This window comes from Nostoc sp. (genome assembly GCF_036917235.1).
Taxonomy (GTDB): Bacteria; Cyanobacteriota; Cyanobacteriia; order Cyanobacteriales; family Nostocaceae; genus Nostoc.
The window spans coordinates 115343-173013 of record NZ_JBALDU010000078.1; the positions used below are offsets into that span (position 1 = coordinate 115343).

A 57671-nucleotide genomic window follows, 5' to 3' on the forward strand; every position below is an offset into this window, starting at 1 on the left:
GTCCCATTATTCCATGTTAAATTTGGACATAAAGAATATTCTTGACGTTGACAAAAAAAGCAATTCATGCATGGAGCAGAATTATTCGCAACGATGCGATCGCCTACTTGCCAATTTGTCACCCCTGTACCCACAGCAACAATTCGCCCAGCACCTTCGTGACCAAATAGCGTCGGCGGTATCAGCATTCTGGCATGACCACCACGCCGCCAGACTTTCAAATCTGTACCACAAGTAGTTGCTGCTCCCACTTGGATTACAACTTCGCCAGCTGCCGGAGTGGGGTCAGAAACTTCCTCTAGGCGTAAATCTTCTTGACCATGAAGTAAGGCTGCTAGCAAAACTTTAAACCTATCAATTAGCTTCATCTGATTTTACCAGTTGAAGTTGGTTGATAGGTTTAAACAAATTAGTCTTGATTTATAGTAAGCTTTTATGAATCGAAAATAGCGAAAAACTAGTACAGCGCGGCGTAAATCAAGGTACCATTTGAAAACTTGCAAAAGCCTTGATATACAAAACTTTTGAATGCGTGACTTACGCCTTCCGGTACTAGGTATTCACCGCTGGCTGGGCGACTACTCCGGTGTTCCGGGTTTCCACATTAGGCAGGCGAGTAGTATTTAATAGCGGTACAGTTAACAGCGGTACTTCTTGTCGGCACGACAGGCAAAACCAATATAGTTCACCATGACGAGCATGACGCAGGAGGGAACCACCGCAGCATGGGCAGGTGTTAGCTCTCGTACTCATACCAATGTCCTCCTTAAAAAAATTGTTGTTTTAAACTAAGTCAAAAAAGCAGTTGATTAAAACTGAATGTTAGCTGCATGAATGCGGCCATTCGATTCTATGCGGTCTTTAATAATTTGTCTGTAAACAGCTTCATATCCGTTAACCATCTGGCTAACACTAAAGTTGTTTTCTACGTATTTTCGACAGGTTTGACGATTGAGTTCCAAAGCTGGTGGAATCATTGCCGCCATTTCTGCATAGCTATTGCAGATAAAACCTGTTTTACCGTGGGCAATAACTTCAGGTACGGAGCCGAAATTCATGGCAATTACTGGCGTACCAGTTGCCATTGATTCAGTCATTACTAAACCAAAAGGTTCTTGCCAGCTAATGGGGAAAAGAGTTATGGCAGCATTACCCAGAAGTTCAGTTTTTTGGGCGTGGTTAATTTCACCGAGATATTCAATTTGCTGACTATCTATGTGGGGAGCAATCTCTTGTTCAAAAAACTCAGAGTGTACTGCATCAACCTTCCCTGCCATCTTCAAGCGCCAACCATTTTGTTTAGCAATAGCGATCGCATGGTGCGGGCCTTTATCTGGCGAAAAACGACCTAAAAACGCTAAATATGGAGGTTGTAAGGGTTGGGCTACAAATGGGTAATCTGCTAGCTCAATTCCGTTATAAACCGTGCCAACATAATTGAGATCGATTTGACGCTGCGAATTACTAATGCTGATGTATGGTTGCTTTTGGTAGTAGCTAAATGCGTGGCGGTTATCAGTTGTAAAATTATTGTGCAGGGTGTGGACTGTAGCAGTTACTGTTATCAAACTCGCTAAAGGTAATGCCGAAATCCCTACATGAGAATGGATGATATCGAATTGATCCGCACGCTGGTAAACTTGACTTAGTTCTAGCATTTCGTACACTGCATACTCTTTCACATTTGGATCTAAGCGTAATGCACGTGGATAAACTGCTTCTAAATGAGCCAAAGTTTGAGAATCACCAGAGGCAAATAAAGTTACCTCATGACCGCGACGAACAAGTTCATCAGTCAAGCGACTCACTACCAGTTCTATTCCTCCATAATTAGGAGGTGGAACCCTTTCCCATAAGGGGGCAACTTGAGCAATTTTCATAAGTTTTTCTGGTTCAGTCTATGAAATTGTCCTCAATAATGAGCCAGTTCATTATTTTATGAGTAAAGAGCATTTGTACTTACTCTTTTGACATTTAAATTAACCTAACAGGCTATCAAAAGCGCAATAACGGTTAACCGTACCGCAAATTTTCTACCAACAAATCTAACGGACTATTGGCAAAAGTCAACTCTGACCTACATTTCTAACCGTATAGCTAATCTATTATTTGTTGCATCTGTCTTGGGGATCATAAAGAGGTAGAATGTTTTGTAGCAGAACTTACAAAATTGAATATTTTGTAGCTGACAATACTAAAATATTCAATGGGATCAAGTCATTAAAGCTTCATTTAAAGGTAATTGGGAAAGAGGAAAGAAATTATAAATATTAACTAATTGTACAATAATTACATAATTTGTAATTAGTAATTTACAAAAATTCTGATAATTAACTAATGAAAATCGCTACTTGGAACGTCAACTCAATTCGCACTCGCCTTGAACAGGTTATCGATTGGTTAACCCTAAATCCCGTTGATGTTCTCTGCTTGCAAGAAACCAAAGTTGTGGATGCGGAATTTCCGCGATCGCCTTTTGAGGAGTTAGGCTATAAGCTTTATATGTCAGGACAGAAATCTTATAACGGCGTAGCCTTGATTAGCCGCCAGCCACTTCTAAATGTCAGTAGCGGGTTTAGGGCGATTTTGCCAGATTTACACCACGAATGGGACGAGCAAAAGCGCGTGATTACTGGTGTAATTGATGGTGTGCGGATTGTAAACTTATATGTTCCTAATGGCGCAGCGGTAGGAACGGAGAAATACGAATACAAACTGCGCTGGTTGACAGCGCTACACGAGTATTTGCGATTGCTGGTGTTGTCAGAATCCGCAATTTGTGTGTGCGGCGACTTCAACATTGCCCTAGAAGATAAGGATATTCACGAGCAAGTGAGTACAGAAAATCACATTATGGCAACAGAAACAGAGCGCCAAGCCTTACGGGATATTCTGAAACTGGGATTTGCCGATGTTTTCCGCAAATTCACCACAGAAGGCGGAAATTATAGTTGGTGGGATTATCGCTCTGCTGCTTTCCGTCGCAACTTAGGTTGGCGAATTGACCACCACTATCTCACGCCCATTCTATATGAACGCGCTACAAGTTGTATTATTGATGTCGCACCCAGAAAGTTAACTCAACCTAGCGACCATGTGCCGGTAATTGTGGAATTTTGAATTGGGTATGGATGGGGCATAAGAGGCAGAGGTGCGGAGGGGAAAAACTTACTCCAACTTCTCCCCTGCTCCCCTGCTCCTCTGCCTCTTTCCCCACTCCCCATCAATTTAACGGCTTATATATATCCTCAGAACTGGGATTGAGATAAGGACGCTGTAAATCTATTAGGTGTCGCGCAAAGTGTTGGTCAATAACCCTCATCCTTTCCTCCATAGCATTTTTACCTTTTTGCCAAGCTTCCAATAAAGCATTAGCAACGATTTGGCAACGGTTCATCCCAAAACTTTCTTGTGCCGCAAATTTTTGGGTTGGTTCTTCGGCTAAACCTAACCCTGGAGCTAAAAATTTGGTAAACAAAGGAATTTCGGGCTGGAAATGGGATTGATTTTCGATATAAACAGTCTGAAGGATTGTGCGGATTGCTGGATAGTCGGGGAGTTCAAAGTAAAGTAGCCCCGAATCATAGCGTCCGTATGCAGAGGGGTTGTGGAGAACTTGAAAGCTAAAGGGAATCGAGGCTGCATTTAGTTGCAGTGTCAAGCTTTCCATAAGAGCGATCGCACCAGATGCCGTAAAGTTAAAGTAGATTCGCCCTGCTCCTAAATCGGCGTCTGGGCTGCTTTGCCGTTCCTGTCCAACATTGCTAACTGCTAAGTAACAGCCATTTTGCAGTCGATTTTTGGGCATCCAGATTGCTACCATGTCATCAACTTTGGTAGATTTCTTACTGGATTCTAGATGGCAATCTGGCTCAACATAAAGTGTTAAACCGCCTTTAGTCACAGCCATAGTCCCATCAGGTTCTTTCCGCAACACCTGCCATCGAGGGTCAAAGTAACCTATGCCGTGATTACTGGCGTGCAGTTGTTCGTAAAAGTCCCAGTCAATCTCCAAAATGGAATTATCTGCTAAATTATGCTTTGGCGGTCGATTAGCATTATCAGTATTGACTGCCAAAGTACTTTGTAAGGAGCCATTGTAATAGATTCCATAGAGAAAATTTCGCAGCAGGAGAGTGAGATATTTTTGTTGTAAATCTACGGAATTTTGCTGAAATCTATCGGCTATTTTAGTCGGCAGAGCGAAGGGTTGATAATTGGGATGGTAAATACAAAAATTAGACTCAATCTGGATATTTTGAGCAATATCAAATAGAGAATTTAGCGATTGATTAATAGAGGAATTTAGCATTAATCCATTCAGAAATCAAACTTTAACAAAATAGAATTTAGGAGTCAGAATACAGAATTCAGAATTGTGTGTTCTGATTCAAATTGTTCTGCTACCTATTACTAACAACCACGCAGCCGAGTTTTTTCGTAATAAATCCGAAGTAACTGCTGCTCTTTCACAGGCTGAGGAAATTTATGAATCTTTGCTACAGGATTCAGGATTTCTGACTCTGACATACCAAAAATGGTCAGTACAGCTTGCTCTGGCATTACAAGTAAACTTTTAGCTACTTGCAGCATACACAGTTCAACATTATTAAAGTGTTTCCGGCAGGTAATCATCTCCTGAATTTGATGAATTAGTGCCAGCCCCGCAAACTGGATAACGCGCGAAATAAAGTCGCTACGGTATTCCAAAATCATCGGGAAAGCATTTATATAACCCCTAATTAAGGCAATAATTGAAGGTTGTAAAATCTCTAACGGTGTTAACGCCAAATGTAGAGATTCTTCTAACTCAATGGTGGGGTCTACTACCAGACTATTAAGCCAAATTCCTAAATAGCTTGCCAGTAAAGTTCCTAAATCAAAGGCTGGGTCTCCCCAAGAGCAAGCTTCCCAGTCAATTAGTCGTATAAGACAATTGTCTAATTGCTCCCATTTGGAATGAACCAAAATGTTGTTTAATTTCAGGTCATTGTGAGTTAAGCAGCAAGGATTCCAGCTATATGCCAAATCTGCGATCGCAGATTCCAAACTCTCGTATTGTTGATAAAGAACATAGAATTTTAGTGCATCCGTGGGAACAGTCCCAAAAATCTCTGGGCCAATTGACCCTACCCCTTGAGCTGGATTGTAAAACCCGTAGCGAAACTCTCCTTGGGGAGCAGTTGCCATAAAATCCCGATATTCTCGGCGGTTGTAAGTGGCGCGATGCAGTCCCGCTAAAGTCGTACCGATGGCAGAGGCAATTTCTTGTGGAAAAATCTCATTGTTGTGGTATAGTGTCGCAAGCTCTAGATATTCATTCAAGTAGCTACGGACAAGAATCGAATTTTCTTCGTCAAAATGCACTACCAATGGCGCAATCGCTGAAGTATTACCTAAAACTGGAAACTGTTGTAGCAATTGGTGAAACAGCCACTCCTGAAACAATTCATGAGGCGCGCCGTCATTGTTGTTAACGTTACGTTCTTGTTTAATGAGCAGTTGGCGATTATCTGCTAAAGTCACTAGTAAATTGAAATTGTTCTGACTACTTCCTGGCAACTCAGATTTGTCTGATGGGCCATCTTCTGAGCTACACAGACCCGCGTCTTGCAGATACTGGATAACGTTATGAGAAGACAGTGATAATACCATGTATTATTTCCTACTTCATTAAATTACTTAAACTTATCGTGTCAAATTTCTTGGTCTTAAGAGTTTTTAGTAGATAGGAACTAATGCAAGAAGAGAGATGTGAATAACAATAAAGATTTCTACAATCTACTAATATCTCATATTTGGGAGAAAAGCCTGCCAAAATGGCACCAAGTCCTTTGCAATTCCTTTAAAATTGGCTCCCAGATACCCTGACATCTTTACACTTTATCAGCATAGTTACTTAGATACATCTAGAGTAAGTTTTGTGGTCAAGCCTTTTTTTTGTGGACAAGAAGCATCCCCAGCAAAAAAAAACTGATTGGTAGCAGATGTGTTTGATGTTCAGTAGTCATCCTCAAAGCAGCGAAGAATTTGAGTAATCCTTCGCGATACAAAGCATGACATTCAACACTATTACTTTTATTTATCATCACGAAGCCAAAAAAACCGGAGTTTTTTAGCAATTAGTAATTATTTTTTGATTTAATTTTCAGAATTGATGTCTGGAAAGCTTATTATCACGTTATTTTTGTCACCTATATATTGTAGATGACTACGGGCGATCGCAAACAAAGCCTACATGAGCGCACCTTATGGGGCGTGATGCGTAAAACCCCCGTCATTTATGCGGGGGATATAAGCGAATGTGCCAAATTTATTTTGCTGTCTTACCCCTGTTCTGTCACTTTCCGGCAGGGCAATCGCTAGAAGTCTTATGAGGCAATCAATACAAGCTATACTATTAGAAAAAAATTGGTCTTGTATTTATTATTAGAAAAGAATCGCGCAATCGCTTGCTATACAAAAGCTCTAGAATTAAGAAATGGCAAATGTTTTCGGAGAGTGACAGAACAGGGTTATAGCACTTCCGGCAGCTATGAGGTACATTCTAAAAGCTGAAAGCAATGATAGGAGAGGGGCAAGGAGAAAACTATATTGCATAATAGCCGGAAGCGCTGTATGTAAATAATGTTAACATAAGACGATGGTTAATTGGTCGATGCCATGATTGTTTACGAGTTCAAAGTTAAGGGGAAAGAGAAACAGTATCGTGCTATTGATGAGGCTATTCGCACTAGTCAATTCATTCAAAATAAGTGCTTGCGCTATTGGATAGATAACAAAAATATTGGCAGATATGACCTCAATAAATATTGCGCGGTATTAGCTGCTGAATTTCCCTTTGCTGATGAACTAAACTCAATGGCTAGACAATCTGCGGCTGAACGTTCTTGGGGTGCAATTTCGCGATTTTACGATAACTGCAAGAAGAAAGTTAAGGGCAAGAAAGGCTTTCCCAGGTTTAAGAAAAATTGCCGTTCGGTTGAATATAAATCAACTGGTTGGAAGCTTTCTGTTACTCGTAAAGCCATAACTTTCTCAGACAAGAAAGGTATTGGAACCGTGAGACTAAAGGGAACCTATGACCTTAATTACTATGACATTAAACAGATTAAGCGTGTTCGTTTAGTATGTCGTTCCGATGGATACTATGCTCAATTTGCGATTGAAGTGGATGTCAAGGTAGAAAGTCAGCCTGCCTTACAAGTAGTTGGTATTGACTTGGGGTTAAAGTATTTCATTGCCGACAATAGAGGTAATGTGGAACCTTCACCCCAGTTCTATCGCCAATCCGAAAAACAGTTAAACCGTGCTAATCGTAAAAAGTCTAAGAAGTTCACCAAACAAAGAAAGTTAGACTTGCAGAAACAATCAAATAATTACCACAAAGCTAGAAATAGATATGCCCGGAAGCATTTAAGAGTAAGTAGGCAGCGAAAAGAGTACTGCAAGAGATTAGCATACTCCGTCATCCAATCTAATGATTTGGTAGCCTATGAAGATTTGAATGTGAAAGGGCTTGTGAGAAATCGACATCTAGCTAAATCTATTAGTGATGCTGGTTGGTACACTTTCCGTCAGTGGTTAGAATATTTTGGTCACAAATACGGTAAGGTGACTGTTGCAGTCCCTCCTCATAATACAAGTCAAAACTGTTCTAGCTGTGGCGAGAAAGTGAAAAAATCTCTGTCTACAAGAACTCATGTTTGCCCACATTGCAACTATGTAGCGGATAGGGACATAAACGCTAGCATTAATATTTTGAAATTAGGACTGAGTACCGTAGGGCATACGGGAATTTACGCTACAGGAGATTTGCCCTCTTGGGCGGTTGGCGCAAGCCTGTCGTCTAACGGCGAGTCTGTGAATGTAGAATCCCCGAATTAAAAATTCGGGGAGTGTCAAGTAAGTGTACTTTTGTCAAGCTTGAAACAGGGCATTTTTCAAAGGCAAGAGTAAAAAGTCACAGTAATATAAATGTACTAATATAATTCAAAGTAGGGAAAGTCATGCCATACCAAAAACACAGGAGGGTGGTTATTGCTTAGAGACTAATGCTACCTTAAAGCCACAAATTGATTCACCATCACCGCCAATGCCAGCATACCCAAAATTGTCATTAATCCCGCAGGCATAAACTTGCGTGTTTTTGCTAGTCGAAATGCAAAGAAAACTACTAAAACAGCAGTAACCAACACTGCTAAAATCGCACCCCAGGTTTGTCCTTGGAGTTGAAAGTAAGCGGCAAGTATTAGTAATAAACCGCTAATGCTACCACTTAAGAGTGAGACTCTACTTGTAGCTTGAATGTAACCAATAACGCCACCAACAATCGCTAATATGCCGTAGGCAAAAGCAGCAACTATACCTAAATTCATTGTTAAAACCTATGTAGACTTTGACTTTACTGCCAGGGTCAGCAGACAATTTACCATAGCTATTTAGCTATACCACACAGTTGATTGATAAATAATCTAGCGATACCAATGGCAAGTACTTCCTTATATACAAAGGTTCAATATCTCCAGCGCCAAGCAGCCTCACTTTTACTGTACCAGTCTGTTCTCCAAGGTGAAGTCGGGATGGCGTTTCTGGAACTGTTGGAAGCTATACGTTACACTAACACCGATGCACGAGGTTGTCTCCAAGCCTACGGCAGTTACTTCCACGCTTTAGCTGCTAGAAATCAAAACTGGGAAGACTATTTAATTACTCAACTTCTCTTCTGTGAGAATCCCTTTACAAGGCTGGCGGGAGTGCGAGAATTTGAAGATTTGCCCTCAGCTTTAGTCACAGCAGTTCAGCATGATTTACAAATATTGCAAAGTCTCTATGAATGTAGCAGCGCTTCTTTGAGCGAGTGGGTACAAGACGTTGCTTATATGCCGATTTCACCAGTAGTGTGGTATAAAGAGCAAGAATTAGTAGGAGTAGACACAAAGTTCGCGACATATCTACAAGAGTTAGATAATTGGGGTGATGCTGTAGAAAAGTTAGCAGCTTATTATCGGCAATGTGGCTCTGGTTTATTTGCAGAATATCGCGCTTTACGCTGGCAATCTGGGCAGTTTATCGGTATCCGATATTCTGACCAAATTAAGCTGAGTGCTCTTGTCGGTTACGAGTCTCAAAAAGATGCTTTGCTGAAAAATACAGAGTTTTTATTATCAGGAGAAATGGCACTGCATGTCTTACTTTACGGTAGTCGCGGTTCTGGCAAATCTTCTTTAGTGAAATCTTTGTTGAATGAATATAGCAATCGCAGTCTCCGCTTATTAGAAGTAGCAAAATCTGATTTAAAAGACTTACCAGAAATCGTGGAACATTTACGAGGTGTGTCACAAAAATTTATTATCTTTGTCGATGACCTTTCATTTGAAGAAGATGATGATGCCTTTAAAGCCCTCAAGGTAGTTTTAGAAGGTAATTTAACGGCGCGGCCTCAAAATGTAGTTGTCTATGCTACTTCCAATCGCCGCCACTTGATTCGGGAGTTTTTTGTAGATAGACCGACTCCCAAGGATAACGAGGAAATCCATGCCTGGGATACGATGCAGGAGAAGCTTTCGTTTAGCGATCGCTTTGGTTTAACCTTAACTTTTGAACCAGCCAATCAGAAAACTTATTTAAAAATTGTACAACATCTAGTGGCACAAGCTGAAATTAATATTACCCAAGAAGATTTAGAATTTCAGGCATTACAATGGGCAACTCGTCATAATGGTCGTTCTGGACGTACAGCACGGCAGTTTGTTGATTTTTTAAAAGCAGATTTAACACTTTTTCATGCAAATAAAAACACATCCAACACTTAACAAAATTGTTTCATTAATGATTGCGCTTTTTTGTAACTTACAGAGCAATATTATGCAAGATTAACTAAAATTAGAGATTTCATAACAATTCTGATACCCAAATAGAGAAAAATATCTTGATTTCCCAGATAAACCACTTGGATTAAGTATGTTATGTGTATGTGTTTTTTAAGTACGAATTACGTTAGCGCAGCGTTAGCGAATCTTCTCCCTTGGCGCTAGCCTCTCCCTTTGGGAGAAGGGGAGATGCCAAGGGCGAACGACCGTCATTACGAATTATAAATTACTATGAGAGCTACTTATTCAGATAATTTAACTACGCTAAAAACCAGCAATATGCAATCAGTAACGATCAGCAATCGATTTATACTAGTGATAGTTGCCTTTAGTGTGAGTTTTGGTCTTAGCCTTGTCCCAAGCTGGGATTTCAATAAAGCCTTTCTCACAGGTGTAATTACTGCCGTTACTATCCATACAACAGCATTATTCATAGACAAGCGACGTAGAAATTATGAAATTTTTGTTTTAGGTTCTCTCCGCAAGCGAATTAAAGAGATGGAGGGATTAAAAGCTCGTGTTGTTAGAGAAATAAATCAAATTGAAGAACATCATAATTTACTATATGCTGAATCACAAAAACTCCAAAATCAAGTTATAGAAAGCCGTAGCCAAAGAGATAGTCTACATCGAGAATTAAGAACATTTGCCGGACAAAAGAAGCAATTAGAAACAGAAGTTAGTAACCTGCAAACTGAAATTAATAATTTGCAGAACAATCAAAGTGAATTGAATAATGCTTTTTCTATTCTCACAGCAGAAAAGCGCCGTTTAGAGTCAAATTGTAATGTATCTCGTGCTGAAATCACCCAATTGCAAAGTCAAATTTTTGAGCTACAACACGAGAAACAAGAAAATGAAAGTAATTTAACTCTTTTAGGCAGACTCAAACCCCAATTAGAAGAAAAATTATACGAACTACGAATTGCAATTCAAGAGCTAGAAGTTGAGACAACCCAAAATAATCAATTGCTAGTGGCAACGAAAACCGAAAGAGAAAATATCCAAGCTATTCTTAATTCTTCGCAAACCCAACTAGCAGAATCCAAAGCCGAATTACAGCAACTACAAGGACAAGTTTCATTATTGCAAGAAGAACGAGACTCATTACAAAATCAAGTATGGGAATTACTACAACAAGTAGAAACCTTGAATCCAGAGCCTTTGTCGGAGAATTCCCAAGAAGATGATATTGAATTGTTTCCATTTTCGGAAATAATTGAATCTTCAGATGTAATTGAAAATTCAAAAGTTGAGACATCGGAAAATATCCCTGAAGAATGGACTAATTTCCTCGGAAATCTTCCAGGACATGAGTTACAAGTATTAAAAGCTATAGTTGAACAAGATAATCCCAATAGTGCTATTAAAAAAATTGCCGAAGCAAATATTACTATGCCAAATTTATTAATCGATTCTATAAATGAACAGGCAAATGATACTATTGGTGAATTAATAATTAATTCTGATTCCGAAAGTCCAAAAGTTTATCAGGAGCATATAACAGATGTCAAAAAAATGATTGCGATGTATGAAGGCCTCATGGCTAGACATACTTCGTCAAATTAAATAGTTATTGCCGTCGTAAGATTTAGTAGTAAGATGATATCCCTTACCTACTTCTGCGTGCTTCTGCGTTTAGAATAAAGTGAAGTGTAATACATGGCAAAGCTCAAAATCTCGAAGAAAATATCCACTGCTTTAATCAATTCCCTTGGTGCGGGGGTAGTACCAAGAGTGGGAGTTGAATATATCGCTGTAGGTCGAGAAAAAGAACTCAAAAGCCTATTACAAAATCTCGATGATATTGCAGAAGGTGTCGCAGCATTTCGCTTCATAATTGGTAACTACGGTTCAGGGAAAAGTTTTTTATTACAACTAATTCGTAACCGTGCTATGGAGCAAGGTTTTGTAGTATCTGATGCTGATTTATCGCCAGAACGCCGATTAGCTGGAAGCAACCACGAAGGTGTCGCTACCTATCGAGAATTAATGAGCCACCTAGCTACAAAAACTCGTCCTGATGGTGGTGCTTTAGTCTCAATTTTAGAAGGATGGATTAATAAAATTCAACAAGAAGTGGTTAAAGAAACTGAAATGCGTCCGAATGACGATGGTTTTGATGACCAAGTTGAATCAAAAATTAGAGAAGTAGTTCAGTATATTGAAGATTTAGTTCACGGTTTTGATTTTGGTAGCGTCATTATCGCTTATTGGCGTGGCTACCGAATGGATGATGATAATTTAAAAAATGCAGCAATGCGCTGGTTGCGGGGAGAATTTACTACTAAAGTGGAGGCGAAAGCAGCTTTAGGAGTGCGCGTTATTATTGATGATGATAGTTGGTATGACTATATAAAACTGTTTGCGAAATTTGTAGCTGAAATTGGTTATAAAGGACTGTTAATTATACTTGATGAAGCTGTACATTTATATCAAATATCTACTACAGTCACGCGGGAAAAGAATTATAATCGACTCCTGGCAATGTTTAACGATACGATGCAGTGCAAAGCAGAACATCTTGGCATTGTCGTTGGTGGAACAACCAAGTTTTTAGAAGACCCCAAACGCGGACTTTTTGCAGACCAAGCTTGGCAAAGACGCACAAAAGAAAGTCGTTTTGTTGCACAGGCTAATGTTCAGGAACATTTAGGGCCAGTGATTCGGTTAAATCCGTTGAGTGAAGCAGAAATTTTGACACTTCTGCAACGTTTAGCTGAGATTCATGCACTCAATTTTGGGTATGAACAGACTTTGACAAATCGGGAATTGAAGGAGTTTGTGCAAGAAATTATTAATCGCTTAGGTGCAGAGGCATTACTTACACCAGGGGAAATTGTGCGAGATTTTATGAGTGTGCTGAATATTCTTCACCAAAATCCAGGAATTGCATTTGCTGAATTAATTCATGGTTCTAAATTTAAACCTACTGCTATGGGTAAGGATGCAGATGTGGATGAGGATGGCGCAGCAGAATTTAGTTTGTAGTTTACTCTCTAGTAATTGGTAAGCCTAACCAATCGCTAAGTTCATGAGCTAGCCAATCAAGTTCTGGAGGAGTAGCAGGAAAAAAAGAAAATTCACCACTTAAAATATCATACTTTTTTATTCCTGCCCAGATTGTCAAGCAAGGTTGATTATATGTATCCTTACCGCGTTCTAGACGTAGAATATCTTGTCTTGAACTTGGAGATGGATGAAACCGTTTAATTCCGAACAATTCATAAATCAAGGCAATTTTCTGATGATTAATACAAAGTTTCTTTTTCCCAAATACACCTATTAAAATAAAAATAAATAATAAAATTATCAGGGATAAAAATAATATCAAAGATGCCAAAGATGCCAAGTTAACAATGTTACCATCAATAAAAATTGGCAATACAGGGATAAATAAAATAATTGGTATAAATATAACTAAATTCATAATAGTTATTTGGCTAAGGAAACCTCTAGGTGGGATGAGAATTTCTAGAATGGCTTTTGCTAGTTCCTTAACTTCTTCTTCACTAAAACTACGCCCAGCTTTGAGTTGTACTTCTAGAGATTGGGCTGGGATATAACTTTGTACGAGTGCAAATCCTCTGCTGTTGGGTGAATCTAGCTCAAAGTAGTTAAGGTAGCGGGGAATGGCTGGGTGGGAGAGTGCTTTGAGAGTTTCAGCTTCCCGCTCAAATAATTTGAGGTCGTTCCATTCAAACTCATTACCAAAAGACAGTATTTTGACTATTACTAATTCTAGAGTTTGTAAGTCACGAGCTAGCAGCGATCGCCGTCCGGCTTTTTTGCCTAGTTCCTGCTGGACTTGATACCGTTCCAACAGGATTTCTTGGTGAGAATCTGGCGATTCTTGACTTGTCATTTGCTCGTGACTCCAAAGCTTTGTTGCTTTTATAGCTTTCCTATTTATTACTGCCCCACTGTAAGATTACTTAAGTCAGCAACAAGTATTTAGGTTGGGTGAAGGCTTTGCGTAACCTAACATCTTGATATATGTTGGGTTGCGCTCCGCTCCACCCAACCTACGTCTAATGAACTATTTTAAGCTTTCGAGACGCGATAAATCGCCATATCTACAAGTGTTTTAATCAATCGATGGTATTCTGCGATCGCAAATCGTTTAAGTGTCACAGCATTCATAAGACATCTTTCCAATACTATTTGTACACTAGCAGAGATTAAACTGACTGCGTTGTTTACTGCCGCAGGCGTTGCAATGACTCAAATTGCTGCCAACAAAGGTACAATGCACGCGGTACGTGAAAACATCCTTTCCATTTGCCGCCTTTAAGGTTCAACAATACTTCCCCACGGCGATTGAGATACCCAAACCACTCACCGTATTCTGAATCAGCAAAGTGTGACCAGGCGTAATCGTGCATCTTTTCATACCATTCCCAACACACCTCACGCCCTGTCAGGCGATAGCCCATCGCTAATGCAACCAATGATTCTAGGTGAACCCACCACAGCTTTTGATCCCATTCCAATTGTTGTGGGGGATGACCGGCTGCATCCATAAAGTAATACAATCCGCCGTACTCGCTATCCCAAGCAAAATTCAGAATATTTAACACCACATCAACGGCTTGGTTAATAGTTTTGGTGTCGTTTTGGCGACGCGCGATATCCATGATGAACCACATCGCTTCGATACCGTGACCTGGATTAATCAGCCGTCCCTCAAAAGAATCTATGTGGGAACCGTCAGGGGCAACGTTTTCGTACATTAGTCCCCGTTCTTGGTCGAGAAAATCAGTCATTACTTCGCGGACTGTCTCAGCTAGGACATTCTCTAGTGTTTCCTTTGGTAACAGCCACTCCATTTCTAGAGTCAGGTTGGCTAAAATCATCGGTACAGCCAATGATTTCATCGGGCGTGTGCCGGGATAGGTTTTATTATATTTGCCCTTGGGGTTATCTTTGCGGCGTAATACGTTGTTATAAGCTTGTATAGCTACATCCTTTGCCCATTCTTCGCCGCCAGCGAGTGCATATTGACTAAATGCCATCGCCGCAAAGCAATCAGAAAAGATGTTGTAAGGGTGAACCAATGGTTTCCCTTCACGGGTGAGGGCAAAGTACCAGTTACCATCGCTATCTCTACCATGTTGGGCGAGAAAATTAGCGCCGTTGCTGGCAATTTTTAGCCAATTTTCGCGCTTTTCTAGCTGGTTGTAAAGCATCGAAAAAGTCCATACTTGGCGGTTTTGTAGCCAGATGAATTTGTCTGTATCATAAATTTTGCCTTCGCGATCGAGGCAGGTGAAATAGCCGCCTTGCTGCCAATCGAGAGAATATTTTTCCCAAAAGGGGAGTACGTCGTTGAGGAGGGCGTTTTTGTAAAGTTCAGCGTAGGCGTAGCCCGTCGGAGGCATCCCTTGAAAGTCCTTCTCCATAAATTTGCTCCCCTTTTATACCAAAACCAACAGCTTAACAGTTATCATATTTTGACTCGAACATGGAGCGTTCGCGTCTGTCTTTTACAAGATTTAGTCAGCAGCAGGTATACTTCTATCTTGTATCTTGCACCATTCTCAATAACTGTAGGGTAGTTTTTTAGATATGAGGTTGTTATGAGTCAGATTGAACGAGTTGCGATCGTTGGAGGAAACCACGGTAATGAGTTAACAGGAGTACATTTAGTCAAAAAGTTTCAGCAATATCCTAATTTAATCAACAGAGCCAGTTTTGAAACTCTGGCATTACTTGGTAATCTCAAAGCTATTGAAGAAGGCAAACGATATATTGAAAAAGATTTAAATCGTTGTTTCACTAATCAAGGCTTACAAAATCCCCAACTCTCAAGTTATGAAGATACGCGGGCAAAAGCAATTCAACAGATATTGCAACCGCAAAATCAGCCCTTTGTAGATGTAATTGTTGATTTGCATAGCACAACTGCCAATATGGGGTTAAGTCTAATTTTTTGTGATATGCATCCTTTATTACTTCGATTAGGTGCTTATTTAAGTTCTATCAATCCTTTGGTGAAAGTCTGTATTAATCAGGAATCCAAAGAAAATGGTTTTCTCCGTTCTTTGTGTGAATTGGGTTTTGTTATAGAAGTTGGGGCTGTGGCTCAAAATGTTTTAAACGCCGAATTATTTCAGGAAACAGAACAGCTTATTTATGCAGTTTTAGATTATTTTGAAGGGTGCAATCAAGGGAATATTCCGCAGACAAGCAACCACCTTACACTTTATAAATACATTGGAACTGTCGATTATCCTAGAAGCGATGCCTACGGTGGGCTGCGCCAACGCGGGGAAATTCAAGCTATGATTCACCCCCAGCTTCAGTTTAGAGATTATGAACCTTTGCATCCAGGCGATCCAATGTTTCTGACTTTTGAAGGAAAAGATATTTTCTATGAAGGAGAGTCTACTGTTTATCCTATTTTTATTAATGAAGCGGCTTACTACGAGAAAGGAATTGCGATGTATTTAAGTCAAAAGCAGGAAGAAATAGTTTAATTTGTTCATTACCTTCGCCTCACTTTTATCTCTATAGTCGATTTATTTAGCTACAAAAATTAAGCAGATAAATATTTTTGGCAATTAATATCAATTTTCTGTCTGCAATAACCAAAAGCCGCTATAAGTCATACCAGAATCATCGGGTTGAACTAACAAAAAATGCAATCCTCGGCAATGCTTTTTGCGTTGTTCAAATGCTTGGGCTGCTGTGGTAACTTCTGGATCTTCAAATGTGGCAACAATCCATCTATCCACCAAGCTAGCTTCTAATATTAAGCCATCCGGTGCGCCAGAAATGTAGTTCAAGCTGACGGCACGGGCTTGCTGCAACCACCGTGCTAGGCGCATTGATTGCCGTCCCCCATAAATTACTACACCAGGAACAGGAACTGTTGATGCTAAACCCAAATTGATTGGTTTGAGATGTTCTGGAATGTGCAAAATGGGAATGGGGCGATCGCTAAATCTCGTTTCTACATCACTAGCAGCTAGAGTCGCAAAACGCCATTGTTCTCCCCAGAGGTTTTCTGGTAATGGTGCTGGGGGCGGTTTATCTAGGGTTGAGGGATATTGCTTTTCTTGTAACCACTGCTTCAATGCCAAGGTGCAGCGAGTAGGTTCGACATTAATACCTAAATTGCGTCCAGCCGCCTCAATTAAACTGAGAGACTGAGGACGAAACACTTGAATCACATCTGGCAATTTTTCACCAGATGCTAACTCAAGTTGAGTCGCAACCCAATTAGAATTTGCTGCTGACTGGAGACAGGTAGCTTCATACTTAAAGCTGCGAGTTGCGTCACAAATCAACAACTCCCATAAAACTTGTCCAGACGCATCTTGTGAGGGACGACGATAAAAATCAACCTGCCAAATTTTCATTTATTTGAAACCAAAAGCGTCAATCGCCTTTTCTATTCAGATTACTCCCTTTGGGCCATGAGATTACTTATAGCAGTTTTCAATTGCCTGGATTACACACAATTCGTAGGGGCGCAAGGCGTTCCTTGATGTAAACTTAAGGCGAAAACTATATCAGACAGGCGTTTTGCAAATCCCTCACGCCCTCATCCCCTAACTCCTTCTCCCAAAGGAGAAGGGGAATTGAATGTCTAGCTCCCCTCTCACGGATGGGAGAGGGGCTGGGGGTGAGGGCAAAACTTGTCACCAAGAGGGTTTCACGTTAAGCTGACACCTATGTAAGGACTTGCGTCCTTACGTTCGCTTAAAAAGCCTGAATCCATTCTTTGACTGAATATTCAGTCCAGATGCCATTTTTCCAGTAGGGGTCATTTTCAATCAACTCGCGCACAGTGGCTTCGTCTTCGGCTTCGTAAATCCCAAAAACTTTTGTGACATCCTTGGTGGGGCCGAGAGTAATCAGCACACCGGATTCTTTCTGTTTTGCTAACCCGTCTAAATGAGCTTGACGGTGGGGGGCACGTTTTTCGAGAACGTCTTCGCAGTAAGTTCCCCAGAGTACATATTTAGGCATAGCTAAGACTATTTTGGATTTTGGATTTTGGATTTTGGATTTTGGATTTTGGATTTTAGATTTTGCAGCCAGTGCATCGGGGAGTAAGAAATGATTAATTTCTCACTCCTAGCAAATGACAAATGACAAATGACTAACTTCTCAAGTTCACGCCGAATTTTTCCACCAAAGCTTCGCGGACTTTATTGTGTACTGGTTCAACTTCAGCCTCAGTCAAAGTGCGATCGCTAGCCCGATAAATTAACCGGAATGCTAAACTTCTTTGTCCTTCGGGGACATTTTCGCCACGATATTGATCAAATAATTCCACTGATTCGAGCAAATCTTTACCCGCTTTGGTAATTACTTTTTCAATTTCGGAAACTGAGATTTTCACGGGTGCGAAAAAGGCGATATCGCGATCGCTAGCCGGATAGGTAGAATAAGGCCGGAATGTGGGGACGAGGACTTCATCTTGTTCTAGGGAATCTAAAAGCACATCTAGATCCAACTGGAAAACGTAGACGGAATCTGGTAAACCTTTTTCGCGTCGCAATTGGGGATGGAGTTGCCCAAAAATCCCCAGTCTGTTACCCCGAATCCACAGAGAAGCGGTGCGTCCTGGATGTAAGCGATCGTCGCGGCGATCGGGTTGAAATTCGATTTGCAAGCTAAGTTGCCGAAATACACTTTCTAAAATGCCTTTGGCTTCAAACCAGGTGATGGGTTCTTCGCGTCCACTTTTTGACCATTTGCCAAGGGTGCGATCGCCTCCCATAATTCCTGCTAGGGTTTCTGTTTCTTGCAAACCGTCTTCTTCTTGCCAGAAAATTTGCCCGATTTCAAAGCCGTTAAGGGCACCATTACCCTGCTCTAAATTGTATTGAAAGGCATCAATTAACCCAGATATCAAATCGGTTCGCAGCGCTGAATATTCGACAAATAATGGGTTGGACAGTACTATGTTTCTGTCTTCTCCTGGTTTGACTAAAGAATAGTGGATTAATTCTGTCAATCCTTCAGCCCGCAGAAAAGCTCGTAATTTGCGAATTAGTTCTTGATCTAAAGGCAGATAACCAGCTTCCGCTTTTTCTGGCAAGGTATCGCAGAATTTGTTGTAGCCATAGAGACGGGCGATTTCTTCAATTAAATCAATTTCTCGCTCTAAGTCGCGGTAACGATAAGGTGGGACGGAAACTGACCACGTAGGTTGATGGCTGCTATCTTCTCCTGAAGGAGTTAATTTACATCCCAATGCAGTCAGGATGCGCTCAACATCTTGTTCTTGGAGTTCGCCTGTATCCTCTTCTAAATCGATAGGCCCCAATATCTGATTAACTCGGTCTAAACGCAGGGCAATGGAACGACTCCAGGTAGACGGATCGGGGCGGGTGTCGGCAATTTCTTGCTGGACAATAATTCCACTCGCTAATTCGCTAATTAAGGATAAGGCGCGGCGATTAGCTATTTCCAACTCAGCCCGATTAACTCCCCGTTCGTATCTGCCAGAAGCCTCACTTCTTAACCCTACACTCCGCGAAGAACGGCGAATTGCCACGGAATCAAATAAAGCTGCTTCTAAAACTAGGCTTTGAGTTCCTTCATGAACTTCCGTTTCTTCCCCACCCATGACTCCCGCTAGTGCAACGGGTTTGTCGTTAGCGGTGATTAACAAATTTTGGGATGCTAGGGTGCGAGTTTGTCCATCCAGGGTTTTGAGGGATTCTCCATTATTGACGAAGCGAACGCCGATGCTTAAATTTTCACCACCTGCAACAGATTTTAGGCGATCGCCATCAAAGGCGTGCAGTGGTTGTCCCCATTCCAACAAAACGTAGTTAGTAATATCCACGACATTACTGATGGGACGGACCCCACCCGCCCGCAAACGCTGTTGCAACCATTCGGGAGATGGAGCAATTTTCACCTGTTCAATTACCGTACCGATGTATGCAGGACAAGCTTGGGTATCGGCAATTTTTAAAGCTAAATTCCCAGAATTTTTGGGAATAGAGACTTCACTAGGCTCAGGAATACTTAACTTTCCACCAGTTAAAGCTGCTACTTCTCTTGCTACGCCTACCATACTTAGAGCATCAGCGCGATTGGCAGTTGCAGTCAGGTCTAAAATTACATCATCTAAACCCAACAACGGCCTGACATCACTACCTAATGGTAAATTTTCCTGGGTAAAAATATGAATTCCGTCTACATCGGTGGGCAAACCGAGTTCCCTTAAAGAACAAATCATGCCCTGAGATGGGACACCACGTAGTTTTGCAGGTTTAATTTTTAAATCAATTTTGGGTAAGTAAGTACCCGTAGTTGCCACTGGGACATAGATATCTGCCTTCACATTGGCAGCGCCACAGACAATATTTAAAGTTTCACCTGTACCGATATCCACTTGGCAAACACTCAATTTATCGGCGTTGGGATGGGGTTGACGCTCAAGCACTTTGCCGATAACCACGCCATTTGCCCAAGTGCGGCGGTCTTCAATCTCTTCAACTTCAAACCCTGCCATTGTCAGGGTTTCGGCTAATTCTTCTGGACTAAGTTTTATCTCTACTAGTTCGCGCAGCCAATTTAGAGAAATACGCATGGAGTGTGCTTGTTTTAGGAATCGTCTTTTGCTCTTATTTTAGAGTGCCTGCTAGCGATCGATGGCTACTCGCCCTGCAAGGCGTACCCTTTCACTTGAACAATCCTACTACGTTAGACTGGCAATGTAAAAATTAAGTAAATACTGAGAATGTATCTACGCAGGGAAGTAAGACATTATTTTATTTGGTTGATTTTGACCTTAAACTACATACGCCCAGATTTTTCACAAGTGAGAAATCCGGGTATTTTGTTTTAGACAAAAGCGTGTCAAAGGTTAGTCATCTACGGTTTACTAACAACAATTTTAGCAATGTAGTCTTTGAGCGCGATCGCCTTTTTGCTATTTGGGTACGGGGAAACCCCTATCAATGTCACCGAATATTTATCTAAAAATTGAATTGGTAAAGCATCACGACCTGGGACAAGGGTTAGCGTTAACGTTGAAACTTGCTTACCATTTTTTATGATGTCTAATCCAATAATAACTTGCCCTTGCCAAATACAAGTTACATCAGAAGGGCACCGAGAATCCTGGATAACTTTTGAAAATTTTATTTCAATATTTTCAGTGGGGAGGTAAGCTGTCCTTCCATATCTAAGATAAGATGTAGTATTTAAAGTAGTTCCAACTCTAGCCATCAATTGTTGATGATTACCTTGAGCAATTGATTGAACTTCTATGTTTGAAGGCTTGATATTTGATAAGAGTCCATAGCTAGGAAGACAACTTGCTCCACCAAGAAATGTTAAGATAACTGCTGCGCTTACTACACTTTTCATTTTTTATACTCCATAGTCAAGAATTTTATTATTAGTTGAGATAGAAAGCAGACTTATAAATAGTTTTCTTTTCTGCTAGAGTGAAGCTTTAAAACACAAAATGCAATTAGCTAACTTTTGTGCGTAGGTGCAGCCCGTCGTAGACATCGCTTCTTGCATAACCATTACGATTGAGAGCTGTTTAGTTTCTCACGCTTGAACTAAAATACCATAAAACCAGCAATCTAAATACACAAGCTTTTTTCTGATTTCAAGAACTTCAACACAACAGCGCTTTTCAAAGAACTCGTTGCTTAATTTATCTTGAGGATTAACTCTAGTTTTACTTTCTAGCATTACTACTCTATAGTTGAGCAATTATTACATTATGTAAAGGGACATTATTTTTTCTCTGTTCTCAACAAGCCCAGTTTTTTGCGATGAGCAATGACCACGATTTTTTTCGTTGGTTCTTAACATTGGTTGCGATCAAGAGTAATTTAGATGCGTTTGCTCTGGCGATCGCAGAACTTGAATCTTTAAAACTCGATAAAACCTCACAAATAATATTTTATCACTCAATAGACTACAAAAATTACACTTCCTTCTTTTTTGTAGTGTAATTATATTGCATTGTGTTGTTGAACTCCAAAGAGATAAATTTGCCCTGTTTGATCTGAAAAAGTCACTGTAAAAACTGCCTCTAAAGCATTCACTATAAGGATTATCGGACAATCTGCTGAAATCTGCCTCAACAATATCGAAAGAATAGACAATCCAATCTAAAGAATAGGCAATCCAATCGAAATTTTGTTCATTTTAAATGTAAATCTGATTTTATATACTTTTACTAAATGTGGTGATTGCTGTTTTTATTAGTAATTTTTATTGAAAATAAAAGTAAAAAAATGCTTTCATTCATGTCGTTGATCTTCCTCTTGATAGAGGCATTTCAGTTTGAGTAATAGGAATTTAATTCTAATGGCAACTTCTGGCAATAGCAATCAAACAACTGGGTCACAAAGTACTAGTAACAATTTAACTGGTAATGGCAATTTTTCTTTCAGTGATGGCAAATGGCAGTCTACCGATGGCAGCAGTTTAGATGGTAGCGATGGCTTCGGCGGTAGTGCCTCCGGTAGCGATGGCTTTAGTGGTGCTGCTAGTGGTAGTAATATTTTCGCTTCCTTCATCGGTGGTGGCAACTCATCCACAACCAGTGAAGATGGAAAGTACAAATATAATTACGAGCGACCACTTGACGAGCGGGGTTTAACTGATACTAATAATCCGTTCAATCAACTCATCGGAGTCCTTGGCGGTGATATTAGTGCATTAGGTGGTGGTAGCGACAACCCCTTTGCTGGTGGCGCATCTGCTGGTGGCGCATCTGATGGTAATGCATCTGGTGGCAGCGGCAACCCCTTTGCTGGTGGTGCATCTAGTGGTAACGCATCTGGTGGTAGCGGCAACCTTCCTGGTAACTTACCATTTGGCAACACTCCCCCCTCCAAGGAAAGTGGTAGCAACCTACCTGAAACTGGCAACGGTCAACCTGTACCTTATAAGAGCGACAACTGGATATCTGATATTCAAAAATTAGATGGTGCAAATGCTATCGGTAACAGTGGCCAAGGTAACGGTAACTGGCTATATGGTAGTAACAACACAACCGACGGTAATGGTAACTGGGGCTTTGGTAACGAGAACACAACCAACGGTAACGGTAACTGGAACTACGGTGATGGCAGCAAAACCGAAGGTAATGGCAACTGGGGCTTTGGTAACGAGAACACAACCAACGGTAACGGTAACTGGAACTTAGGCAATAACAACGACATCCTTGGTAATGCCAATACATTATTTAGTAATAAAAACGACATTCTTGGTAGTGGCAACACTGCCAATGTAACTAACAGCAATCTCCTGGGAAACCGGATTGAAGCCAGTGGTGATGACAAAACACTCATTGGTAATGAAGGTTGGAATTTCTCTATTAGTGGCGAACTGATATCACTAGGTAGTACTAAGCCTAGCCAAAATATAGGAACTGATGTCAGCAGTTTACTCAGCAGTTCTGACCTTGTAACATCCGCCATGTCAAATCCAGGCTACAACAACCCAAATTATGATTTCTCTACCATAGCCTAAAAGTTTGTAGCAAATAGGAGCCAGTTTTTGCATCGGTAAGCCTGTCTATTGTGCTAATAGCCCTTTTTACCAACTTGAGTTGATTATATTTTGAATACAATACTTCTGGGTTAAGCTTTGCAGTTGACATTGCTCTCATTGATCTGTGCAATAATCAACCTTCTAGTACTTGAAGAATTTCAATCTATTAGAACTTACACAAACTCTACGATTCTTGGCGGTTCGATAAATTAAGCTTTTTAGCACTTTTCGGGTAAGTTCTATCTGTAATTAACCCAGAAGTATTACTCTTTAAAATGTAGTGGGTAAGGTGGTTAATTTAAGTCAAATGCATAAAGACTATTTTCAATAATTCGGCACGAGTAAACGGTTTTGTAAGATATCCAGATGCCCCGACTAATTTTGCTTTTACTTTGTCTACAATCCCTTTATTGCCAGTAACAAAGATAATAGGAGTATTTTGAAATAGGGAATTATTTCGTATAATCCGGCACAACTCATAGCCATCAATTCCTAGCATATTTAAATCCAACAAAATTAAATCCGGTTTGTGCCTTATAATTGACAAAACGGCTTTCACTGGATCGTTAATAGTCACTACAGAAAAATTTTCATTTTCTAAGAAATAACTGATTTCTTTAAGAATTGTAGGGCTATCATCTACAGAAACGATTTTGTGGACTTTTTTTACTGTTACAGTAGCAGCCGTTACTCTTTGGGAAGCAGAATTTATGTTAATTGATATTGTTGGTTCCTGAAAGTTTTCTTTTGAAGGAGTAGAAATCTGTGGTAATCGCTGAACAGGAACTATTTTCTCTTCAGGAATATTTGGGTAAGAATTGACAATGCTACTTAGTTCTTGTTTGGTGTCAACTAACCCTGAAATCAATTTTGAGAAAAGCGATTGCTCCTCAAAAATCTTTGGTAATTTATCAAATGGTGGATCGGGTTCATGAAGGATAATCGCACCCTTAAGGATGTAAGGGTATAAATTGCGAGCTAGTTGAATTTCATCTTGATTCAAAATTACAGCCAGATGACACAGGCTAAAACCCTTCATCCAGTTGATTAAATCTGGCTGTAGATTTGGTAAATCTTGCTCGTCAAACTTACTGTTAATCAACAGATATGGCCGTTGATATTGAGAAGAAATTTTTGGTATAAAAGCCTGCCAATTCTGTAATCTTACTTGGCAATACTCTAGAATTTTTTCTACACCTAGCCTACAAATTTTTGGCATTCTCTCAATTGGTTCTGTTAATTCATAAGTACCTTCTTTGATGAGCAAAAATGATTCAATGACCTCTTTAACTAATTCTTGAACCAGCACTGCTGCTTGTGTAGAATGTAGATGTTGTTGACTAACAAGCCAGGATATAGCCTGATACTCAGGAGGGTGGCTTCTCGAATTACTGTCATCTTTGATTAACTGACTATGTGAGTCAGGTTCAAACATCAGGCGTACTTGAACGCGAACCTCATTAGTAAGGAGTGGAATTTGCTGGCTGAGGCGTCGCAAATGGCGTTCTAGTCGATCGAAAGGTTCCACGGAATGGGTAGCGTAAGTTATTTTGCCCTGTTCTAAGTAAATCGACCAAGAAACTGAGTTACTCAATACTTGTAAACAAGTACTGTCGGAACAATTAGATAATTGTCTTAACAAACTTAGAGGACGTAGTTTGGTGAATGTACCTGAGTTATTCATATTTTTCAAGTTTTTTGCGGAATCAACAACCGAACATTTGTAGATTGAAAATATGAGCTATAAAGTATTATCTTCTTTGTAATATTTTTCTAACCACAAATTATTTATTTGAAAATATGTACATATATTAAAAAATGTAAGGCTTCTAAGTCCTTTGTTACATTTGGCACATTTTACTTAATCTATCTCAAAAAACAAGTAGGTGTGAATAAAGGTAAGTATCTATCATAGCTAGATTATCAGTAGATGTTGGTTATTTCTGGATTTTACTAACTACTGACAACTCTTGAGTGAAGACCTTAATAATGATGTTTATTTATGCCCACTCACTTCAAGAGGCAAATTTGATTCCAAGTTCGCGTAGTTACACTGGTATACTTCTAGAATGAACGAGCTTAATTATGCTTAATTATTTTTCCTTAAAGAAACGATTCTTCTACATAAAATCTTTAAAAAGTTATATAGGAAAGTTTACGTATTTATTGTACTGTAGGTTTAGTGGATATAACTTTTTGGTAGATACATTACAACAGATAATGCTGGGTTTTGATAAACTACTTTTTGCTAAACTAAGCTGTACTCAAGTTCATCTTAAATATATAGAGAACTTCATGAAAATAATTTGTTTAATAAAGATTAGAGCATCTACCAATAGATACTATATTCTGTAGTCGCCTCGGCGATTGAAACTATATACTCTGAGCAAAGGAAAATAAAGCTTTGGACTTTAACATAACACAAAAAGTTATGCATGATACATTAAGACTTGATGAAGTAGTAGAATTTGCTGAGAACCCAGAACCACGTTGTCCTTGTGTACTTTTATTAGACACATCTGGGTCGATGCAAGGAGAGGCGATTGAGGCTTTAAATCAAGGTTTACTAAGCTTAAAGGATGAACTAGTCAAAAATTCTTTAGCCGCCAGACGGGTGGAAGTGGCGATCGTCACTTTTGATAGTAATATCAATGTATTACAAGACTTTGTGACTGCCGATCAATTCAATCCGCCGATTTTGACAGCACAGGGACTGACAACAATGGGTGCGGGAATTCATAAAGCTTTGGACATAATTCAAGAGCGTAAATCTCAGTATCGTGCCAACGGGATTGCTTACTATCGTCCTTGGGTATTTATGATTACCGATGGAGAACCCCAAGGCGAGTTAGAGCAAGTGGTAGAGCAAGCATCCCAGCGCCTACAGGGAGACGAGGCGAACAAGCGAGTAGCATTCTTTACAGTTGGCGTAGAAAATGCGAATATGACGCGTTTAAATCAAATAACTGTACGTACTCCCTTAAAGCTTAAAGGATTAAATTTTATCGAGATGTTTGTCTGGTTGTCAACTAGTATGTCGGCTGTTTCTCATTCACAAGTAGACGAACAGGTAGCACTACCGCCGATTGGTTGGGGGACTGTTTAATTAAAAATTGCAGCTTGATGTTTACACAGCTAGCTGCTTGAAAAAAAAAATTTATGAACATATCAAAACAGATTGCTCAATGGCGGATTGTGGCTGCTTCTGTATGTGGTACAAGTCACTTAAAAAACAATCAATTATGTCAGGATGCTCATCACTGGCAGATATTGTCAGATAATGTTTTAGTGGCAGCCGCAGCAGATGGTGCGGGTTCTGCTAGCCTTGGGAAAGTGGGAGCGATGGTTGCTGTGGAGACAGCAATCGAAAACATTTCTACCAAGGGGCTGGCCCGAAAAAGTTTGACTGATGATACATTAGTGCGATCGCTCTTAAATGATGCCATATTAGCTGCCAAAAAAGCTGTGGAGGATGAGGCGGCTACTTGTGACAAACAGCCTCAGGATTTAGCAACTACCTTAATTATGATGGTTGCCACACCAGAAGTTGTAGCTGTAGTTCAGATAGGCGATGGTTTGGCAGTGGCTAAAGATAGTATGGGCAACCTGCTGGCACTGACGATGCCTGATAGTGGTGAATACATCAACGAAACCACTTTTTTAACTTCGCCTAATGCCTTAGATACAGCACAAATGAGATTATGGCGCACCGATATAGTAAACGTTGGTATCATCACCGACGGATTACAAATGCTGGCTTTGAATATGGTTGTTGGCGAACCTCACAAACCATTCTTTTTTCCGCTGTTTGAATTTGTCGCCAATACCGAGGATAAGACAGAAGCGAAGGAGCAATTGGTAAAATTTTTACGCTCAGAGCGGATTACGCAACGCACTGATGATGATTTGACACTCATTATAGCTGCATTCAACGACTCATGAGCAATAAATCTACAGGTTTCACATCTTACAATAACTTCCGTTAGCGGTAATTTCATTATGCAGGTACTACGTTGTTCCCCCAGAAAAGAAATCCTCAGTCTCAATGTCAGTTTGGGACGTGGCGGTGAAGCTTGTGTTTATGCAGTGCCATCCGATAACGACTTGGTGGCGAAGATTTACCACAAGCCAACCACTGCCCATGCAGAGAAACTCCAGGCGATGCTTGCCAACCCGCCAGAAAACCCTACGGCGAGTTTAGGGCATATCTCTATCGCTTGGCCAGAGGATTTATTACGGGCGGCAGATGGCAAAAATAGCATCTTGGGCTTTTTGATGCCACGTATTCAGGGGATGCGTCCAATCATCGACTTTTACAACCCCAGAACCCGTCGGCAACACTGCCCCCTATTCAACTATCAGTACCTGCTCCGCACGGCTCGTAACTTGGCGGCAGCTTTTGCGGCTTTGCACGCTAGTGGATATTGCATTGGTGATGTGAACGAGTCTAATATCCTCGTCAGCGATACAGCACTGGTGACTTTGATAGACACAGACTCTTTCCAAGTAACCGACCCAAACAGCAATGTTGTTTATCGCTGCCCAGTAGGTAAGCCAGAGTTTACTCCACCAGAACTACAGAATAAAACTTTTGCCCAGCACGATCGCGAAATCTCTCACGATTTATTTGGGTTAGGGGTGCTAGTATTTCAACTCTTAATGGAAGGCACCCACCCATTTTCGGGGATTTTTCAAGGTGCGATTGAGCCACCACCTTACGAAGCACGCATTGCGTCGGGTCATTTCACTTACAGCGAAAAGCGTTACGTACCTTACCTGCCGACACCTATTGCACCCCCTTGGGAAATTCTCCATCCCAGCTTACAAGAATTATTTGTCCGTTGTTTTGAAGAAGGTCATAACAACCCACAACTACGCCCCAGTGCCCAGACTTGGCTCTCAGCCATCGCTGAAGCCGAAGAGTCCCTAATTACCTGTACGACAAATCCCCAGCATCGCTACAACAACCACATGCGTAGCTGTCCGTGGTGCGAACGTACAGTGCGATTAGGTGGACGCGACCCCTTCCCATCACATCGGGCTATAGAAGCTAGAGAACATCTCCAACCGCGAGTCAAAGCGAGAAAACGCTACAATCAGACACCGCATTTTCCCCAGCGCGCCATGTCACCGCAGGTAGCTAATTACTGGCAGCCAATGACTCCCAGCGGTTCATATTATAAACCTTCCAAAAAGTCAAAGTTGTACCCGATTATTTGTTGTTTGCTGGGTTTTGGTTTATTGGGATATGCAGACGTAATGATTAAATTTACTCAGCCGTTGGTTTCCCAAAATGCTTACACCCAACAAACAATCAAGTCTTCCCAGCCAAATAATAAACTCAGCTTCGCTGATTCTTATCAGCAAGGTTATATTGCTTATAAAGAGCGAGACTATGACAAAGCAATTGTCAATTTTAGCCAAGCAATTGAACAAGAACCGACACATGCTAGAGCAATTGTAAATCGTGGCAATGCCCGCTATAACCTGAAAGACTATGAAGGCGCAGTTACAGATTATAGCCAAGCTCTGAAAATCAATCCCAATCAAACCAAAGCTCTGGTAAATCGGGGCAATGCCCGCTATATGCTTGCTGAATATAGCAACGATCCCGATCGAGAATATAATCTAGCGATCGCAGACTATAATCGAGCCATTGGTCTGGATAATAATGAAATTGAAGCTTATGTCAGACGGGGGATTGTCCGCGCCCAAATGGCTAAATACAGCGGTGAATCTCAACAAGCTTACAAAAAAGCGATCGCAGATTTTACTCAGGCAATAAAACTTAATGTCTCCAAAGCCGAAGCTTACTTCCAGCGAGGTGTTGTTTATTATCAAATTGCTCAATATAGCAGCAATTATCAGCAAGAATATAATCAAGCGATCTCTGACTTTAACCAAGCATTAACCCTCAGCCCTAAACTAGCAAAAGCATATCTCAAACGAGGTATGGTTCGCTATGAACTGGCGCAATATGGTGGTAGCGAATCTAACAAAAATCAGACAAAAGCTGTCGAAGATATACAGGCATCTGCCAAAATATTTCTTGAGCAAGATGACATGGATAATTATCAACAAGCACTCAGTAATATGTGTGTAGTCATCGAAAACAAATGTGACCCTTTATTCCAAGGCTCAAGTAACATGGAAAAAACTAACTAGAAACAAGTAAGTTTTGTTACTAGCATATTGTTGGTTTTGATTGCAAAAATCAAGCCTGACTAGGGTTAGCTGGTGCTAACCCTAGTTATTTTATAGGTAACATTTTTATTTTATTGAGTAATTTATTTCTGTATTTATAGATATTCATAGAGCTTTTATATAGAAAAGATTTTAATTTATCTTACCTTTATAATTTCATCGGAAATTACAGTTAGATTATTGACGGAGAAACAGAAATCAGAAATACATTTCTCTCCCTTTAAGTGCATCCTCTTCATCTCGAAAAAGTCAAATAATCATATCCCTACAAATCTCCGAGGTAATTGCATGAAAGCGGTGATTTTGGCTGGAGGTCTTGGTACACGCCTCAGTGAAGAAACCAGTGTTAGACCCAAGCCGATGGTTGAGATTGGTGGTAAGCCAATTCTCTGGCACATAATGAAAACATACTCTGCCCACGGCATTAATGATTTCATTATTTGTTGCGGTTACAAAGGTTACATCATTAAAGAGTATTTTGCTAATTACTTTTTACACATGTCAGATGTTACCTTTGATATGCGCTTTAACCAGATGAATGTGCATTCTGGTTATGCAGAACCCTGGCGCGTCACCTTAGTAAATACGGGTGATAATACAATGACGGGCGGACGCTTAAAGCGAATCAGCGAACATCTTGGTAATGAAACTTTTTGCTTTACTTATGGCGATGGTGTCAGTAATATTAATATCACCGAGCTAGTTAAGTTTCACAAAGAACAAAATAGCTTAGGAACACTTACAGCCGTTCAACCAGCCGGACGTTTTGGTGCTATTTCTTTAGGATATGAGCAAACCAAAATCACCAGCTTTCGGGAAAAACCTGAAGGTGATGGAGCTTGGATTAATGGCGGTTATTTTGTGTTAGAACCAGAAGTAATCAACTTAATTGCTGATGACTCTACAGTGTGGGAACAAGAGCCATTAGAAAAGCTAGCTGATATGGAACAGCTATCAGCTTTCAGACATGATGGGTTTTGGCAACCAATGGATACTTTGCGCGATAAAAACTATCTCGAAGGGCTGTGGAAGAACAATCAGGCTCCTTGGAAGGTATGGTAGCTGCTAGGCGGAAGTCAAAAGTCAAAAGTCAAAAGAACTTTATTTTGGGCTTTGATTTTGATATTTTATAATATGGCATATTGGCTTCCGTCTTAATGTACTAGATTGTAACTCCAAAAAACACTTATTTACTCTGGCTCTTAGCTACAATAATACTAATGTATGATTTTGCGATTATAGGTGGGGGAATAGTTGGACTCTCGACAGCGTTGGCTTTAGGAAAACGCTATCCCAATGCCCGGATTTTAGTACTAGAAAAAGAGAGTCAATGGGCATTTCACCAAACTGGCAATAATAGTGGGGTAATTCATTCTGGTATTTACTACAAGCCAGGGAGTTTCAAAGCTAAATTTTGTCGTGATGGTTCTCGTTCAATGGTAGAATTCTGCCAAGAGCATGGAATTGACCATGAAGTTTGTGGTAAGGTAATTGTTGCAACTGAAGAACAAGAGCTACCACGCTTAGAAAATCTCTACCAACGCGGCTTAGACAATGGCATAAAAGTCCAGAGAATTAGCCCCGAAGAAGTCAAGGAAATTGAACCTCACGTAAGATGTGTAGGTGGAATTCGGGTATCCTCAACTGGTATTGTTAATTACAAGCAAGTTTGTTTAAAATATGCCCAGCTAATTCAACAGCAGGGTGGAGATTTGCACCTGAATACAAAAGTCCTGAAAATCTCTCCAAGTGGTAAAAATCAGGTATTGGAAACAAACAAAGGTAGCTTTGCAACCCGCTTTGTAATTAATTGTACTGGATTGCATAGCGATCGCACCGCCAAACTAGGTCAAGTTGAACCCCAAGCCAAAATTGTGCCATTCCGGGGAGAATACTACGAACTCACCCCAGAAAAACGCTATCTAGTCAAGACACTAATTTACCCAGTTCCCAATCCAGATTTCCCCTTCCTGGGTGTCCACTTTACCCGGATGATTGATGGTAGCGTCCATGCAGGGCCAAACGCAGTTCTATCCCTCAAACGCGAAGGTTACAAAAAAACCGACTTTGACTTACGGGATTTCCTAGAAGTCATCACCTATCCCGGTTTCTGGAAGTTAGCAGCTAAACACGCTGATGAAGGCATTCAAGAAATCATTCGTTCTTTTAGCAAAGCAGCCTTCACCAGAAGTTTACAAAAACTAATTCCTGAAGTGCAAGCAGAAGACTTAGTTCCCACCCATGCAGGAGTTCGCGCTCAAGCCTTAATGAACGATGGCAAGCTTGTAGACGACTTTTTGATTGTTTCCGGTCAAAACTCCATTCATGTTTGCAATGCTCCTTCTCCTGCTGCTACATCTTCTCTAGAAATCGGCAAAGCACTTGTGGCAGAAATTCCCCAACTTTCGCATCTAGAGAGTGTAGTCACTGCATAGATATCATAGTTTTTATTTCCGGGACTGCTGAATTAAGGGATGAATCTTGTATAGTGGGCATCTTTCTTTGCCTGCCTCGAAATACAAGAGACGGGTAAGATACCCATCCCACAAGAAAAAAGTGTAGTGCATCAATTAAGAACCGCCATAGACTGCTGCTACTCAATGGGTTAGTCGGCAACTATGTAATAACTTTATATATAGCGCTTCTGGGTTGAGTTCAATGACCTCCAACCTCAAGAAAAGGGGTAAGATTCAAAGCCTCTCTCCTAAGAGGAGAGAGGTCGAGTTATTGCATACAAACGAAAAATATAGCGGTTCCCTCTTAGATGCAACACCCTATAGGGCGGATATCTGTGCGTCCTTACTAAACGAAAAATTTAACTCATCAATACAAAGGCATAAACCACAATGAAAATATTAGTAACTGGAACAGAAGGCTATCTAGGGTCGTTATTACCGCCTCTGTTAATCGAACGAGGACATGAAGTTATTGGTCTAGATACCGGCTTCTATAAAGTTGGTTGGCTATACAACCCTAGTGGAGTCACACCCAAAACCCTCAACAAAGATATCCGCAACATCACCCCTGATGATTTGGAAGGTATTGAAGCCATAGTTCACATGGCGGAACTCTCCAACGACCCAGCCGGACAATTAGCACCTAATATTACCTACGAAATTAATCATGTAGGTTCAGTTCGTCTAGCTAGTCTGGCTAAGGCTATGGGTGTGCGTCGCTTCGTATATATGTCTTCGTGCAGTGTCTACGGTGTTGCAACCGCAGGTGATGTCACAGAAGAATCCCCAGTTAATCCCCAAACAGCCTACGCAGAATGTAAAACTCTCGTAGAAAGAGATGTCAGACCACTCGCTGACGATGACTTCTCTCCCACCTTTATGCGGAATGCGACAGCCTTTGGTGCTTCTCCCAGAATGCGCTTTGATATTGTTTTAAACAACTTAGCAGGGTTGGCATGGACTAGCAAAGAAATCAAAATGATTAGTGATGGCACACCTTGGCGGCCATTAGTCCATGCATTGGATATTTGCAAAGCAATAGTTTGCACCTTAGAAGCACCACGAGACATTGTACATAACCAAATCTTCAACGTGGGAGATACAGCAAATAACTATCGCGTTAAAGAAATCGCAGAAATTATTGCTGATGTTTTCCCAGATTGTAAATTGTCCTTTGGTGACAACGGCGCAGATAACCGCAGCTATCGCGTATCCTTCGATAAAATCAACACAATCCTACCCGGATTTAAATGTGATTGGAATGCCCGACTTGGTGCCCAGCAGCTATTTGATTTATTCAGTCAAATACACATGGCTGAAGATACTTTCTTGTTTAGAGGATTTACTCGCTTGAAACAGCTAGAGTATCTAATTCGGACAGAGCAAATCGACAAAGATTTCTTCTGGAATAAAAAATAGTTAAAGTTGCCTAGCCGCAACGGAAAAAGAATCTAAGCTTCCGAATCAATACTATTTGATTCGGGCTTATTCCATTCATCAAATTATTTGCAATTAGCGAGTTAAATTTTATGGCGCTCATCTTAGCCTTAGGAAACGAGTTAGCCATCTGAAAACTAAACAGATTGCCGCTGGACTGCATCGCTACATTTTGAGAAAAAGCCAAAGAAACAAAGCAGAAGCTATTAAATTTCTCTTGAAGGCTAAAGCAGAAGATGAATAAATTGCTGACTATCGCAATTCCTACATTCAATCGTGCCCAGATTTTAGATAAACAACTTACTTGGTTAGCCAAATCTATTAAAGGATTTGAGTCTGACTGTGAAATCTTTATTTCTGATAATTGTTCTACAGATAATACCCAAGAAGTCATTAAAAAGTGGCAAATAATTCTTAGTAATGTCACATTTACATCAAACAGAAATAGTGAAAATATCGGGGTTATGGGTAACATTGCTTGTTGCTTAAAAGCCCCAAGTAGTAAATATATTTGGACAATTGGTGATGACGATACGATTCAAGAGAAAACCCTAGATTATGTGTTAAAAATACTAAAAAAACATTCAGATTTAGCACTAATGTTTTTAAACTTTTCGGGTCGTCAAAAACAAACAGGTCAACTTGTTGTCGAACGCTGGTTGAATAGTGATAACGATGAATTAAGAGTTGATGGTAAAACTGTATTTCAAAGTTACCTGAATGAAAATTTTGGTGGTGTACTGTTTATATCAGCAGCAATTTATCGCACAAATATAGTGCAACGCGCTTTACAAAAATGGCCGTCTGCTACTAATAATTGGGCCTCTCAAGCATATTGGACTGCATTTTGCGCTGCTCATGGAAGTGTCATCGTTACTAAAGACACTTATTTAGAATGTACTATGGGCGCTAGTCTTTTGGATCTCGACCCGACATGGAATTTTAAAATGCGATATGCGTATATACCTGAAGTTTATATAAAACTACTCAAGGTAGGATATCATCATAAATTTTGTCAGGAAATGATTTGGCAGAATTTCCATCAAAAAACTGACTTGAAAATCTTATTAGGTGCTTTAAAACGTTGGCCTTTATTGACAATCAAGATATTTATTCCTTATCTACGTTTGTTAAGCGTATCAGCTTGGACAATTCTTTTTCCACCCAAACAGCTAGAGACTAACTTGTAACCATTCATATATCAATTTATTAACTACTATTTTTTACCATGCAAAAATTACTGACCATTGCTATACCGACTTATAATCGTGCTGAATTACTGGATAAACAGTTAGCATGGCTAGCTCAAGCTATCAAAGGTTTTGAAGATGATTGTGAAATTTTAGTTTCTGATAATTGTTCAACAGACAATACTCAGGATGTGATTAAAAAATGGCAAATAATACTTAGCAGTATCTCATTTAAATCAAATAAAAATTCTCAGAATTTAGGCGTTGTCAAAAATATTATGTATTGCCTAAATTCTACTACAACAAAATATGTTTGGACGATTGGTGATGATGACCCAATTCAAGATAGAGCTATTGCTTATGTGATTAGCAAACTTAAGCGATATGAAGATTTATCATTATTGTTTCTCAACTTTTCTGGTCGGAATCAAATTACTGGTGAACCAGTTCATCCACCAACAATTGTTGGTAATCGCTGGTTTGATATAGATAGTGAAGATGGTGATGGTGATGGTAAAGCTATATTTGAGCATTGTTTCTCAAAAAGTATCGGTGCAGTCATTTTTCTGACTGCTACAATCTACCGCACTGATTTAGTGAAACGCGCTCTACAAAATTGGCAAGATGCTGAGAATAACTGGATATCTTTAGCATATTTAGCCGGGTATTGTGCTTCTAATGGTCGTGTAGTTGTCACAAAAGAGACTTATTTGGAATGTGTTGTGGGTGTGAGTTATTGGCAGAAAGAACCAAAATCGGCACTGTTAATGCAATACAAACACATACCTGAAGTAATTTTGAAATTAGAGCAGAGTGGATATTCTAAGCAGTTTTGTCGGCGGATGCTTTTGCAAAACGGTAAAGAAGTCAACTTGAAAGTTTTCTTAGGTGCTTTAAGAAGATGGCCTATGTCTGCCATTCAGACAGTAGTCCCATTTTTGGCTTTAGTCGGTTTATGTGCTTTTGACGTGATGATTTCTAAAGAATTTAGTTTAGCAGAATCAAGTGAAATACCTGCTCAAGAAATACGGAGCTATAAGCCATAAGCTACTAAATTACTGATAAATTTACATTGAAATTAGAAAGAGTTTACCCATGTTTAATCTAATTAAACGCAAATTATCTACAATATCTGCTGACTTTGAATATTATGTAGCTCGTTGGAAGCATAGCAGAAATCTGCCAGCATTGGAAGGGAGCGATCGCAAGATCCTTAATGCTCTTAAAAAAGATGGCGTTTGCGTCACAACCCTAGCAGATTTAGGATTAACTTCTAGCTCCGAACTACTCAAAGCTGCTTACCAGCAATTGTCTCAGATGGAAAATCCCAACAACGACCATCTAGACGAAAAGTTGCCACAAATTTACACAGTTACAGGTTTACCAGAGTTTTATACCTGGGCAATGGAGAAAAGACTTCTCAATCTCATCGAAAATTATATTGGTCTTCCTATTGCTTTTCACGGTGTACATTTACGTAAAGATTTCCCTAGCAAACATCAGTTTGGCACACTACTATGGCATAGCGATGCCGAAGACCGCCGCATTATCAAAATCTTTATTTACTTGAATGATGTAGAAGAAAAAACTGGGCCTTTTGAATACATTCCCCGTTCTTTAACTTCCTTGTTTAGTTGGAATTATATTCGGCTTTTCTACAAACTGTGGAAGTCAGGTTATATGGGCATTGACGATGAAGAAGTAAAACCGGTCATCCCCAAATCAGCTTGGAAATCCTGCCCAGGCCCAGCAGGTACAGTCATTCTTGTAGATACGAAAAATGCTTTGCATCACGGCACAGTCCGCACAGAAGAACGCTCAACACTATTCTTTTGTTACACCGCCAACCCTCCTGAAAGACCAGAACTCTGTACCCAATACTGGGATGATACTTATCCCAGAGCAGAGTTAAGGCAGCAAGTCGAAAATAGCCGATAGCGTATTAAAGGTAGTCATGCAATGCTGATCAAGATTAAACGCAAAATATCTTCACTGGGATCTGAGTTAGTTTATAGATTAGCACTTTTGAAACACGCTGCTCATTTGCCTGCATTAGAAGCAAGCGATCGCAAAATTCTTGATGACCTTAAATATGATGGTATTCATATTACCACACTTGCTGAATTGGGATTCGATTCAACAGCAGAATTGCTCAAGGCAGCTTATGGTTATTCCTCCCAAATGGAATCTGGCAATCATGACGATTCACATGAAAAATTTCCCCAAGTTTACACAGTTACATATTTACCTGAATTTGCTACTTGGGGAAGCGAAAAAAGGCTCCTGAACATTATTGAAAACTACATTGGTCTGCCAATCATTTTTCATGGTGTACATCTCCGCAAGGATTTTCCTAATAAAAGTCAGTTTGGTACACAACTATGGCATAAAGATGCAGAAGACCGCCGCATGATCAAAATCATTATTTACTTAAATGATGTTGAAGAAAAGCACGGGCCATTTGAATATATCCCAGCCTCTTTAACCTCTTTATTTAGATTAAACTATTACCGTACTTACTACAAGCTTTGGCAATCTGGTCATTTAGGTATCACAGATGAAGAACTAAATGAAATTATCCCGAAAGAGGCTTGGAAATCTTGTACAGGATCAGCAGGAACAGTCATTATGGTAGATCCCAAAAAAGCCATACATCACGGTACATCACGCACAGAAGATAGGCTAACTCTATTCTCCTGCTACACTTCTACTTCTCCTGATCGTCCAGAAGTTTGTACTCAATATCGAGACAATACTTTTCCCCAACCAAAGTTAACTGAACCAGTCAGTAATAGCGCCATATAGTTCAGTTAAAGCAAGCTGCTTGTTAATAGAAAAATCTGCTCAAGACTATTCTTGATCAGATTTATAACAAGTTAAGTTTTAAAATTTGCCAAGTTTCATTGTCGTCAATATTCCTATCGAGGTTATTCATTCATGATCTTCACTCAAACTGCACTAAAAGACGCATTCATCATTGATTTAGAAGAAAAGCCAGATCACCGTGGTTTTTTCGCTCGGTCTTTCTGCGCTCAAGAATTTGAAGTACACGGATTAAAGCCAACAGTTGCCCAATGTAATCTCTCTTTTAATTACAAAAAAGGCACTATCCGGGGAATGCACTATCAAGTTCTGCCAGCAGCAGAAACAAAATTAATTCGCTGTACTAAAGGCGCAATCTACGACGTAATTATTGATATGCGTCCTGAATCTCCTAGCTTTTTATCACACATTGGTGTAGAGCTAACCCCAGAAAATCGCCGCGCTTTGTATGTTCCAGAAATGTTTGCTCATGGCTATCAAGCGCTCACCGATGAGACTGAAGTTGTATATCAAGTGGGTGAATTTTACACCCCAGGATATGAAAGAGGTTTACGCTATGACGACCCATTCTTTAACATTGATTGGCCTCTAGATGTGACTGAAATCTCCGAGAAAGATTTAAATTGGCCCTTGTTGAGAATGATGACTGTTGGCGTATAGACTATTTCTCTGTGCCAAGTGTTTTCCACACAACACACTGGCTTCTCTGTATGAGGTAAGGTACTTCCAAAAAATATACCGCAGGGAGCAGGGGAGAGAATATGCAAGAGCAAATCAATAAGAAAAGTTTGCTCAAGCCTACAAAAATGCTGTGGAGCAAATTATCAAAAATCATAGCTGGAAAAACAGACTGCTGTTATAGCATCTAGCAAGCAACCAGTTAGTAGCTATCATTAATGATAATTTCCATGAAAATGTACTTAATGTTTAGCTGTAAAAAATTATTAAGTGCAAAATTATCGAGAATTTGTAACACAACAAACAGTTCTAAAAAGGAGTTTAGTTCATGATTATTATCGATCGCGCCTTACAAGCCCGTGCAGCAGCAGGAAATCCTATCAAGGTGGGAATGATCGGTGCTGGTTTTATGGGTAGAGGAATTGCCAACCAAATTGTCAATTCAGTGCCAGGAATGGAGTTAGTTGCTATCTCTAATCGCCAGATTAGTGCAGCTAAACAAGCTTATTCGGAAGCAGGAATTGAAGATATTCAAGTTGTTGCAACTGTCAGCGAATTAGAAGATGCGATCGCTAACGGTAAGTATGCAGTCACAGAAGACGCTAAGTTACTGTGTCGGGCTGAAGGCATCGATGCATTAATCGAAGTCACGGGTGCAGTGGAATTTGGCGCTGGGATCGTTATGGAAGCGATCGCCCACCGCAAACATGTGATCATGATGAATGCCGAACTTGATGGCACCATTGGCCCCATCCTGAAAGTGTATGCCGACAAAGCAGGTGTGATTCTCAGCGCTTGTGATGGCGACCAGCCAGGGGTACAAATGAACCTTTATCGCTTTGTAAAAAGCATTGGTTTAACTCCCTTATTGTGCGGTAACATTAAAGGACTCCAAGACCCCTATCGCAATCCCACCACCCAGGAAGGATTTGCTAAACGTTGGGGTCAAAAGCCCCACATGGTGGCTAGCTTCGCCGACGGAAGCAAAATTTCCTTCGAGCAAGCGATCGTTGCCAATGCCACAGGCATGAAAGTCGCCAAACGGGGAATGTTGGGATATGACTTCAGCGGTCATGTCGATGAAATGACTCAGTTATATGATGTTGAACAACTCAAAGAACTGGGCGGCATTGTCGATTATGTAGTTGGAGCAAAACCAGGGCCAGGCGTATATGTATTTGCCACTCACGACGACCCCAAGCAACGCCACTATCTCAACTTATATAAATTAGGCGAAGGCCCACTTTACAGCTTCTATACTCCTTATCACCTCTGTCATTTTGAAGTTCCCTTGTCCGTAGCGCGTGCTGTTTTATTTGGTGATGCTGTTATGTCTCCACTAGCAGGCCCGCTAGTAGATGTTATCACCACCGCCAAAATCGACCTGAAAGCAGGAGAAACCTTAGATGGCATCGGCTACTACATGACCTACGGACAATGTGAAAATTCCGATATCGTCCAACAGCAAAATCTTCTACCAATGGGTTTAGCTGAAGGGTGCCGCCTCAAACGAGATATTTCTAAAGATCAAGTCCTCACTTATGAGGATGTAGAATTACCTGAAGGCAGACTCTGCGACCAACTACGAACTGAGCAAAACACCTATTTCGCTCCAGAAAAAATCTTAGTAGCAGTTGGATAATATCGGTTCTCAAAACATTTGCCACAAATGAATTAGCTGTAGGGGTGTACAGCTGTACGCCCCTAATACGTTTCGGATGAGATCCCCCCGCCTGCGGCGACCCCCTTAAAAAGGGGGTAAAAAGAAGAAAAAGCCCCCCTTTATAAGGGGGGTTGGGGGGATCTCCGAGTCTGCTACTAACATATTTGTCGCCAAAATTTCATCAAGAGGATAGGAAGCTATACTGCGGGACACTAAAGTTGTTGATAGTAACTTGCTGGGGAGCGTTTCAACAAACTCGATCGAAACTTTAGGTCAAATTTCATGAAAATTGCTCTCGTCCATGATTATTTAACCCAGCGAGGTGGGGCAGAGCGTGTGTTTGAACTGCTTTGTAAGCGCTATCCCGAAGCAGATATTTTCACATCTTTGTACGATCCACAAAAAACTATCGATCTAGGCGATCGCATAGTCAACACAACTTTCTTGCAAAAGATTCCTGGCGCAGCAAAATATTTTAGGTCGATGGCTCCTCTATATTTTCCTGCCTTTCGTGCCTTGGATCTGCAAGACTACGATTTAATTATTAGTAGTAGCACCAGCTTTGCCAAAGCAGTGCGAAAAAATCCCAATGCCCACCACATTTGTTTTTGCCATAACGTTACCCGTTTCTTATGGGATACAGCAACTTATTTAAGAGAGTACGGGGACTATAGATATTTTGCTCCTTTAATCGAACAAGTATTTCAAGTCATGAGAAAGGTAGACCTGAAATATGCACAGGAACCTGACCTTTACATTGCTAATTCTAGTGTTGTTGCCCGCCGGATTGAAAAGATTTATGGCAAAAAGGCAATGATGGTGAACTATCCAATTGATACTAGTAAATTTGTTTTTTCAGATATAAAAGATGAATATTATCTAGCCTCCGCCCGGATGATCAGTTATAAGCGACTTGATATAATAGTCGAAGCTTTTAATTGGTTGGGGTGGCGGCTATTAATATCTGGTGACGGGCCAGAACTAGCACGGTTAAAATCCAAAGCATTACAAAATATTGTGTTCTTGGGACACGTAAGTGATAGAACCCGCAAAGACTTGTTTTCCAAAGCCAAGTCTATTATTGTCGCAGCCTTAGAAGATTACGGATTAGTTCCAGTAGAGGCTAATGCAAGCGGTACACCAGTCATCGCTTATGGAGCGGGTGGAGTATTAGATACTCAAATTCCCGGTGAAACAGGAGTCTTTTTCAAAAGACAAACACCCGAATCTTTACAAGTTGCCTTACTAGAAGCCAACGGCATTTCTTGGGATTACGATCGCATCCGTAATCATGCAGTAGCAAATTTTTCAGAGAATGCATTTTTTGGCAAGGTTGAGCAAATTATTAATCAAGCTTGTGGCGTGCAGCAATTATTCATTTGATTTCTGAATTTTCCATTATCAGATTACCTATTTATTTGCTCTCTCCTCATTAGCAGTTCGTAAAAAAATAGGTATTCTTCGGAGAATCTCTTAGCGTAAGTCTTGAAGACAAGGATATAAAAGTGGTTCAAACTAGTCTAAATCCTCATCTAGCTCCAGCTTCTGAAAGTGAACCAAGTTACGGACAAATGTTTGCCGTATTTGTGCGAAGATTTCCTTGGTTCTTAGCAGTATTAATTAGTTCTATTGCTATTGCCAGCATAGTAACTGTAAAAACAAAGCCTACTTATAAAAGTTCTATGCAATTGCTAGTAGAACCTAACTATCAAGGTAAAACGGAAGGTGGTGCGGCGGTAGACAACCAGTTTACTGACTCTAACGTGGTCATAGATACTGCCACTCAGCTTAACTTGATGCAAGGTTCGGGACTCATCCAAAAAGCAGTTGATAAACTTCAGTCTAATTATCCAGATATAACTTCATCTGAAATTAAAGCTTCTTTGGTCTTAACTCAAATTAGGAGCAAAGAAGATAATGTCGCTACTAAAATATTCCAAGTTGAATATACCGCTGGAGATCCTGAAAAGACCCAAAAAGTTCTGGATGCAATTCGACAAGTTTATCTGGAATATAACAAACAACAACAGAGTTCGCGTTTACAAAAAGGTCTGCAAATCATTAGGGAACAGTTAAGTAAAGCCAGTGAAGAAGTAAACGCATCTGAGACAAATTTACAAAGATTTCGTAGAAATCAGAACTTAATCGATCCAGAGTCACAGGCCAAAGCGATTGAAACAGCTTTGAACAATCTTTCCCAAGAAAGACAGACAACTCGCGCTCAGTATGGGGAAGCTTTAGCACGCCAAAAATCTTTAGAAGAACAACTTAACCGTTCTCCCCAAAATGCTCTAGTTGCTTCTCGTTTGAGTCAGTCTACTCGCTATCAAGGCTTACTAAACGAAATCCAAAAAAGCGAATTGGCTCTAGCACAAGAACGCTTACGGTTTACAGATCAAACTCCGAGTGTCCAAAAGCTGAAAGAACAGCTTCAGGGTCAGAAGGAATTATTGCAACAAGAAGTAGGAAGAACTTTAGGCGAAAAGTCTGCTAGTGCATTCACTTCTGGAGACTCTCTTCTCGAAAAAGGACAGCTGGGCCAAATCGATCTCAGCCTTGCTGGTCAGTTAGTAGAAACGCAGACAACTATAGTTGCTTTAACTGCTCGCGATCAAACTTTGGCTCAGAAAGAAAACGAGCTACGTTTGGAAATCAAACGCTTCCCGCCTCTTTTGGCTTATTACAATCGGATGCTACCGCAGTTGCAATTTAGTCGTGAAAGATTAGAGCAGCTTTTAAGAGCAGAACAACAATTACGACAAGAACTTTCTAAGGGTGGATTTAATTGGGAAGTGGTAGAAGATCCTCAAAAAGGCGCAAAATTAGGCCCCAATCTCCAGCAGAATTTGCTGTTAGGTGCTGTGGTTGGCTTAATGTTAGGAGGAATTGCTGCCTTTATTCGCGAATCGGCTGATGATGCAGTTCACACCACTGCTGAATTAGAGAAGCAAATGGCTATGCCGTTGTTGGGAACAACTCCCAAGTTACCGCCAGCTAAACCAAGAGAATCAATGATCAAGTTGCCTTTTGGCAAGCCAGAAGTTCTCGCTCCTTGGACGATTCAGGTATTGCAATCTCCACCGCGTTGGGAATCGCTGGATCTGATTTACAAAAACATCGAACTTTTAAATACTGTTACTAATTTAAAATCTTTGATGATTACCTCAGCTTTAGCCGATGAAGGTAAATCAGCTTTGGCGTTGGGTTTGGCAATGAGTGCTGCTCGTCTACATAAAAGGGTACTGCTGATTGATGCCAATTTACGCGATCCCAGTTTGCACCATCAACTGAATCTTCCCAATGAGCAGGGGCTTTCAACTTTATTGGCGAGTGATACAACTCTACCCAATCAAATTAGTCTTCAATACTCAGGTTCCGCCTACATCGATATTTTGACCGCCGGCCCCAAACCTACCGATCCAGCTAATCTGTTGAGTTCCCCTCGGATGATGCAATTAATGGCAGCATTTGAGGAAAACTATGATTTGGTTTTGATAGATGCGCCCCCAGTTCTCGGTTTGGTGGATGCCATGCTTACCGCATCATCTTGTCGTAGTGTGATTATGGTGGCAAGCATTGGTATTGTGACGCGAAGTCAGCTTAATCAAGCGACAGCTATGCTGAGTAAGTTAAATCTGATTGGGGTTGTAGCTAATGGGGCATCAAATAGTAGTAATTACGTACCTAATATCAAACAACAGCAATTGGCTCTACGTCAGGCTGTAGAAAAGTAGCTAGTACTGGTAGATAATAAATCCCCGATTTCTCTAGGAAGTCGGGGATTTTGCGTTTTGCATTTTTTCTCGTTTATAGCCTCTGGTTGGAAATGCTGTTCATTGGGCTGCTGCCACGAGTAAAAGTCAAATTTTTAACGAACCCAGAGGAAACAGAGAGAAGAGAAGAAAATGCTTAACCCAAGCGTATGCCGTGAGTAAAAGAGGCGGAGCCTCAAGGACGGGCATTCCCAGTCTGAGACTGGGAACGAGGCAAACGAGGCAATCTGCTAAAGGCTGGTTTTAGACTGGCTTTTAGCTTAAATTGATAGCAATGATTTATGAATTGCCTCTGCGTTTTGATGAACCAAATCTAATTTTGTTGCGATCGGGAAGAATTCAGTATATTTATGCTATCTTCATGAGTTTTCAGAGAAATCACTGACTCTTTAAAGAATAAATAAAGAAGTTATTTGAGCGATCGCTATTTCTACAGAGTCTTATATTCTAGAGATTAAAGCACCTTCATAAAGGCTAGAATACAAGAGCAGACTGGTTTTTCAAATCTATCGAGACAATGAACACCTCAGCGTAATTAAACGTTGACATAGATTCATGGGTAATTTCCCTCTACACTTCTCTACTGTCAGTAGTTTCCGGAAAATCAAGATTTGCCCATGAATGTTAATAGTAGCGGTGATTGCTACCTATGTAATTAGTATCTGTTTAATTTGTAAATCTCTACATCAGCAAAATTCTACGTAATACGTGCTTGGCTGTGTGGCAAATACTATAGCATATTTTTGCCCTCAATTATCTCCAACTTTTTGGACTTACAACAAGATTCGGATTTGGGTCTTTGGCATTGATAGCCTTTGATAACGCCTCAGTAATTCATTCCTGTATAAACCCAAAGACATTATGACAACTTCAATAATTCCAACTCTAGAGAATTTATATGATGTAACCCAGTCACACCAAGATAATCGTGGGTACTGCACACTCCTGTGGCGGCGCGGTAAGCTGTTGGTGAAGCCGCTTGGAGGAGTGAAACAACCATATCTGGCTTCATTAGATAATAAGCGATCGCTAGTAGAATGCTTACAACATTCTCCAGTAAGTTTAGTGAGTATAGATCCAAAATTGGGTGAAACTTTGCTCAAATTTTGGGCAGATGCGTGTGAAGCAGCTCAAAAACCAATATTCCTAAGCCTACCCGTTGGCAAAAAACTTCCTAACCAACCCTTCAGACAATTGCAGCGAGTAATTGATTGGATTGCTGCTTTCGTATTGCTGCTATTAGTAAGTCCAGTCATGTTGGGATTGATTGGATTAATGCAGGTTTACTCGCCAGGGTCACTTTTTTGTCATGAATGGCGTGTTGGGGAACGAGGTAAACTCTTTCAAACAATGAGTTTTTGCACCGACAATAACACACTGCTAGGGCGTTGGATGGGTAAATATAATCTCGATAATCTGCCACAGTTATTTAACGTGTTACGGGGTGACATGAGTTTAACCGGATCTCGTTGTTGGACTTTGGAAGATGCAGTACAGCTAAATAAATTACCAGAAATTACAGCTTCCTGGGAAGTAGAGGCACAGTCTCACCTTTTACATCTGGATAGCCAAACTCTGTAATTTATCGGTGCGGTAATTGATGATTTTATTTATCGCACCGAGGCTCAAAAAAATTATTTATGTAGTATCTGGTTCTAGATAATTAGTTTTTCAAACGCGATAAATTACATCTCTACATCAGGGTTTTGTTGCTCATTCTGAACTCTGTATCGATCTATAGAGGTCTATCTACCTTGCCAAACTATTATGATAAAATCCATGAATTTCCAGCTTCCTCAACCACTCAGCAATCTGCTCAAAGCTAGTAGCTTTTGGCAGGACAACTATTTGATATTGCGAGAATTTAAACACTTTCGTAAAATTGCAATTTTAGCTCTGACTTTCTCTATTTTGGCGGCAACCTTTGAAGGTGTAAGTATTGGTTTCTTACTTTCCTTCTTGCAAAGCTTAACTAGCCCCAATGCTCAACCCGTCCAAACAGGAATAGAATGGTTCGATCTTTGGATTTTGGGAGCCAAGACATCAGCAATTAATCGTTTGTATCGCGTATCTTTGCTGATTTTATTGAGTACTTGGTTACGTGCAACTTTCAATTATTTTTCTCAAGTCTATACTGAATTATCTCAACTACATCTTGCCGATCGCTTACGCAAGCAAATTTTTGAACAGCTACAATCATTATCACTAAGTTACTTTAGCAAAACTCGTTCTGGCGAACTAATTAACACAATTACTACCGAGATTGAAAGAATCAGACAAGGTTTTAGTGGCGGAGCTTTTTTAGTAACTAGAGGACTAACAACCTTTGTCTACTTAATATCAATGTTTTTGATATCATGGCAATTGACGATAATCTCAGCATTACTATTTACACTTTTAGGTGTAGGGTTGTCCAATCTGAATGCCAGAGTCAGAGAATCGAGTTTTGGGATGACAACTGCTAATGCCAATTTTACATCAACAGCCATAGAATTTATTAATGGCATTCGCACTGTTCATTCTTGTGGTACTCAAGAATTTGAGCGTCAGCGTTACTATAAAGCTAGCGATAAGGTAATAAGTAGTACAACAAAAGTTGTATTTACCTGGACACTTGTGAAGCCAATTGCCGAAGCGGTAGCGACTACGGTATTGATCGGAATGATTATTTTGGCATTCACTAGTCTTGTCACTAATGGAACGCTACAAGTTGCTTCTTTGCTAACCTTTTTCTTTGTACTATTCCGCTTTATCCCATTTGTTCAAGATATTAATGGCACGAGAGCATATCTTAGTACTTTACATGGTTCAGCAGACAATATTAAAAATCTGTTGAAAAGTGATGAAAAATATTACTTTCAAAATGGCAGAGTTGAGTTTAAAGGATTAAACAGGTCAATAGATTTAGTATCTGTGGATTTTGGCTATGATGATGAAAATCTAGTACTGCATAATATTACCCTGACGATTGAAAAGGGAAAGATGACAGCCTTGGTTGGAGCATCTGGCGCTGGTAAAACAACCCTTGCTGATTTGATTCCGCGATTTTATAATGCTACAGATGGATATCTTTACATTGATGAAATGGATATCCGGCAGTTTGAAATTAACTCTCTCCGTCGCAAAATAGCTGTCGTAAGTCAGGATACCTTCATCTTCAATACTAATGTTTGGCAGAATATTTCTTACGGGACTCCAGAGGCGACGAATGAGGAAATTCAAGAAGCCGCTAAACTAGCGAACGCACTAGAATTTATTTTAGAAATGCCCGAAGGTTTTGATACCCAATTAGGAGATCGGGGTGTTAGATTATCTGGAGGACAAAGACAGCGAATTGCTATTGCACGAGCTTTACTGCGGAACCCAGAAATTTTGATTTTGGATGAAGCAACTAGCGCCTTAGATTCGCTATCTGAGCGCCTAATTCAAGATTCATTAGAAAAGCTATCTGTGGGTAAAACAGTAATTGCGATCGCTCACCGTCTTTCTACTATTTCTAAAGCAGATAAAGTTGTAGTTTTAGAACAGGGACGGATAGTAGAGCAAGGTAAGTATCAAGAACTATTGGAACTAAAAGGCAAGCTTTGGAAATATCATCAAATGCAGTATGAGTTAAGGCAGCCAGATTAGCAACAATATCCAACTAGCAAAGTACTCACAACATATTTATCGGCTGTAAATCTCTACAGCCGTAAACTACTAAATATGTATCGCTAATTTTGCCAAACTAATAAGATTTTAAACACTTATTATTCCTATGAATAAGTTATTAAAATTAGTCCTATATACTTAAAATTCATAGAAAATATGTCCCAGGAAATCTTTGACAAAGACCTAATTTATCAATGCTCAAGTTTTGGTGTCGGTGGGAGCGGAGGCGTTGAAACTTATTTAGCTTCTCTGTTTAAACATCGACCACCTAATGTTAGCGATCGCGTGATAAAATCACTTAAAAATATCAATCAAAGCCAGTTCAAACTACTGCACATCCACAGTCCAGATTTGCTATTGCAGCTTACAGGCGAATGTCCTGCTATCTTCAGCGTTCATAATCACTCATTCTACTGCCCTAGCGGCACAAAGTATTTAGCAGAGCAACGGACAATCTGCGATCGCAACTTCTCTTACTTAGGATGTACCTGGGGTAAATTAGCAGATAAATGTGGTAGCCGTAGACCTTTAAGAACTCTTAGAGAACTTCAAACCACTCATCAGTTTTTAGATGTCTTGAAAAGGCTAAAAATTACTTTCATTGCCAATAGCGAATATGTGCGGCAAGAGTTAATTCAAAACGGTGTATCTCCTGAACAAGTTATAACGCTACACTGTGGAATCTCTATACCAGAAACAGCAAGTTCCCCCCTAAGTTTAGAAGTACATCAAAATCATCGAATTTTGTTTGCTGGACGAATTGTTTCTGATAAAGGTCTGGAATGGTTACTGAAAACCTTAATACATACAGACCCGAAAATTCAACTTGATATTGCAGGTGAAGGTTGGGAACGACCACGATTAGAAAAGTTAGCAAGCACACTCGGATTGAATAAGCGAATCACTTGGCATGGTTGGTGCGATTCGGATCAATTAGATAAACTTTATCAACAGTGTTTTGCAGTTATCTTTCCCAGTGTTTGGCCTGAACCTGCCGGTCTTGTAACTCTGGAAGCATACTCTCGTTGTCGACCTGTAATTGGTAGTGCAGTCGGAGGAATTCCAGAACATTTACGAGATGGAGAAACGGGTATTCTTGTTCCAAGCAATAATATCCAAAAGCTGGCTGACGCTATTAATGAATTGTATAGAGATTATCAAAAAAGCCGATACATGGGTGAGCAAGGTCATACTTTATTGATGAAAGAATTTACAATGGCTGCTCATGTAAATAATCTCCGAACAATTTATGCAAAAACAATAGCTGAATTTCCTTCACCAGCCAACAAACTATATAGTATCTCTCCAGCTAAATAAGCTGAATTTGCTAAAAACATCAAATAGTGCATTTTGTATTTATAAAATATAAAGCGAGAAAAATATGTCATTACATCAAGAATGTCAAGAACCTTTAGTCAGTATTGTTATCCCCACCTATAATCGACCAGACTATCTCAAGCAAGCGATCGCAAGTGCAATAAAACAAACTTATCAAAATATTGAAATTATTATTTCTGATAATTGTAGTTCCGAAAATCCCCAAGCAATTGTTGCATCTTTTGGTGATTCACGCATTAAATTTTGGCAGCATCCGCAAAATGTGGGGATGTTAGCTAATCAGCAGTATGGCTTTAAGATGGCGCGAGGTAAATATGTTGCTAGTCTCCATGATGATGATATTTGGAATGAAGACTTTTTAGCAAAGCTTGTACCACCACTAGAAGCTAATTCTGATTTGATTCTCGCTTTTTGTGACCAATATATTATAGATGCTAATGGCATAATTAATCACGCTGGTACTGAAGAAAATACATGCGCTTACAAGCGAGATAAACTAGCAAAAGGAATTTATAAATCTTTTTCCAAAATTGGGTTAGTAGATAAAAGTATACCTACTGCTGCATCTTGTGTGATTCGCAATAACTTGGTGGATTGGTATAGTATTCCCTCAGAAGTTGCTGGGATGTGGGATTTATATCTAACCTATCTATTCTGTATATCTGGTTATGGCGCTTACTATTGTCCTGAAAAATTGACGCGATATCGCGCCCATGAGCAAACTGATACTATGCTCAGTGGTAGTCGAGATGTACAAGCAAAAATTCGTAAAGCGAAAAGCGAAATGTTTTGCTATCAAGTATTTATGGAAGACCCTCGGTTACAGGAATTTAGAACTCATTTTCAGCAGAAATGGTTAGAAGCTAATACTACTTTGGGAATTGGTTTGCTACGAAGCGAACAGATAGCCGCCGCACGTCCTTATTTTTGGCAAGCTCTAAATCAACAAAAATTTAATGTGCGAACTATGGCAGCACTTAGTCTTAGTTTTACTCCGCAATTTTTAGCAAGTAAGTTAATAGGAATATCGAAATAATATCTCAATATCTCTGAGTTGAGGAATTTATTTGTTAAAGAGACCTCTTGAATAAGTCGTAGGACTTACGCACACTCTACGAATTCTCGGCGCTCTTGGCGTCTTGGCGGTTCGATAAATTAAGCTTTTTAGCAATTTTTGCGTAAGTCCTAAGTCGAATAGACCCCCCTTAATCCCCCTTATAAAGGGGGGAAAGTTGAAATCTTGCCCCCTCCCCAATACATACGGGGAGGGTTGGGGAGGGGTGATTCAAGGATTTTATCCTTAAGGAAGTAGTGTATGAAACTTTGTATTGTTACTCATAAGATCAAAAAAGGTGATGGTCAGGGGCGGGTAAACTATGAGGTTGCTAAGGAAGCAATCCATCGTGGTCATCACTTGACATTATTAGCTAGTGAAGTCGCACCAAAACTAGAAGAAAATAGCCAAGTTAATTGGATTAAAATTCCAGTCAAAAGCTATCCTACAGAATTTTTACGTAATTTCATCTTTGCCCAAAAAAGTGCAGATTGGTTGCGTAAACATCGCTCTGAGATTGATTTAGTTAAAGTCAATGGAGCAATTAATCTGGCTGCGGCTGATGTAAATGCTGTACATTTTGTCCACAGTTCATGGTTGCGATCGCCTGTTCATATTTCTCGCAACCGCCGCGATTTATATGGTTTCTACCAGTGGCTATTTACAGCTTTTAATGCCCGTTGGGAAAAACAAGCTTTCCAAAAAGCGCAGGTTGTTGTGGCTGTATCCGAAAAGGTAGCCCAAGAATTAGTCAACATTGGTGTACCGCGTTCTCGGATTCGGGTAATTGTCAATGGCGTTGACTTAGAAGAGTTTACTCCTGGTGAAAGCAATCGCCAAAAATTAGGTTTACCGGAGAATGTCAACCTAGCCCTGTTTGCTGGAGATATCCGCACACCCAGAAAGAATTTAGATACAGTCCTACACGCCTTGGTAAAAGTACCCGATTTACATTTGGCGGTGGTAGGTCATATCGAAGGTAGTCCTTTCCCACAACTAGCAGCATCCTTGGGATTAAGCGATCGCGTGCATTTTGTTGGATTTCGCCGTGATATCCCCGAAATTATGCGGTCAGTAGATTTATTTATTTTTCCTTCCCGATATGAAGCTTGTAGCCTCGTATTGTTAGAAGCACTTTCTTCAGGACTACCAGTAATTACTGCCACAGCTACCGGGGGTGCAGAGTTGGTGACACCAGAATGTGGCATCGTTTTAACCGACTCAAATGATATCGAAGCTTTAGCTGTGGCGATGATGTCCTTGGTAAGTGTAGATATGCTCATGCAGCAAATGAGTCAAGCTGCTCGTTCTGTGGCAGAACAACACAGCTGGACTACTATGGCACAAACTTATGTGGATTTATTCGAGGAGTTAAGCAAGAATGCGGAACACCGTTCTGATACCGACTTATCGCCGTCCACAAGACCTCTCACGCTGCCTTTTGGCGCTACAGGAGCAAACTAAACCAGTCGATCAGGTGATAGTAGTTGTCCGCGATACGGATGCAGAAACTTGGCAATTTCTGGCGCAATACACAGCGCACAACTTGCCACTGCATACTGTGAAAGTGACACAACCGGGGGTAGTAGCAGCTCTCAACGCCGGATTGGCAGCAGTGGAGGGCGATATTGTTTCCATTACTGATGATGATGCCGCACCCCACCCCGATTGGTTAGAGCGGATTGCGGCTTACTTTACCTCTGATAGTCGCCTCGGCGGACTGGGAGGGCGTGATTGGATATACCACGGCAGCAAATTAGAAGACGAATCCCGCCCAGTAGTGGGACAGTTGCAATGGTTTGGGCGAGTCATTGGCAACCATCACCTGGGAGTGGGAGAACCCCGCGAAGTCGATATTCTCAAGGGCGTGAACATGAGTTTTCGTACCCAAGCGATTGGAAAACTACGCTTTGACGAGCGGATGCGTGGTACTGGAGCGCAAGTACACTTTGAAATGGCATTCACCCTGGCATTAAAGCGGGCTGGTTGGAAGATAATTTACGATCCTAGCGTTGCTGTAGATCATTATCCAGCACAACGTTTTGACGAAGATCAGCGAAATAACTTTAATGAAATTGCCTTTATTAATTTAGTCCATAATGAAACCTTAGTTTTATTAGAGCATTTGCCATTTATCCGCCGGATTGCATTTTTGTTCTGGGCAGTATTCGTGGGTACGTGCGATAGTTTGGGCTTAGTACAATGGCTGAGATTTTTACCTAGCCAAGGGCAGTTGGCAGGGAAAAAGTTATTAGCATCTTGGCGTGGACGTTGGCAGGGATATAAAGAATTCAAAATTCAGAATTCACAATTCAGAATGAGGCAGAGCCTCGAATGACTTCATTCCCAGGCTCTAACCTGGGAACGAGTTGAACTTATTTATATGTACATCTAAAATTGAATGAATTCTAGACAGATACTTTTCAATAGTTTTTTACAAGAAAACTATTCTCCCGAAGAGCGATCGCTACAGGGTTGGATGGCGATCGCAGGCTTTATATTACTAACTGTAGTTTGCTATTTTGGTGGTGTTACTGCCGCATTGCGCCTAATTTACCCGGCGACAGCTTTAGTAGTAGCCTTATTTTTATACTTGCGGCATCCCATTCTCTACATTGGCTTTACCTGGTGGATTTGGTTTCTCACACCCTTAGCTACTCGCTTAGTTGACTATCGGGTGGGCTGGGATGCTAGCCGTCAAATGCTCATAGCACCCTACTTAGTGGTGTTTATTACTATAGCAACATTTTTGCGACACTTTCCCCGCGCCTCTCGCCAAGGGGGTTTGCCGTTTGTTTTAGCTTTTATCGGAGTTTTCTATGGCTTTCTCATCGGTCTAATTTACAACGCACCTATCCCTGTAGCACGCGGATTGATGGATTGGCTCAGTCCGATTATTTTTGCTTTTCACTTATTTATCAACTGGCGAGATTATCCCACCTATCGCCAGAACATTCAACGAACATTTCTCTGGTCTGTGTTGATTTTAGGAACTTATGGCGTATATCAATTTGTGGTAGCTCCTGAGTGGGATAGGTACTGGCTCATACAATCAAAATTATTCATGAGTTCTGGAAATCCTGTACCTTTCGGGATGCGCGTCTGGAGTACATTACACTCAGTCGGCCCCTTTGGTTCTGTTATGCAGGCTGGGTTATTGTTATTATTCACCGGTTCAGGAAGCTTAATTTTTCCGGCTTCAGCTGTTGGTTACTTATCTTTTCTATTAACACAAGCACGTACTAATTGGGGAGGCTGGTTATTTGGAATAATTATGATTATGGGTTCAGTCAAAGCCAAAATTCAAATGCGCTTAATTACCATAATTGTGGTCATGGCTATTTGTGTTGTGCCATTGACAACTATCGAACCAATTGCTGGAGTAGTAGCAGCACGTTTTGAAACTTTTTCTAATATTCAAGAAGATGGCAGCTTTAAAGATAGATCGGGAACTTACGACAGAAATCTTGGTTTAGCCCTTTCTAATGGTCTAGGTAACGGCTTAGGAAATATTTGGAAGGTCAACGAAAAAACTGGTCAAATTGAAGTAGTGGTAATTGATAGTGGCATTTTAGATATGTTTTTCACCCTTGGTTGGTTTGGAGGCATATTTTATATGGGTGGATTAATCTTTTTGATTATTAGTGTTAGCAGCTATGGTGAAGGTCGTTTCGATAGTTTCGTCAGTGCTGCCCGCGCCATTGGGATCAGTTCTGCTTCACAGTTAGTTATCGGTAGCGGGATGTTGAGCGTGTCAGGGATGATTCTTTGGGGATTCTTAGCTATGGCTATGGCAGGACATAAGTACTATAGCAATCCTCAGATGTTCTCCAATATTCCTAACTTCTCTAAGAAATCGAGAATCTCATAAATCTTTTGACATCCTCACCGCCGTGAACGCACTCTTAAGAAGGAGTAATGAGTAATTAGTAATAAGTAATGAGTAAATACCCATTTTTCATCCACTCATTACTCATTACTCCTTACTGATTACTTTAAAGCCGTGCTGGAAACACGGGGTTTTAAACCCATTTTTCTTATAACTTAAATAGGACTGATATAGATTATGAAAGTAATTATTGTCATGCCACTGGCCGAGCAACGAGGCGGTGGTGAAATGATGCTTTGGGATTTGGTGCAGCAGGGACGTAATGCTGGTGTTGAGTGGCTGGTGATATTTTTAGAAGACGGCCCGATGGTTGAACAAGTAAAGTCTCTCGGTATTGATGCGCGAGTTGTAGAAAGTGGACGTTTACGCCAAATCCACCGTTTTATTGGCGCTGTTTTGCGGATAGCTGCGATCGCCCGCCGCGAACGTGCAGATATAATTGTTAATTGGATGTGGATCACGCATATATCTGGAGGTTTGGCGGCAATGCTGGCGGGCTTACCTGCTATGTGGTATCAACTAGAAGTACCTAGTGATAAAACTTGGTTGGTGCGAATCGCTACTTTAATCCCAGCGCGGGCAATTATTACTCTTTCGCAAGATGGCAAGCAAGCACAGGCAGAGATTTGGCCCCACAGACCAACACCTTTGGTTTATCCTGGTGTCGCATTAGACCGATTTGAGCCTAATACTTTACCAACTCCAGAAGAAGCACGGCGAAAACTAGGCTTACCTTCACACGGGCCGTTGATTGGAATTGTGGGACGATTGCAACGATGGAAGGGAATGCACGTATTGGTGCAAGCGATGCCCAAAATTTTACAGAAGTATCCCGATGCCCATTGTGTGGTAGTTGGCGGTAAGCACGATTTGGAACCGGATTATCAGGACTTCTTAAAAGCCGAAATCACCGCTTTGGGCTTGAAAGACCAAGTAATTATGGCTGGACTACAGCGTAATATCCCGGAATGGGTGCAGGCAATGGATGTATTTGTTCATGCATCGGATAAAGAACCCTTTGGGATTGTGATTATTGAGGCGATGGCGCTGGGTAAACCTGTAATTGCTGGCAGTGCAGGCGGGCCGACGGAGATTATTACCGATGGCATGAATGGACTATTAACACCTTACGGCGATGCGGATAAATTAGCGATCGCAATTCTCCGCTATCTTGACGAGCAAGAATTTGCCCAGAGTGCGGGAGTTGCTGCTAGACAACGCGCTCTCGATTTTTCAACGCAGAATTATGCCCAAAATTTTATTAGTGCAATTCGCTCTGTAATGCCTAGCCCTCTATCACAAAAGTTTTGATAGGTTTGTAGTAAGCACTTTAGTGCTTAAAAATTCAGGATTAAAGTCCTTACTACAAACACATTTACGCCTCATAATTAATACTCTCTATGCATCTGCGCAATATAAAAAATATTTATGCAAAAGGAATTAAATAAATGTTGATTGATAGCCGCAAATTACCAATAGATGAAATTATCAATACTGAAGTTTGTATAGTTGGTGCTGGCCCAGCAGGAATTACACTCGCACGAGAATTAATTGGGCAAGACTTTCGAGTGTGCTTGCTAGAAAGTGGTGATTTGAAATTTAATCAAGAAACTGCATCTCTTGGTGAAGGCGAAACGGTTGGAGATCCTTTTCCACCACTGCAAGATATGCGTCATCGTCAATTTGGTGGAATGGCTAATGTCTGGAATATTGAAATTAATAAAAATCAACTTGGTCTGAGGCACGTACCATTAGACGCAATAGATTTTGAAAAACGAGATTGGGTTCCATATAGTGGCTGGCCTTTTAGTAAATCTCACCTGAATCCATTTTATGAGCGCGCTCAAGCAGTCTGTAAACTCGGTTCTTTTGCTTATGAGGCAGAGGCTTGGGAAAATGCTCAATCTCCTCGGACACATTTCACAAGTGACCGAGTTACTACTAATATGTTTCAGTTTGGCCCGCGTGATATTTTCACTAATGAATATCGCCATCAAATCAATCAATCTCCTAATATAACTACATTCCTCAACGCCAATGTGGTAGAAATTGAGGCAGATGACACAGCCCAAACAGTGAAACGCGTGCAAGTTGCTTGTTTATCGGGTAAGAAATTTTGGGTTGTTGCAAAAGTATTTATTTTAGCCGCAGGTGGGATTGAAAACGCGCGTTTGTTATTACTATCAAACAGAATTCAAAAGAATGGATTAGGCAATCAACATGATTTAGTGGGTAGATTCTTCATGGATCATCCTTTTATTCGTTGTGGTATGCTTTTTCCCCAAAATCGCAAAATCTTTAATTCGATGGCTTTGTATGACTTACGCCGCGTGAATAATGTCACAGTCATGGGGAAATTTGCTCTCACGGAACAAGTGATGCGCCGCGATAAATTACTAAATATGACCGCGTTGTTATATCCCAGACATGAAAGGTATAGATCGGCTGCAAAGGCTTCTGCAAAAATTTTGTTCTCTTCAGTTCGACAAAGACAGTTACCTAAAAAGATTTTTCAGCATTTGCAAAATGTCATTACGAATATTGATGATTTAGTAGCTGATTGGTATAAATATAATCTCAAAAAAGAATATTTATTCCCTGATTTGAGTCATGGAGGATGGTCTGATCGTGAAGGTAATGAACAGAAATATACAAAGTTTGAAGTTCTCAGCCAAACTGAACAAACCCCAAATCCAAATAATCGGGTAACACTCAGTAATCAACTAGACAAACTGGGTTGTCCGCAAGCAAAATTAATTAATCATTGGAGCGAAATAGATATTTGCAGTGTGAAGCGATCGCAGCTAGTATTTGCAGAAGAGTTTGCTAATGCCGGACTGGGTGAGTTGCAAATTGAATTGGATGGAGATCGTCCAGTCGCTTCACTAAGTACTCATCACAATATGGGAACAACACGTATGCATCACGACTCCAAACAAGGAGTAGTTGATGCAAATTGTCAAGTTCATGGCATCTCTAATTTATTTATAGCAGGTAGCTCTGTTTTCCCTACAGGAGGCTATGCTAATCCTACGCTCACCATTGTTGCTTTAGCAATTCGATTGGCAGACCATCTGAAAGCACAATTGTCTCACTAAGTACAACTTTGCGTAAAATCGCCACAGTTTTAAACGTAGCGATCGCCTGAGCGCAAATCACCACATTACAGTACCTGCACCGATGCCAAGCCTTTTTCTACTGCCTTCAGCCAGCAAAAAGTGACTTTTCACTGGTCTATTGCTGGATTTAAAGATAAAAATTGATTTTTCTTTCACCAAAAGTCTTTCAACCCCAGTTGAAAGACTTTTGGTAGGATACTTGCTGTCCAGGTTTGTTTCGCTCATTTCGTACATTGCGTTCATTTTGAATAAGAGTTATTATGAGGTGAATGATAATTGCAATCCATATTTTCGTATAGATAAATGGAGTGCAATTCGATATTAGACAGAGAGAGGCTGATATCTATGACACTCAGTACATACCAATCTAGCAGGACTGCTGTACCAACGGAAGAAGATGCTACGCTAGCTAAAAAAAGTAGTCAAACTTTGGCATCTTATGTACGGGATAATCATGCATACCGTAATATCAAAGTTGTGGAAGATAACGCTACAAGTGAAACGGTTACTATACCAGCAGCGGCTTTTCATCTACTTGTTGACATCCTGACACAAATGGCTAAAGGTAATGCTGTTACTCTTATACCCGTACACGCAGAACTCACGACGCAAGAAGCAGCTGATATTTTAAATGTTTCTCGTCCTTATTTGGTAGGGTTATTGGAATCTGGAGAGATGCCATACCGTAAAGTAGGAACACGACGACGCGTGCGTTATCAGGATCTACTCAATTACAAAAATCAAATTGATACTTTACGAATGCAAGCTCTTGATGAGCTTACTGCTCAAGCTCAAGAACTAGATATGGGGTACGAATAAGAATCCTGATGCATAATAGTTTCGCATGATTAGCCAGATGCTCTGCTAAAGGCAACTCTAGGAATAAAAGTACATCTAACAATTAAGTTAAACTAAGTCAGGAAACCTTCTAGTACCCAATTGACTTAGTTTTAACTTTAATACGATTGAAACTATAAGTTAAGATCAAAAGTTTACTTAGTATAAAGGACATTTATAAAGAAAATTTTTT

The 57671-nt window shown here is 40.4% G+C and carries 46 protein-coding genes (1 of these 46 cut by a window edge); 32 read left to right on the forward strand and 14 right to left on the reverse strand.

The window, feature by feature from the left end; all coding sequences use genetic code 11:
* From V7K44_RS22490 to V7K44_RS22500, 3 genes are all read right to left on the reverse strand, one after another.
* Positions 1-341: the start of a zinc-dependent alcohol dehydrogenase gene (locus tag V7K44_RS22490; protein ID WP_334934627.1), read on the reverse strand. 682 nt of this gene lie to the left of the window's left edge; only the first 341 of its 1023 coding nucleotides appear in the window; its start codon is at positions 339-341; its stop codon lies off the left edge, out of view.
* 211 nt (positions 342-552) lie between these two features.
* Positions 553-753 (reverse strand): hypothetical protein, encoded by a 201-nt coding sequence (locus V7K44_RS22495; protein WP_334837061.1) that lies wholly within the window; start codon positions 751-753, stop codon positions 553-555.
* Between the two features lie 56 nt (positions 754-809).
* Positions 810-1880: a glycosyltransferase family 4 protein gene (locus V7K44_RS22500; RefSeq protein WP_334934503.1), complete on the reverse strand. Its 1071-nt coding sequence runs from the start codon at positions 1878-1880 to the stop codon at positions 810-812.
* A gap of 457 nt (positions 1881-2337) precedes the next feature.
* Here V7K44_RS22500 and xth point away from each other — a divergent pair, with 457 nt between their 5' ends.
* The gene (xth, locus tag V7K44_RS22505) at positions 2338-3120 is read left to right on the forward strand and encodes an exodeoxyribonuclease III (RefSeq protein WP_334934505.1); all 783 of its coding nucleotides are present in this window, start codon (positions 2338-2340) and stop codon (positions 3118-3120) included.
* A gap of 103 nt (positions 3121-3223) precedes the next feature.
* On the opposite strand, the gene V7K44_RS22510 is transcribed toward xth, so the two are convergent.
* Both V7K44_RS22510 and V7K44_RS22515 read right to left on the reverse strand, forming a co-directional pair.
* A complete protein-coding gene (locus tag V7K44_RS22510; RefSeq protein WP_334934507.1) occupies positions 3224-4312 on the reverse strand; it encodes a T3SS effector HopA1 family protein in 1089 nt (362 codons plus the stop codon).
* Positions 4313-4413: 101 nt separating this feature from the next.
* A complete protein-coding gene (locus tag V7K44_RS22515; RefSeq protein WP_334934509.1) occupies positions 4414-5655 on the reverse strand; it encodes a phosphotransferase family protein in 1242 nt (413 codons plus the stop codon).
* A gap of 1008 nt (positions 5656-6663) precedes the next feature.
* Here V7K44_RS22515 and V7K44_RS22520 point away from each other — a divergent pair.
* Positions 6664-7887 (forward strand): RNA-guided endonuclease InsQ/TnpB family protein, encoded by a 1224-nt coding sequence (locus V7K44_RS22520; protein WP_334934511.1) that lies wholly within the window; start codon positions 6664-6666, stop codon positions 7885-7887.
* Positions 7888-8057: 170 nt separating this feature from the next.
* Here the strand turns inward: V7K44_RS22520 and V7K44_RS22525 are convergent, their stop codons facing one another.
* On the reverse strand, positions 8058-8378 hold the full coding sequence (locus tag V7K44_RS22525; RefSeq protein WP_334818207.1) for a TMEM14 family protein: 321 nt from the start codon (positions 8376-8378) through the stop codon (positions 8058-8060).
* A 108-nt stretch (positions 8379-8486) separates the two neighbouring features.
* Here V7K44_RS22525 and V7K44_RS22530 point away from each other — a divergent pair, with 108 nt between their 5' ends.
* The 3 genes from V7K44_RS22530 (at position 8487) to V7K44_RS22540 (ending at position 12863) form a co-directional block, all read left to right on the forward strand.
* Complete coding sequence (locus V7K44_RS22530; protein WP_442940710.1) at positions 8487-9815, forward strand: DUF815 domain-containing protein; 1329 nt, start codon at positions 8487-8489, stop codon at positions 9813-9815.
* Between the two features lie 336 nt (positions 9816-10151).
* Positions 10152-11441 carry a tellurite resistance TerB C-terminal domain-containing protein gene (locus tag V7K44_RS22535; protein WP_334934513.1) on the forward strand — a complete coding sequence of 430 codons (1290 nt, stop codon included), beginning with the start codon at positions 10152-10154 and terminating at the stop codon, positions 11439-11441.
* A gap of 93 nt (positions 11442-11534) precedes the next feature.
* Positions 11535-12863, forward strand: a complete 1329-nt coding sequence (locus tag V7K44_RS22540; RefSeq protein WP_334934515.1) for an ATP-binding protein — start codon at positions 11535-11537, stop codon at positions 12861-12863.
* Between the two features lies 1 nt (position 12864).
* On the opposite strand, the gene V7K44_RS22545 is transcribed toward V7K44_RS22540, so the two are convergent.
* Together V7K44_RS22545 and V7K44_RS22550 are read right to left on the reverse strand one after the other, a co-directional pair.
* Positions 12865-13737 (reverse strand): hypothetical protein, encoded by an 873-nt coding sequence (locus V7K44_RS22545; protein WP_334934518.1) that lies wholly within the window; start codon positions 13735-13737, stop codon positions 12865-12867.
* Positions 13738-14071: 334 nt separating this feature from the next.
* On the reverse strand, positions 14072-15274 hold the full coding sequence (locus tag V7K44_RS22550; RefSeq protein ID WP_334934520.1) for an AGE family epimerase/isomerase: 1203 nt from the start codon (positions 15272-15274) through the stop codon (positions 14072-14074).
* Positions 15275-15451: 177 nt separating this feature from the next.
* On the opposite strand from V7K44_RS22550, the gene V7K44_RS22555 reads away from it, so the two are divergent.
* Positions 15452-16351, forward strand: coding sequence for an aspartoacylase (locus tag V7K44_RS22555; protein ID WP_334934522.1), 900 nt, complete (start codon positions 15452-15454; stop codon positions 16349-16351).
* A gap of 90 nt (positions 16352-16441) precedes the next feature.
* Here V7K44_RS22555 and V7K44_RS22560 read toward each other — a convergent pair whose 3' ends face one another.
* The 4 genes from V7K44_RS22560 to V7K44_RS22575 all read right to left on the reverse strand — a co-directional run bounded on the left by V7K44_RS22560 (position 16442) and on the right by V7K44_RS22575 (position 21215).
* Entirely contained in the window at positions 16442-17236 is a 795-nt protein-coding gene (locus tag V7K44_RS22560; RefSeq protein ID WP_334934524.1) for a Tab2/Atab2 family RNA-binding protein, read from the reverse strand.
* A gap of 343 nt (positions 17237-17579) precedes the next feature.
* Positions 17580-17849, reverse strand: coding sequence for a YciI family protein (locus V7K44_RS22565; RefSeq protein ID WP_334934526.1), 270 nt, complete (start codon positions 17847-17849; stop codon positions 17580-17582).
* A 133-nt stretch (positions 17850-17982) separates the two neighbouring features.
* A complete protein-coding gene (gene pheT, locus V7K44_RS22570; protein ID WP_334934528.1) occupies positions 17983-20433 on the reverse strand; it encodes a phenylalanine--tRNA ligase subunit beta in 2451 nt (816 codons plus the stop codon).
* Positions 20434-20717: 284 nt separating this feature from the next.
* Positions 20718-21215, reverse strand: a complete 498-nt coding sequence (locus V7K44_RS22575; protein ID WP_334934530.1) for a hypothetical protein — start codon at positions 21213-21215, stop codon at positions 20718-20720.
* A 419-nt stretch (positions 21216-21634) separates the two neighbouring features.
* On the opposite strand from V7K44_RS22575, the gene V7K44_RS22580 reads away from it, so the two are divergent.
* Together V7K44_RS22580 and V7K44_RS22585 are read left to right on the forward strand one after the other, a co-directional pair.
* The gene (locus V7K44_RS22580; RefSeq protein WP_334934532.1) at positions 21635-21817 is read left to right on the forward strand and encodes a hypothetical protein; all 183 of its coding nucleotides are present in this window, start codon (positions 21635-21637) and stop codon (positions 21815-21817) included.
* Positions 21818-22175: 358 nt separating this feature from the next.
* Positions 22176-23345, forward strand: coding sequence for a hypothetical protein (locus tag V7K44_RS22585; RefSeq protein WP_334934534.1), 1170 nt, complete (start codon positions 22176-22178; stop codon positions 23343-23345).
* Positions 23346-23664: 319 nt separating this feature from the next.
* Here the strand turns inward: V7K44_RS22585 and V7K44_RS22590 are convergent, their stop codons facing one another.
* Positions 23665-25050, reverse strand: a complete 1386-nt coding sequence (locus V7K44_RS22590) for a response regulator (protein WP_334934536.1) — start codon at positions 25048-25050, stop codon at positions 23665-23667.
* Between the two features lie 747 nt (positions 25051-25797).
* Between V7K44_RS22590 and V7K44_RS22595 the strand changes: the two genes are divergently transcribed.
* From V7K44_RS22595 to V7K44_RS22705, 23 genes are all read left to right on the forward strand, one after another.
* Positions 25798-26472: a vWA domain-containing protein gene (locus tag V7K44_RS22595; protein WP_334934538.1), complete on the forward strand. Its 675-nt coding sequence runs from the start codon at positions 25798-25800 to the stop codon at positions 26470-26472.
* A 53-nt stretch (positions 26473-26525) separates the two neighbouring features.
* Complete coding sequence (locus tag V7K44_RS22600) at positions 26526-27308, forward strand: PP2C family serine/threonine-protein phosphatase (protein ID WP_334934540.1); 783 nt, start codon at positions 26526-26528, stop codon at positions 27306-27308.
* Positions 27309-27365: 57 nt separating this feature from the next.
* A complete protein-coding gene (locus V7K44_RS22605) occupies positions 27366-29531 on the forward strand; it encodes a tetratricopeptide repeat protein (RefSeq protein WP_334934542.1) in 2166 nt (721 codons plus the stop codon).
* Positions 29532-29858: 327 nt separating this feature from the next.
* The gene (gene rfbF, locus V7K44_RS22610; protein WP_094351583.1) at positions 29859-30632 is read left to right on the forward strand and encodes a glucose-1-phosphate cytidylyltransferase; all 774 of its coding nucleotides are present in this window, start codon (positions 29859-29861) and stop codon (positions 30630-30632) included.
* Between the two features lie 158 nt (positions 30633-30790).
* Positions 30791-32005: an L-2-hydroxyglutarate oxidase gene (lhgO, locus tag V7K44_RS22615; protein WP_334934544.1), complete on the forward strand. Its 1215-nt coding sequence runs from the start codon at positions 30791-30793 to the stop codon at positions 32003-32005.
* Positions 32006-32416: 411 nt separating this feature from the next.
* Complete coding sequence (locus tag V7K44_RS22620; protein WP_334934546.1) at positions 32417-33445, forward strand: NAD-dependent epimerase/dehydratase family protein; 1029 nt, start codon at positions 32417-32419, stop codon at positions 33443-33445.
* A 254-nt stretch (positions 33446-33699) separates the two neighbouring features.
* Positions 33700-34653, forward strand: coding sequence for a glycosyltransferase family 2 protein (locus V7K44_RS22625; protein WP_334934548.1), 954 nt, complete (start codon positions 33700-33702; stop codon positions 34651-34653).
* A gap of 38 nt (positions 34654-34691) precedes the next feature.
* On the forward strand, positions 34692-35699 hold the full coding sequence (locus V7K44_RS22630; protein ID WP_334934550.1) for a glycosyltransferase family 2 protein: 1008 nt from the start codon (positions 34692-34694) through the stop codon (positions 35697-35699).
* Between the two features lie 49 nt (positions 35700-35748).
* Positions 35749-36591, forward strand: coding sequence for a phytanoyl-CoA dioxygenase (locus V7K44_RS22635; RefSeq protein ID WP_334934552.1), 843 nt, complete (start codon positions 35749-35751; stop codon positions 36589-36591).
* A gap of 21 nt (positions 36592-36612) precedes the next feature.
* A complete protein-coding gene (locus V7K44_RS22640) occupies positions 36613-37458 on the forward strand; it encodes a phytanoyl-CoA dioxygenase family protein (protein WP_334934555.1) in 846 nt (281 codons plus the stop codon).
* Between the two features lie 132 nt (positions 37459-37590).
* Positions 37591-38136 carry a dTDP-4-dehydrorhamnose 3,5-epimerase gene (gene rfbC / locus V7K44_RS22645; protein ID WP_334934557.1) on the forward strand — a complete coding sequence of 182 codons (546 nt, stop codon included), beginning with the start codon at positions 37591-37593 and terminating at the stop codon, positions 38134-38136.
* Between the two features lie 346 nt (positions 38137-38482).
* Positions 38483-39796 carry an NAD(P)H-dependent oxidoreductase gene (locus tag V7K44_RS22650; protein WP_334934559.1) on the forward strand — a complete coding sequence of 438 codons (1314 nt, stop codon included), beginning with the start codon at positions 38483-38485 and terminating at the stop codon, positions 39794-39796.
* Between the two features lie 303 nt (positions 39797-40099).
* The gene (locus V7K44_RS22655; protein ID WP_099101527.1) at positions 40100-41200 is read left to right on the forward strand and encodes a glycosyltransferase; all 1101 of its coding nucleotides are present in this window, start codon (positions 40100-40102) and stop codon (positions 41198-41200) included.
* 122 nt (positions 41201-41322) lie between these two features.
* Entirely contained in the window at positions 41323-43551 is a 2229-nt protein-coding gene (locus V7K44_RS22660; RefSeq protein ID WP_334934561.1) for a GumC family protein, read from the forward strand.
* Between the two features lie 900 nt (positions 43552-44451).
* Positions 44452-45171, forward strand: a complete 720-nt coding sequence (gene hepC / locus V7K44_RS22665; RefSeq protein WP_334934563.1) for a heterocyst development glycosyltransferase HepC — start codon at positions 44452-44454, stop codon at positions 45169-45171.
* 198 nt (positions 45172-45369) lie between these two features.
* Positions 45370-47220, forward strand: coding sequence for a heterocyst formation ABC transporter subunit HepA (gene hepA, locus V7K44_RS22670; RefSeq protein WP_334934566.1), 1851 nt, complete (start codon positions 45370-45372; stop codon positions 47218-47220).
* Between the two features lie 177 nt (positions 47221-47397).
* Positions 47398-48558 (forward strand): glycosyltransferase family 4 protein, encoded by a 1161-nt coding sequence (locus V7K44_RS22675; protein ID WP_334934568.1) that lies wholly within the window; start codon positions 47398-47400, stop codon positions 48556-48558.
* A 64-nt stretch (positions 48559-48622) separates the two neighbouring features.
* Positions 48623-49615, forward strand: coding sequence for a glycosyltransferase family 2 protein (locus tag V7K44_RS22680; protein WP_334934570.1), 993 nt, complete (start codon positions 48623-48625; stop codon positions 49613-49615).
* Positions 49616-49894: 279 nt separating this feature from the next.
* Positions 49895-51097: a glycosyltransferase family 4 protein gene (locus V7K44_RS22685; RefSeq protein ID WP_334934572.1), complete on the forward strand. Its 1203-nt coding sequence runs from the start codon at positions 49895-49897 to the stop codon at positions 51095-51097.
* The gene (locus V7K44_RS22690) at positions 51015-51971 is read left to right on the forward strand and encodes a glycosyltransferase family 2 protein (RefSeq protein ID WP_334934575.1); all 957 of its coding nucleotides are present in this window, start codon (positions 51015-51017) and stop codon (positions 51969-51971) included. Before V7K44_RS22685 ends, V7K44_RS22690 begins: the two co-directional genes overlap by 83 nt.
* Before the next feature lie 63 nt (positions 51972-52034).
* Positions 52035-53504, forward strand: a complete 1470-nt coding sequence (locus V7K44_RS22695; protein WP_334934577.1) for an O-antigen ligase domain-containing protein — start codon at positions 52035-52037, stop codon at positions 53502-53504.
* Positions 53505-53699: 195 nt separating this feature from the next.
* Entirely contained in the window at positions 53700-54833 is a 1134-nt protein-coding gene (locus V7K44_RS22700) for a glycosyltransferase family 4 protein (RefSeq protein ID WP_334934579.1), read from the forward strand.
* 137 nt (positions 54834-54970) lie between these two features.
* Positions 54971-56620: a GMC family oxidoreductase gene (locus V7K44_RS22705; protein WP_334934581.1), complete on the forward strand. Its 1650-nt coding sequence runs from the start codon at positions 54971-54973 to the stop codon at positions 56618-56620.
* Positions 56621-56677: 57 nt separating this feature from the next.
* Here V7K44_RS22705 and V7K44_RS22710 read toward each other — a convergent pair whose 3' ends face one another.
* Complete coding sequence (locus V7K44_RS22710; RefSeq protein WP_334934583.1) at positions 56678-56884, reverse strand: hypothetical protein; 207 nt, start codon at positions 56882-56884, stop codon at positions 56678-56680.
* Positions 56885-56986: 102 nt separating this feature from the next.
* Here V7K44_RS22710 and V7K44_RS22715 point away from each other — a divergent pair, with 102 nt between their 5' ends.
* Positions 56987-57460, forward strand: a complete 474-nt coding sequence (locus tag V7K44_RS22715) for a helix-turn-helix domain-containing protein (RefSeq protein WP_334934585.1) — start codon at positions 56987-56989, stop codon at positions 57458-57460.
* The last annotated feature ends 211 nt before the right edge of the window (positions 57461-57671 follow it).

What these genes read in the sequence shown, in the direction of transcription:
- V7K44_RS22495 (WP_334837061.1), bottom strand. Translation starts at nt 753, where the DNA reads ATGAGTACGAGAGCTAACACCTGCCCATGCTGCGGTGGTTCCCTCCTG.
- V7K44_RS22500 (WP_334934503.1), bottom strand. Translation starts at nt 1,880, where the DNA reads ATGAAAATTGCTCAAGTTGCCCCCTTATGGGAAAGGGTTCCACCTCCT.
- xth (WP_334934505.1), top strand. Translation starts at nt 2,338, where the DNA reads ATGAAAATCGCTACTTGGAACGTCAACTCAATTCGCACTCGCCTTGAA.
- V7K44_RS22510 (WP_334934507.1), bottom strand. Translation starts at nt 4,312, where the DNA reads ATGCTAAATTCCTCTATTAATCAATCGCTAAATTCTCTATTTGATATT.
- V7K44_RS22515 (WP_334934509.1), bottom strand. Translation starts at nt 5,655, where the DNA reads ATGGTATTATCACTGTCTTCTCATAACGTTATCCAGTATCTGCAAGAC.
- V7K44_RS22520 (WP_334934511.1), top strand. Translation starts at nt 6,664, where the DNA reads ATGATTGTTTACGAGTTCAAAGTTAAGGGGAAAGAGAAACAGTATCGT.
- V7K44_RS22525 (WP_334818207.1), bottom strand. Translation starts at nt 8,378, where the DNA reads ATGAATTTAGGTATAGTTGCTGCTTTTGCCTACGGCATATTAGCGATT.
- V7K44_RS22530 (WP_442940710.1), top strand. Translation starts at nt 8,487, where the DNA reads ATGGCAAGTACTTCCTTATATACAAAGGTTCAATATCTCCAGCGCCAA.
- V7K44_RS22535 (WP_334934513.1), top strand. Translation starts at nt 10,152, where the DNA reads ATGCAATCAGTAACGATCAGCAATCGATTTATACTAGTGATAGTTGCC.
- V7K44_RS22540 (WP_334934515.1), top strand. Translation starts at nt 11,535, where the DNA reads ATGGCAAAGCTCAAAATCTCGAAGAAAATATCCACTGCTTTAATCAAT.
- V7K44_RS22545 (WP_334934518.1), bottom strand. Translation starts at nt 13,737, where the DNA reads ATGACAAGTCAAGAATCGCCAGATTCTCACCAAGAAATCCTGTTGGAA.
- V7K44_RS22550 (WP_334934520.1), bottom strand. Translation starts at nt 15,274, where the DNA reads ATGGAGAAGGACTTTCAAGGGATGCCTCCGACGGGCTACGCCTACGCT.
- V7K44_RS22555 (WP_334934522.1), top strand. Translation starts at nt 15,452, where the DNA reads ATGAGTCAGATTGAACGAGTTGCGATCGTTGGAGGAAACCACGGTAAT.
- V7K44_RS22560 (WP_334934524.1), bottom strand. Translation starts at nt 17,236, where the DNA reads ATGAAAATTTGGCAGGTTGATTTTTATCGTCGTCCCTCACAAGATGCG.
- V7K44_RS22565 (WP_334934526.1), bottom strand. Translation starts at nt 17,849, where the DNA reads ATGCCTAAATATGTACTCTGGGGAACTTACTGCGAAGACGTTCTCGAA.
- pheT (WP_334934528.1), bottom strand. Translation starts at nt 20,433, where the DNA reads ATGCGTATTTCTCTAAATTGGCTGCGCGAACTAGTAGAGATAAAACTT.
- V7K44_RS22575 (WP_334934530.1), bottom strand. Translation starts at nt 21,215, where the DNA reads ATGAAAAGTGTAGTAAGCGCAGCAGTTATCTTAACATTTCTTGGTGGA.
- V7K44_RS22580 (WP_334934532.1), top strand. Translation starts at nt 21,635, where the DNA reads ATGAGCAATGACCACGATTTTTTTCGTTGGTTCTTAACATTGGTTGCG.
- V7K44_RS22585 (WP_334934534.1), top strand. Translation starts at nt 22,176, where the DNA reads ATGGCAACTTCTGGCAATAGCAATCAAACAACTGGGTCACAAAGTACT.
- V7K44_RS22590 (WP_334934536.1), bottom strand. Translation starts at nt 25,050, where the DNA reads ATGAATAACTCAGGTACATTCACCAAACTACGTCCTCTAAGTTTGTTA.
- V7K44_RS22595 (WP_334934538.1), top strand. Translation starts at nt 25,798, where the DNA reads ATGCATGATACATTAAGACTTGATGAAGTAGTAGAATTTGCTGAGAAC.
- V7K44_RS22600 (WP_334934540.1), top strand. Translation starts at nt 26,526, where the DNA reads ATGAACATATCAAAACAGATTGCTCAATGGCGGATTGTGGCTGCTTCT.
- V7K44_RS22605 (WP_334934542.1), top strand. Translation starts at nt 27,366, where the DNA reads ATGCAGGTACTACGTTGTTCCCCCAGAAAAGAAATCCTCAGTCTCAAT.
- rfbF (WP_094351583.1), top strand. Translation starts at nt 29,859, where the DNA reads ATGAAAGCGGTGATTTTGGCTGGAGGTCTTGGTACACGCCTCAGTGAA.
- lhgO (WP_334934544.1), top strand. Translation starts at nt 30,791, where the DNA reads ATGTATGATTTTGCGATTATAGGTGGGGGAATAGTTGGACTCTCGACA.
- V7K44_RS22620 (WP_334934546.1), top strand. Translation starts at nt 32,417, where the DNA reads ATGAAAATATTAGTAACTGGAACAGAAGGCTATCTAGGGTCGTTATTA.
- V7K44_RS22625 (WP_334934548.1), top strand. Translation starts at nt 33,700, where the DNA reads ATGAATAAATTGCTGACTATCGCAATTCCTACATTCAATCGTGCCCAG.
- V7K44_RS22630 (WP_334934550.1), top strand. Translation starts at nt 34,692, where the DNA reads ATGCAAAAATTACTGACCATTGCTATACCGACTTATAATCGTGCTGAA.
- V7K44_RS22635 (WP_334934552.1), top strand. Translation starts at nt 35,749, where the DNA reads ATGTTTAATCTAATTAAACGCAAATTATCTACAATATCTGCTGACTTT.
- V7K44_RS22640 (WP_334934555.1), top strand. Translation starts at nt 36,613, where the DNA reads ATGCTGATCAAGATTAAACGCAAAATATCTTCACTGGGATCTGAGTTA.
- rfbC (WP_334934557.1), top strand. Translation starts at nt 37,591, where the DNA reads ATGATCTTCACTCAAACTGCACTAAAAGACGCATTCATCATTGATTTA.
- V7K44_RS22650 (WP_334934559.1), top strand. Translation starts at nt 38,483, where the DNA reads ATGATTATTATCGATCGCGCCTTACAAGCCCGTGCAGCAGCAGGAAAT.
- V7K44_RS22655 (WP_099101527.1), top strand. Translation starts at nt 40,100, where the DNA reads ATGAAAATTGCTCTCGTCCATGATTATTTAACCCAGCGAGGTGGGGCA.
- hepC (WP_334934563.1), top strand. Translation starts at nt 44,452, where the DNA reads ATGACAACTTCAATAATTCCAACTCTAGAGAATTTATATGATGTAACC.
- hepA (WP_334934566.1), top strand. Translation starts at nt 45,370, where the DNA reads ATGAATTTCCAGCTTCCTCAACCACTCAGCAATCTGCTCAAAGCTAGT.
- V7K44_RS22675 (WP_334934568.1), top strand. Translation starts at nt 47,398, where the DNA reads ATGTCCCAGGAAATCTTTGACAAAGACCTAATTTATCAATGCTCAAGT.
- V7K44_RS22680 (WP_334934570.1), top strand. Translation starts at nt 48,623, where the DNA reads ATGTCATTACATCAAGAATGTCAAGAACCTTTAGTCAGTATTGTTATC.
- V7K44_RS22685 (WP_334934572.1), top strand. Translation starts at nt 49,895, where the DNA reads ATGAAACTTTGTATTGTTACTCATAAGATCAAAAAAGGTGATGGTCAG.
- V7K44_RS22690 (WP_334934575.1), top strand. Translation starts at nt 51,015, where the DNA reads ATGCGGAACACCGTTCTGATACCGACTTATCGCCGTCCACAAGACCTC.
- V7K44_RS22695 (WP_334934577.1), top strand. Translation starts at nt 52,035, where the DNA reads ATGAATTCTAGACAGATACTTTTCAATAGTTTTTTACAAGAAAACTAT.
- V7K44_RS22700 (WP_334934579.1), top strand. Translation starts at nt 53,700, where the DNA reads ATGAAAGTAATTATTGTCATGCCACTGGCCGAGCAACGAGGCGGTGGT.
- V7K44_RS22705 (WP_334934581.1), top strand. Translation starts at nt 54,971, where the DNA reads ATGTTGATTGATAGCCGCAAATTACCAATAGATGAAATTATCAATACT.
- V7K44_RS22710 (WP_334934583.1), bottom strand. Translation starts at nt 56,884, where the DNA reads ATGAACGCAATGTACGAAATGAGCGAAACAAACCTGGACAGCAAGTAT.
- V7K44_RS22715 (WP_334934585.1), top strand. Translation starts at nt 56,987, where the DNA reads ATGACACTCAGTACATACCAATCTAGCAGGACTGCTGTACCAACGGAA.